Source organism: Sinorhizobium psoraleae (genome assembly GCF_013283645.1).
In the GTDB taxonomy this organism is placed as follows: Bacteria; Pseudomonadota; Alphaproteobacteria; order Rhizobiales; family Rhizobiaceae; genus Sinorhizobium; species Sinorhizobium psoraleae.
The window spans coordinates 856,823-914,052 of the sequence record NZ_JABEKV010000002.1 but is presented as its reverse complement, the minus strand read 5'-3'; the positions used below and the strand labels follow the sequence as shown (position 1 = coordinate 914,052).

54 protein-coding genes and 2 tRNA genes (2 of these 56 running past the window's edge) are annotated in these 57,230 nt (G+C 60.9%); 37 read left to right on the top strand and 19 right to left on the bottom strand.

Annotated elements, in window-relative coordinates; all coding sequences use genetic code 11:
• The 5 genes from ILFOPFJJ_RS13050 to ILFOPFJJ_RS13030 form a co-directional block, all read right to left on the bottom strand.
• Positions 1-554 carry the beginning of a capsule polysaccharide biogenesis protein gene (locus ILFOPFJJ_RS13050; RefSeq protein ID WP_173510955.1) on the bottom strand. It extends 760 nt beyond the left edge of the window, so 554 of the gene's 1,314 nt are visible here — the first part of the coding sequence; its start codon is at positions 552-554; the stop codon falls past the left edge of the window.
• 15 nt (positions 555-569) lie between these two features.
• Positions 570-2,162, bottom strand: coding sequence for an LTA synthase family protein (locus tag ILFOPFJJ_RS13045; RefSeq protein ID WP_173510954.1), 1,593 nt, complete (start codon positions 2,160-2,162; stop codon positions 570-572).
• A 104-nt stretch (positions 2,163-2,266) separates the two neighbouring features.
• Positions 2,267-3,070, bottom strand: coding sequence for an SDR family oxidoreductase (locus tag ILFOPFJJ_RS13040; protein ID WP_173510953.1), 804 nt, complete (start codon positions 3,068-3,070; stop codon positions 2,267-2,269).
• Positions 3,071-3,150: 80 nt separating this feature from the next.
• Entirely contained in the window at positions 3,151-4,566 is a 1,416-nt protein-coding gene (locus ILFOPFJJ_RS13035; protein WP_173510952.1) for an aminotransferase class I/II-fold pyridoxal phosphate-dependent enzyme, read from the bottom strand.
• On the bottom strand, positions 4,563-12,104 hold the full coding sequence (locus ILFOPFJJ_RS13030; RefSeq protein ID WP_173510951.1) for a type I polyketide synthase: 7,542 nt from the start codon (positions 12,102-12,104) through the stop codon (positions 4,563-4,565). The genes ILFOPFJJ_RS13035 and ILFOPFJJ_RS13030 overlap by 4 nt, the downstream gene beginning before the upstream one ends.
• 412 nt (positions 12,105-12,516) lie before the next feature.
• Between ILFOPFJJ_RS13030 and ILFOPFJJ_RS13025 the strand changes: the two genes are divergently transcribed.
• The 4 genes from ILFOPFJJ_RS13025 to ILFOPFJJ_RS35050 all read left to right on the top strand — a co-directional run bounded on the left by ILFOPFJJ_RS13025 (position 12,517) and on the right by ILFOPFJJ_RS35050 (position 16,501).
• Positions 12,517-13,704: a polysaccharide biosynthesis/export family protein gene (locus ILFOPFJJ_RS13025; RefSeq protein WP_173510950.1), complete on the top strand. Its 1,188-nt coding sequence runs from the start codon at positions 12,517-12,519 to the stop codon at positions 13,702-13,704.
• A 115-nt stretch (positions 13,705-13,819) separates the two neighbouring features.
• On the top strand, positions 13,820-14,419 hold the full coding sequence (pncA, locus tag ILFOPFJJ_RS13020) for a bifunctional nicotinamidase/pyrazinamidase (protein ID WP_173510949.1): 600 nt from the start codon (positions 13,820-13,822) through the stop codon (positions 14,417-14,419).
• Between the two features lie 185 nt (positions 14,420-14,604).
• The gene (gene pncB, locus ILFOPFJJ_RS13015) at positions 14,605-15,909 is read left to right on the top strand and encodes a nicotinate phosphoribosyltransferase (RefSeq protein WP_173510948.1); all 1,305 of its coding nucleotides are present in this window, start codon (positions 14,605-14,607) and stop codon (positions 15,907-15,909) included.
• A 379-nt stretch (positions 15,910-16,288) separates the two neighbouring features.
• A complete protein-coding gene (locus ILFOPFJJ_RS35050; RefSeq protein ID WP_269278423.1) occupies positions 16,289-16,501 on the top strand; it encodes a hypothetical protein in 213 nt (70 codons plus the stop codon).
• Here ILFOPFJJ_RS35050 and ILFOPFJJ_RS13010 read toward each other — a convergent pair.
• From ILFOPFJJ_RS13010 to ILFOPFJJ_RS13000, 4 genes are all read right to left on the bottom strand, one after another.
• Entirely contained in the window at positions 16,470-16,676 is a 207-nt protein-coding gene (locus ILFOPFJJ_RS13010; protein WP_173510947.1) for a hypothetical protein, read from the bottom strand. The two genes, ILFOPFJJ_RS35050 and ILFOPFJJ_RS13010, sit on opposite strands and share 32 nt — an antisense overlap.
• A gap of 686 nt (positions 16,677-17,362) precedes the next feature.
• On the bottom strand, positions 17,363-17,590 hold the full coding sequence (locus ILFOPFJJ_RS13005; RefSeq protein WP_173510212.1) for a hypothetical protein: 228 nt from the start codon (positions 17,588-17,590) through the stop codon (positions 17,363-17,365).
• 88 nt (positions 17,591-17,678) lie between these two features.
• A complete protein-coding gene (locus ILFOPFJJ_RS35045; protein ID WP_246299600.1) occupies positions 17,679-17,882 on the bottom strand; it encodes a hypothetical protein in 204 nt (67 codons plus the stop codon).
• Between the two features lie 12 nt (positions 17,883-17,894).
• Positions 17,895-18,182: a hypothetical protein gene (locus ILFOPFJJ_RS13000; RefSeq protein ID WP_173510946.1), complete on the bottom strand. Its 288-nt coding sequence runs from the start codon at positions 18,180-18,182 to the stop codon at positions 17,895-17,897.
• 1,083 nt (positions 18,183-19,265) lie between these two features.
• Between ILFOPFJJ_RS13000 and ILFOPFJJ_RS12995 the strand changes: the two genes are divergently transcribed.
• A complete protein-coding gene (locus tag ILFOPFJJ_RS12995) occupies positions 19,266-19,661 on the top strand; it encodes a DUF2314 domain-containing protein (protein ID WP_173510945.1) in 396 nt (131 codons plus the stop codon).
• Positions 19,662-19,874: 213 nt separating this feature from the next.
• Here ILFOPFJJ_RS12995 and ILFOPFJJ_RS12990 read toward each other — a convergent pair.
• Positions 19,875-19,949 (bottom strand) — tRNA-Thr (locus tag ILFOPFJJ_RS12990).
• A gap of 149 nt (positions 19,950-20,098) precedes the next feature.
• On the opposite strand from ILFOPFJJ_RS12990, the gene ILFOPFJJ_RS12985 reads away from it, so the two are divergent.
• The 12 genes from ILFOPFJJ_RS12985 (at position 20,099) to ILFOPFJJ_RS12935 (ending at position 27,332) form a co-directional block, all read left to right on the top strand.
• The gene (locus ILFOPFJJ_RS12985; RefSeq protein ID WP_173510944.1) at positions 20,099-20,314 is read left to right on the top strand and encodes a hypothetical protein; all 216 of its coding nucleotides are present in this window, start codon (positions 20,099-20,101) and stop codon (positions 20,312-20,314) included.
• 166 nt (positions 20,315-20,480) lie between these two features.
• Positions 20,481-21,773, top strand: coding sequence for a UDP-N-acetylglucosamine 1-carboxyvinyltransferase (gene murA / locus ILFOPFJJ_RS12980; protein ID WP_173510943.1), 1,293 nt, complete (start codon positions 20,481-20,483; stop codon positions 21,771-21,773).
• 305 nt (positions 21,774-22,078) lie between these two features.
• Positions 22,079-22,519 (top strand): DUF2948 family protein, encoded by a 441-nt coding sequence (locus tag ILFOPFJJ_RS12975; RefSeq protein WP_173510942.1) that lies wholly within the window; start codon positions 22,079-22,081, stop codon positions 22,517-22,519.
• Between the two features lie 36 nt (positions 22,520-22,555).
• Entirely contained in the window at positions 22,556-23,860 is a 1,305-nt protein-coding gene (gene hisD / locus ILFOPFJJ_RS12970) for a histidinol dehydrogenase (RefSeq protein WP_173510941.1), read from the top strand.
• Positions 23,857-24,333: a UPF0262 family protein gene (locus ILFOPFJJ_RS12965; protein ID WP_173510940.1), complete on the top strand. Its 477-nt coding sequence runs from the start codon at positions 23,857-23,859 to the stop codon at positions 24,331-24,333. Before hisD ends, ILFOPFJJ_RS12965 begins: the two co-directional genes overlap by 4 nt.
• 10 nt (positions 24,334-24,343) lie before the next feature.
• Positions 24,344-24,814, top strand: coding sequence for an arsenate-mycothiol transferase ArsC (locus ILFOPFJJ_RS12960; protein WP_173510939.1), 471 nt, complete (start codon positions 24,344-24,346; stop codon positions 24,812-24,814).
• Between the two features lie 191 nt (positions 24,815-25,005).
• Positions 25,006-25,224, top strand: a complete 219-nt coding sequence (gene infA / locus ILFOPFJJ_RS12955) for a translation initiation factor IF-1 (protein ID WP_004435948.1) — start codon at positions 25,006-25,008, stop codon at positions 25,222-25,224.
• 52 nt (positions 25,225-25,276) lie between these two features.
• Positions 25,277-25,897, top strand: coding sequence for a Maf-like protein (locus ILFOPFJJ_RS12950; RefSeq protein WP_173510938.1), 621 nt, complete (start codon positions 25,277-25,279; stop codon positions 25,895-25,897).
• A 6-nt stretch (positions 25,898-25,903) separates the two neighbouring features.
• Entirely contained in the window at positions 25,904-26,113 is a 210-nt protein-coding gene (gene yacG / locus ILFOPFJJ_RS12945; RefSeq protein WP_173510937.1) for a DNA gyrase inhibitor YacG, read from the top strand.
• Between the two features lie 384 nt (positions 26,114-26,497).
• Positions 26,498-26,573 (top strand) — tRNA-Phe (locus ILFOPFJJ_RS12940).
• 191 nt (positions 26,574-26,764) lie between these two features.
• Positions 26,765-26,953, top strand: a complete 189-nt coding sequence (locus ILFOPFJJ_RS35040) for a hypothetical protein (RefSeq protein WP_246299597.1) — start codon at positions 26,765-26,767, stop codon at positions 26,951-26,953.
• A gap of 151 nt (positions 26,954-27,104) precedes the next feature.
• Positions 27,105-27,332, top strand: a complete 228-nt coding sequence (locus ILFOPFJJ_RS12935) for a hypothetical protein (RefSeq protein ID WP_173510936.1) — start codon at positions 27,105-27,107, stop codon at positions 27,330-27,332.
• A gap of 113 nt (positions 27,333-27,445) precedes the next feature.
• On the opposite strand, the gene ILFOPFJJ_RS12930 is transcribed toward ILFOPFJJ_RS12935, so the two are convergent.
• From ILFOPFJJ_RS12930 to ILFOPFJJ_RS12905, 6 genes are all read right to left on the bottom strand, one after another.
• Positions 27,446-28,480: a GlxA family transcriptional regulator gene (locus ILFOPFJJ_RS12930; protein ID WP_173510935.1), complete on the bottom strand. Its 1,035-nt coding sequence runs from the start codon at positions 28,478-28,480 to the stop codon at positions 27,446-27,448.
• A 514-nt stretch (positions 28,481-28,994) separates the two neighbouring features.
• On the bottom strand, positions 28,995-29,456 hold the full coding sequence (locus ILFOPFJJ_RS12925) for a YbaK/EbsC family protein (protein WP_173510934.1): 462 nt from the start codon (positions 29,454-29,456) through the stop codon (positions 28,995-28,997).
• A 93-nt stretch (positions 29,457-29,549) separates the two neighbouring features.
• On the bottom strand, positions 29,550-29,738 hold the full coding sequence (locus ILFOPFJJ_RS12920; protein ID WP_173510933.1) for a hypothetical protein: 189 nt from the start codon (positions 29,736-29,738) through the stop codon (positions 29,550-29,552).
• A gap of 74 nt (positions 29,739-29,812) precedes the next feature.
• Positions 29,813-30,067, bottom strand: coding sequence for a GlsB/YeaQ/YmgE family stress response membrane protein (locus ILFOPFJJ_RS12915; RefSeq protein ID WP_173510932.1), 255 nt, complete (start codon positions 30,065-30,067; stop codon positions 29,813-29,815).
• Positions 30,068-30,235: 168 nt separating this feature from the next.
• Positions 30,236-31,528: an L-rhamnose catabolism isomerase gene (gene rhaI, locus ILFOPFJJ_RS12910; RefSeq protein WP_173510931.1), complete on the bottom strand. Its 1,293-nt coding sequence runs from the start codon at positions 31,526-31,528 to the stop codon at positions 30,236-30,238.
• Positions 31,529-31,541: 13 nt separating this feature from the next.
• On the bottom strand, positions 31,542-33,641 hold the full coding sequence (locus ILFOPFJJ_RS12905; protein WP_173510930.1) for a bifunctional rhamnulose-1-phosphate aldolase/short-chain dehydrogenase: 2,100 nt from the start codon (positions 33,639-33,641) through the stop codon (positions 31,542-31,544).
• Between the two features lie 200 nt (positions 33,642-33,841).
• Between ILFOPFJJ_RS12905 and ILFOPFJJ_RS12900 the strand changes: the two genes are divergently transcribed.
• The 20 genes from ILFOPFJJ_RS12900 (at position 33,842) to visR (ending at position 54,825) form a co-directional block, all read left to right on the top strand.
• Complete coding sequence (locus ILFOPFJJ_RS12900; RefSeq protein WP_173510929.1) at positions 33,842-34,654, top strand: DeoR/GlpR family DNA-binding transcription regulator; 813 nt, start codon at positions 33,842-33,844, stop codon at positions 34,652-34,654.
• A 122-nt stretch (positions 34,655-34,776) separates the two neighbouring features.
• Complete coding sequence (gene rhaS, locus ILFOPFJJ_RS12895; protein ID WP_173510928.1) at positions 34,777-35,766, top strand: rhamnose ABC transporter substrate-binding protein; 990 nt, start codon at positions 34,777-34,779, stop codon at positions 35,764-35,766.
• Positions 35,767-36,007: 241 nt separating this feature from the next.
• The gene (locus ILFOPFJJ_RS12890) at positions 36,008-37,519 is read left to right on the top strand and encodes a sugar ABC transporter ATP-binding protein (RefSeq protein WP_173510927.1); all 1,512 of its coding nucleotides are present in this window, start codon (positions 36,008-36,010) and stop codon (positions 37,517-37,519) included.
• Positions 37,516-38,496, top strand: a complete 981-nt coding sequence (locus ILFOPFJJ_RS12885) for an ABC transporter permease (RefSeq protein WP_173510926.1) — start codon at positions 37,516-37,518, stop codon at positions 38,494-38,496. The genes ILFOPFJJ_RS12890 and ILFOPFJJ_RS12885 overlap by 4 nt, the downstream gene beginning before the upstream one ends.
• Entirely contained in the window at positions 38,496-39,500 is a 1,005-nt protein-coding gene (locus tag ILFOPFJJ_RS12880) for an ABC transporter permease (protein ID WP_173510925.1), read from the top strand. Before ILFOPFJJ_RS12885 ends, ILFOPFJJ_RS12880 begins: the two co-directional genes overlap by 1 nt.
• 8 nt (positions 39,501-39,508) lie before the next feature.
• Entirely contained in the window at positions 39,509-39,823 is a 315-nt protein-coding gene (gene rhaM / locus ILFOPFJJ_RS12875; protein ID WP_173510924.1) for an L-rhamnose mutarotase, read from the top strand.
• Positions 39,820-41,214, top strand: coding sequence for an FGGY-family carbohydrate kinase (locus tag ILFOPFJJ_RS12870; RefSeq protein ID WP_173511506.1), 1,395 nt, complete (start codon positions 39,820-39,822; stop codon positions 41,212-41,214). The genes rhaM and ILFOPFJJ_RS12870 overlap by 4 nt, the downstream gene beginning before the upstream one ends.
• A gap of 771 nt (positions 41,215-41,985) precedes the next feature.
• Complete coding sequence (locus tag ILFOPFJJ_RS12865) at positions 41,986-43,620, top strand: globin-coupled sensor protein (RefSeq protein WP_173510923.1); 1,635 nt, start codon at positions 41,986-41,988, stop codon at positions 43,618-43,620.
• Between the two features lie 43 nt (positions 43,621-43,663).
• A complete protein-coding gene (locus ILFOPFJJ_RS12860; RefSeq protein ID WP_153438461.1) occupies positions 43,664-43,957 on the top strand; it encodes an STAS domain-containing protein in 294 nt (97 codons plus the stop codon).
• A gap of 3 nt (positions 43,958-43,960) precedes the next feature.
• Complete coding sequence (locus ILFOPFJJ_RS12855; RefSeq protein WP_065784641.1) at positions 43,961-44,326, top strand: response regulator; 366 nt, start codon at positions 43,961-43,963, stop codon at positions 44,324-44,326.
• Positions 44,327-44,345: 19 nt separating this feature from the next.
• Positions 44,346-46,607, top strand: a complete 2,262-nt coding sequence (locus ILFOPFJJ_RS12850; RefSeq protein ID WP_173510922.1) for a chemotaxis protein CheA — start codon at positions 44,346-44,348, stop codon at positions 46,605-46,607.
• A gap of 5 nt (positions 46,608-46,612) precedes the next feature.
• The gene (locus tag ILFOPFJJ_RS12845) at positions 46,613-47,080 is read left to right on the top strand and encodes a chemotaxis protein CheW (RefSeq protein WP_173510921.1); all 468 of its coding nucleotides are present in this window, start codon (positions 46,613-46,615) and stop codon (positions 47,078-47,080) included.
• Entirely contained in the window at positions 47,077-47,985 is a 909-nt protein-coding gene (gene cheR, locus ILFOPFJJ_RS12840; RefSeq protein WP_173510920.1) for a protein-glutamate O-methyltransferase CheR, read from the top strand. The genes ILFOPFJJ_RS12845 and cheR overlap by 4 nt, the downstream gene beginning before the upstream one ends.
• Positions 47,982-49,040: a protein-glutamate O-methylesterase CheB gene (gene cheB / locus ILFOPFJJ_RS12835; RefSeq protein ID WP_173510919.1), complete on the top strand. Its 1,059-nt coding sequence runs from the start codon at positions 47,982-47,984 to the stop codon at positions 49,038-49,040. The genes cheR and cheB overlap by 4 nt, the downstream gene beginning before the upstream one ends.
• Positions 49,040-49,429 carry a response regulator gene (locus ILFOPFJJ_RS12830; protein WP_034851752.1) on the top strand — a complete coding sequence of 130 codons (390 nt, stop codon included), beginning with the start codon at positions 49,040-49,042 and terminating at the stop codon, positions 49,427-49,429. Before cheB ends, ILFOPFJJ_RS12830 begins: the two co-directional genes overlap by 1 nt.
• Complete coding sequence (cheD, locus tag ILFOPFJJ_RS12825) at positions 49,426-49,977, top strand: chemoreceptor glutamine deamidase CheD (protein WP_173510918.1); 552 nt, start codon at positions 49,426-49,428, stop codon at positions 49,975-49,977. Before ILFOPFJJ_RS12830 ends, cheD begins: the two co-directional genes overlap by 4 nt.
• A 65-nt stretch (positions 49,978-50,042) precedes the next feature.
• Entirely contained in the window at positions 50,043-50,435 is a 393-nt protein-coding gene (gene cheT, locus ILFOPFJJ_RS12820; protein WP_173510917.1) for a chemotaxis protein CheT, read from the top strand.
• Positions 50,436-50,819: 384 nt separating this feature from the next.
• Positions 50,820-52,496, top strand: a complete 1,677-nt coding sequence (gene fliF / locus ILFOPFJJ_RS12815) for a flagellar basal-body MS-ring/collar protein FliF (RefSeq protein ID WP_173510916.1) — start codon at positions 50,820-50,822, stop codon at positions 52,494-52,496.
• 836 nt (positions 52,497-53,332) lie between these two features.
• Complete coding sequence (gene visN / locus ILFOPFJJ_RS12810; protein ID WP_173510915.1) at positions 53,333-54,070, top strand: transcriptional regulator VisN; 738 nt, start codon at positions 53,333-53,335, stop codon at positions 54,068-54,070.
• A gap of 11 nt (positions 54,071-54,081) precedes the next feature.
• Positions 54,082-54,825, top strand: a complete 744-nt coding sequence (gene visR, locus ILFOPFJJ_RS12805; protein ID WP_173510914.1) for a transcriptional regulator VisR — start codon at positions 54,082-54,084, stop codon at positions 54,823-54,825.
• A gap of 59 nt (positions 54,826-54,884) precedes the next feature.
• On the opposite strand, the gene ILFOPFJJ_RS12800 is transcribed toward visR, so the two are convergent.
• The 3 genes from ILFOPFJJ_RS12800 to fliG all read right to left on the bottom strand — a co-directional run.
• Positions 54,885-55,325 (bottom strand): BspJ family T4SS effector nucleomodulin, encoded by a 441-nt coding sequence (locus tag ILFOPFJJ_RS12800; RefSeq protein WP_210267406.1) that lies wholly within the window; start codon positions 55,323-55,325, stop codon positions 54,885-54,887.
• 5 nt (positions 55,326-55,330) lie between these two features.
• Positions 55,331-56,413, bottom strand: a complete 1,083-nt coding sequence (gene flhB, locus ILFOPFJJ_RS12795; protein ID WP_173510913.1) for a flagellar biosynthesis protein FlhB — start codon at positions 56,411-56,413, stop codon at positions 55,331-55,333.
• Between the two features lie 161 nt (positions 56,414-56,574).
• Positions 56,575-57,230, bottom strand: partial view of a flagellar motor switch protein FliG gene (gene fliG, locus ILFOPFJJ_RS12790; RefSeq protein ID WP_173510912.1) — the 3' portion only. The gene runs 376 nt beyond the window's last position; the window shows 656 of its 1,032 coding nt (coding positions 377-1,032); the start codon falls outside the window, past its right edge; its stop codon occupies positions 56,575-56,577.

Genomic DNA, 57,230 nt, shown 5'->3' with positions numbered 1-57,230 from the left:
TAACCGGGGAAAAGAATCCAGAGGAAGACGTTCGGAAGATTGTACAGCAGGTCGTAGACCGCTTCGGCGAGGAAAGACTGTTCGTAAAGCCGCCGCCAGTCCGGTTCCGGCAGGTCGGCCGCCGCCCGCAGGATCTGGTCTGCTTCAGCCGGAAAGTGCGAGTTGGACGACATGCCGCCACGTTCCAGCGTCAGCCAGTCGGGCCTGAGATAGCCCATCTCGACGATGAAGACGGCAACGCCTCTCTCGCGGGCAGCCGCGATCGCGGCTTTGTGATAGGGGCGCTCTTCGCCAAGCAGCACCAGGTCGCTGACGGCGTGGCGACGGATAAAGGCCTCGACATAGGCCGGCCATGCGGACATGGAGCCGCGATAATTATCGGCGCCGCGACGTCGCCAGAAGATCTGGTCGCCGACGTTGAGATTGATGCGAAGGCAGGTATGGCCCAATTCCTCGAGCCCGGCTGCGATCTTGGCGAAGATCGGCGACGAGGGGCCCTGCAGAAACAGGAACGTCCGTGGTGCCAAGCGATTGATTGTCGTGCCCGCTGTCATTGTCAGTCGCCGCCGCTATTGCAGCGCATCCTTTTGCAGGTTTGCATATCGGAGCAGGGACCGTATCAGGTTCCACGGGTCCTCGTCCTGAGGACCTTTTGCACCGGGCTGAGCCGGGCGCGCCTTGGCGAGCGGCACGATGAAGTAGTCCGTGCGGGGGTCCGGGAACGGGTCTGCGAAGGACTTCAGAAGAGGCGCATGGTCGCCGTAGAAGACCAGCCAGACAGGACGCTCGAGCTTGTTGAGCTTGTCGATCAGTTCTTTGAGCGCGGCATCCGATTGCTGCAGAATTGCCATGTAGATGTCGACCGGGTTCGTGAGCGTGCCCACGCGGCCGGGCTCCCACGGGCCATGATTGGCCATGGAGGCGACGAAGAAGAAGCCGCTTTCGTCTTCCGGCAGCTTCTCCACTTCGGCAATTACCCGCGACGTCAGCGCCGCGTCGGAGACATAGAGCCCGTCGCGCTCGGGTTTGTGATCGAAGGCGTCCAGCATGGTGAGCTTGTCGAAGCCGAGCTGCGGCATCGCCTTGTGCCGGAGGAAGAACGTCCGGTCATAGGGATGAATGAAGTGCGTATGCCAGCCAGCGCGTTTCAATTTCCCCGGCCACACGACGTCGGCGTAATGCGAGGCGCGAAGATAGGGGTAGCTGGCATCGACATGGATATCATCAGGCAAGAGGCCGCTCAGCACGGCGAACTCGGTACGCAGCGTATAACCGCCCTCGAACACGTTGCTGAGGCGGCCCCACTGCACCGCCTGTTTGCGCAGCCGGTCGATCGTCGGCAGCTTGATCGTGTCGACGCCGAAGTGGCGCATGTCGATAAAGGACTCTGATTGCCAGACGACGATCAGCGGGGCTTCCTCGTGGCCGATAAGGTCCTGCACGGCGGCGCGAAGCCGCTCCGAGAGTTCGGCGACGATTTTTTCACGCTTCACGCCCAGCCATATGATGAAGTGGAAGACGACGGAGGCGAAGGTCCCGAAGCGCACCGTATTCATCTTGACGTTGATGGCCCTGACGAGCTTCTGGACGAGGGCTGCAGTCGGCCGGTTCACCGGACCGTAGAAAAGCAAGCCCCAGGGCGCGGCGGCAACGAGGATCATCAGCAGAACCCAGAACAACTTGCCTTGCTCCGGCAAGATGGTCGGCTCGAAATACATGTAGAGCGCGGAAACGCCGAATACGTAGAGGAAAGCGACGATCCAGAACAGGATATTCAGCGAGGTCGCGTAGAAGATCGTCTTGTATTTGAAGACGTCGGCAATGAGGGCGATGTCCGAGAACACCAAGGGTTCACGGATGAACTTGAACTTGGCGCGGGAAATGCCGGTGAAAATGATGAAGAAGCTCATGACCCCGGCAGCCGCATAGAGGGGGCGCCAGGAGATCGCGAAGAAGCCGGCAAAGACGAGCGCTATGACCGGCAGCCGCGCGAAGACGTCGATAATATCCTGATTACGCCCATAGCGAGGCCTGTTCCTCCTGCGCTCGCGCGCCGGCAGGGCGAAGCGATCCGTGAAGAAGATTACGCCGCAGGACAGGACGTAGCAAAAGAGGGTCAGCGCTGCCGGATAATCATGGAGATGAAAGGAAAGTTGCGGCAAACGGTTACCTTCAGGCCATTCGGTCGCGCCTCGGCAGCACGGCGATCGCCTGACACTTAAATCCTATCTCGGGCCGGCACAAGCGCGGTCCGGCATATGGGGCGTCACCGTCCACTACCGCGTGCGATCGCCCGATCGAGCCACCAGTTGATAAGCGGCCTTACGGCAGGGGCGAACCGGCCGAGCAGAAACAGGGTTGTGCCGAAGTAAACCTCGAAGCGCTGCTGGTCGATGCTTGCGGCGATCCTGCGGGCGACGGCATCGGCCGCCCATGGCCGGACGGTCCCCATTATGACATTCGCCTCGCGCGGACGCAGGGAGAGCTCGCGCTCGAACTGCGGCGTTTCCGTATCCGGCGGGAAGCTTACCGATATCTGCACATCGTGTCTTCGCGCCTCGCTGCGCAGCGCCTGGGCAAAACCGTGGAGCGCGAATTTCGACGCGCAATAGGCGGAATAGCCATAAATGCCGATGAGGCCGGCGCCCGATGAGATCATCATGATCTTTCCCCTGCGCCGTCGCTTCATGTCCGCATAGACGGCGCGCACCGTGTGGACCGTGCCCGAAAAATTCGTTTCCATCTGGCGGCGAAAGGCCGCGCTTTGCTGTTCCTCGAAAGGAGCCGGTTCGACGATGCCGGCCGAGGTCACGAGAATATCGCACGGGCCGAAGGCTTCGACGCAACGCCGAACGGCAGCCTCGATCTCTTCCTCCTGGGCAACATCGGCCGCCTCGACGCGGATCTCTCCGGCCTCTGCGCCGTGCTCCGAGATGAGCTTTCGCCTGGCCTGTTCCAGAAGATCGCGGGAGCGCGCAATGAGTGAAAGTCGCGCGCCGCGGCTTGCGTAGATCAATGCAAGTTCCAGGCCTATGCCGCTGGAGCCACCGGTGATGATCACATGGGTCATTCTCAGTTTCCGCCTGCGGCTTGGGGGCAGAGGTTTCCAGGGCGCTTCCAGGAGAGGTGTATAACGGATTTCCGTCCGGCCTAACGCGCCGAGAGCGCCTTCAACATCTGCTCGATGTCGACGCCGCCAAGCCCGAAATTTCGTTCGGTCAAATCCTTGAGGCGCTCGGCGGTGAGCGCGACGGTCCGGCGGATCTGTTCTTCGGTGTGGTCGCTGGTGATGAAGAAGCGCAGTCGCGCCAATCCTTCGGGCACGGCGGGATGGATGATCGGCAGCACGTTGACGCCCGCCGCCAGCAGATCGTTGGAGAGCTGCACGGCGCGGAGCGAATCGCCGACGATGACGGGAACGACCGAGAAGCCGCCGCTCAGACCGGTGTCGAGGCCGGCCTCTTTCGCGAGCTTGAGGAACAGGCTGCCGTTGCGCCTCAGCGCCGCGGTGCGTTCGGGCTCGCGTTCGAGGATATCGAGGCTGGCGACCGCCGATGCTCCGAGCACCGGTGCCAGACCGACACTGTAGACGAAGCCGCCGGCGGATGCCTTGAGCACCGCCGCCAATGCCTCGCTGCCGGCAATATAACCGCCGCAGCTCGACGTGGTTTTCGACAACGTTCCCATCCAGATGTCGATCTCGTGGGGATCGACACCGAAGTGTTCGGCCAGCCCCTTGCCGTGCCGCCCGAGAACGCCGAGCGAATGAGCCTCGTCGACCATCAGCCAGAAGCCATATTCGGCCTTGAGCTTCAGCAGTGCAGGAAGATTCGCGACATCGCCGTCCATCGAGTAGATGCCTTCGACGATGACCATGATGTGACGATAGTCGCCGGAAACGGTACGCAGTACGTGTTCGAGATCCGCGGTGTCGTTGTGCTTGAAGAGGCGGCGCGTCGCGCCGGAAAGCTTGATGCCGGCGAGCGCGCTGTTGTGGATGAACTCGTCGTGGATGACGAGATCCTTGGGGCCCATCAGGCAGCTGATGGCGGCAACGTTGGTGAGATAGCCGCTGACGAAGCAAACCGCCGCTTCGACGCCATAGAAGCGCGCGATCTTTTCCTCGAGTTCGACATGCACGGGCCGCTCGCCGGCAACGAGCCTGCTCGCCGAAGCGGAGATCCCGAACGACTCGATCGTGTCGCGTGCCCTGTCCAGCACGTGGGCGTGCCGGTTCAAACCGAGGTAATCGTAGGAGGCGAAGTTGATCAGCTTGCGGCCGTCGATCACGGTGGTTGCGCCGGCGGCCGCCTGGTGTGCCCGATAGAAAGGATTGGCGATACCCAGTTGCTCGCTCGCGAATTTTTGCGTGAGCACCTGCTTATATTCGGGAAGATCCTCGAAGCGGGCCTGTCGGCGGCGGGGAGCGGCCGGCAACTCCCGTTCCGAGCGCGCCATGCGGTTGCGCTCGGACGATTGGTGCGTGTTCCTCATCCTGTCCAGCAGGTTCTCCTTGAGGCTGCTGTTCATCTTGGAGAAGGTCTGGCCGTTTCCGTCGTTGCTCATTGGCTCAGTGCTTTTTCCCTGTCGGTCCCGGCATGGCGCTGCGCAAGTTCGCTTACGAGCCGGTCGTCGGCTGCCTCGCTATCGTCACCCTGGTCGCGCTTGCTTACCTTTTCATGGAGCTTGCGCGCAACATCGCCCACCGTCGTATTGTCGGCGACGCCGCTCAAAGGCATGTCGAAACCGGTGTTCTGCTGGAAGCTCATGCCGAGTTCCACCGCCATGAGGCTGTCCAGGCCGATTTCCTTCAGGATCTTGCTGCGGGTCACCGTGTCCTTCGAAACCCGAAGGATTGCGGCGATCTCGCCTGCCACCAGGTCGAACAGAATGTCCTCTGCTTCCTGCGGCGACTTCCCTTCGATCATCGCAACGAGGTCCATCTGCATGCCCTCGGCGCCGGAAGAATGCTGATCCGCACTGCGCAGGATTACCTCGAAGAGCGCATTGCGGGCAACCGGCAGGTTGCGCGCGGCCGCCCAGTCGATCTCCGAAATCATCACGACTGCGGCATCGACGGTGCCCGGATCCGAGGCGATGTGGCTTTCGACCATGTCCAGCGCCACCTGAGCCTTCAAAGCGGTCTTGCCGATGCGTTTTGCCAGAAGATCGTTCACATCGGTGTTCTGCACGAGATAACCGGCATCCGCGATCGCGCCGAAGCCGACCGCCAGGCCTGCGAGGCCCTCTGCGCGTCGGGCGCGGGCAAGGCCTTCGAGATAGCCGTTGGCAGCGACGTAGTTGGCCTGCCCCGGGTTGCCGACGAGCGTCGTTGCCGAGGAAAACAGGATAAAGTTGTCGAGCTGGTCGCCACGCGTCAGCCGGTCGAGGATCGCGGCACCCTTGGCCTTCGTGTCTATCACCGGGCGGTTGCGTTCACGGTTGAGATTGCTGATCAGGGCGTCGTCCAGCACCATCGCAGCATGGACGACGGAACGCAGCGGCGCCTCGGCGCGAAGCGCCGCGAGAAGCCCCGCCACTGCGGCAGCGTCGGTGATGTCACAGGCGTGAAGCGAGGCAGATACGCCCGCCTTCTTCCACCGCGCGATCATCGCACTCGTTTCCGCGTCCGGCTGACCGCGGCGGGAGCACAACGCAATCCTGCGTGCACCCTTCTCAACCAGCCAGTTGGCGGCTGCGAGACCGAAACCGCCAATGCCGCCGACAACGAGATGCATGCCGTCCGGATCGACCTTCACGCCCTTGTGCGTCTTCGCGGCAATCTCGTGCTTGCCGGCGACCGGCGGCAGCACGACGATCTTGCCGATGTGGCCGGCATTCTGCATCAGCCGGAATGCGTTGCCGATTTCGTCGAAATCGAACGCGCGGTAAGGAAGCGGCGTCAGCTTGCCTTCCTCGAAAAGAGCTCCGATTTCCATGAAGATGCGCTTGGTGAGCTCGGGCGCATTGACGAGAAGCTGGTCGGCATCGATGCCGAAATAGCTGACGTTCCGTCGGAACGGCCGCAAACCGATCTTGCTGTCGGCGTAATAGTCGCGCTTGCCAAGCTCCAGGAACCGGCCGAACGGCTTCACCAGAGCGAGGCTTTGCTCCATCGCCTCGGCGAAAAGCGAGTTCAGCACGAGGTCGACGCCCTGACCGTCGGTGACGGCGCGCACATCGTTGACGAAACCGAGCGACCGCGAATCGAAGACGTGATCGGCTCCGAGCATCGCAAGGAAGCGCCGTTTTTCACGTGTTCCAGCTGTCGCTATGACCTTGGCGCCCTTGAGCTTGGCGACCTGGAGGGCAGCCAGACCGACGCCGCCGGCAGCGCCGTGGATGAGGATCGTCTCTCCCGCCTGGATGCGTCCGAGCTCGACCATCGCATAATAGGCCGTAAGGAAGGCGACGGGCACGGTGGCTGCTGCTACGGGGCTGATGGTCCGCGGCAGCTTGGCAACGCCCGCCCGGGAAACGACCGCGTGCGTCGAGAATGCCGAAGGTGCAATTGCCATGACCGCGTCGCCGACCGTGAGGTCGTCGACGCCTTCGCCGACCGCGACGACATGGCCGGAAAGCTCCATGCCGATCGTTGCGCCGGCAAAACCATCTTCGAGCGCTTCCTCGGGAAGAAGGCCCATCGCCCACATCACGTCGCGGAAGTTCAGGCCGGTAGCAGCGACCGCGACGACGATCTCGCCCCGTCCGGCTTGCGGTACATCACTCTCTTCCCAGGCGATGCTGGCAACCTGAGAGCTGACGCGCTGGCGGATGGTCGCCGCTGCAAAGGCGCTCGTCTTGCCTTCGGTGCTGATGGCGGGACCGGGAACGGCGCGGATTTCCGAGAGCAATCCAGTGGCCCCGTCGAGCAACCATTCGCGATTTGAACCGGAGACCGTCAACAGAGACAGCGCCGACGCGATGCCATTCTCGGGGCCGGCCTTGTGGCCGGCAAGATCGAGCGAATGGACGTCGAGGAATTCGTATTCGTTCTGCAGAACGCGAGCGAACGCCCACAGGCCGGAATTCAGGCCGGAACTGAAGGCGACGCCATCGGCCGGGGAGGTAACCGGCGCGCCGCCGGGGGCAACGAGCACCAGGCGAGGGCGGTCGTCGGCGGACGGGTCGGTGTCTCCGACATGTTGCCTCAGCGCTTCGGCGAAGGCGCTAAGCGCAAGCACATGAGCTTGCAGCGAGGCCGAATCAGTGTCACTCGCGTGATGCGTCGTCGGCGAAACGAGCACTGCACGAACAGGATTCTGGCCGAGCGCGCTGAGGGCCATCCGCAGTGTTGCAACGTCGGCCGCCATGTCGCCTGCCAGCGAAACAGGTACGGCAAGTGCAGGCATCGATGCCGCTCGTGGCGCGCCTTCTGCCTGGAGGACCAGATAGGGACCCGCAACGGTCCTGCTTGCCTGCTGCGCCGGCTCGGCCGGCATTGTCATCGCGGCCGCGCCGCGGGCTTCGAGCAGAATGATGTTGCCGTGTGCGCACTCATGGTCCGCGACGTTGATGTCGCGCAGTCCGAGATCCGTCAGGCATTTCTGCCAATGCGGTACGGCAGCAAGATTGCCGATGGGGAACTCGGCCGTCTGGCTGCGAGCAAACCAGCCATCGGACAGCCCGAGAGCGAAGTCGCCGAAGATCGAGGGCGCGCTCACGGCGGCGGCGAGGGCACCGCCCTCGCGCAGCGCTGAGCGCAACGCCGTGCGAAGCGCGACTTCGTCTTCGATCAGATGGTAAAGGTTGTCGGAGGCGCTGACGGCGAGATCGAAGGGCGCGATCGCCACGAAGTCGCTTTTCTTGAGAATGCGCACGTGAGCATCGTTCTCGAATGCGATCTCAAGGTTGCGCTGGGCATTGTCACGCGGTTCGGCAACGATCAGGCCCGCTCCGTGACGAGCTGCCAGGTCGGCGAGCCGACGCGTGAAGCCGGTCGAAACGCTTCCGAACTCGACAATGCGTAAGGGGATGCCTGTCGTTTGCGCAGCCAGTGCTCGTTCAGCCGCGCCGAGGACCTGCTCCATGCGCAGCCGGCTCGCGACGGAATGAACGGCCTGGTGGTCGAGCGTGGCGTCGCTGATGAAGCCCGCGCCGGAGGAGGGTATGTGGTCGCCATCCGGCGCCGCCGCGAAAAGCGCGTCGAGCCGGCTTAGGGCTTCGGCGTAGGCATTGTTGATGAGCACGGCTTCGACCGCGCGATCGGGACGCTCGCCATAGAGCTCGCCGAGGATTTCCGCCACAGCGGGAAGGCTGAACTCTCGTGCAACTGTCCAGATACCATTGTGATGTTCGCTGAGGCCGGCATCCTCCAGTACGTAGAGGCAGCTTGTCAGGAAACACTGGAAGGCGAAATCACCGGGCAGAGCATCGCCGCGGATGGTCGTGCCTCCCCTTGCGAGCTTCAGCGCGATTTCCTGGCAGGCGCGGTAGATCGCAGCATTGAACAGCAAGGTCGCATTGTCCACGCTGTGTTCGGCACCGGCAGGCATCGTCAGCAGGGGCGGCATCGGCGCGGGCGGCTGCATGTTGGGCAGCACCGTGTCCGAGAGCACCGTCTCGTAGTGGAAGGAAAGCCCGTCGAGCGTCTTGTGCTTGCGCAAATAAGTGCGGCGGAAACGACAATCGTTGAAATGTGCGATGGCTTCGCCCGACTTGTCGAAGAAGTGGAATCTCGCCTTGATCGAGTTGGCGCTGACGCGCTCGATCTCGATCGTGGCGCGGGCGATCGGCCGTCCGGCGTTGACGACGTGCACCGAACCGAAGCGTACCGGAATGTAAGGCGCGCCACCCTTGTCGCCCGTAAAGCGGTCGAAGAGCGCGACGAGCCCGTGGAACGTGGCGTCGACGGATATTGGATGAAGGGCATAGGTGACAAGCGGATGTCCCGTCGTGCCCGGCGCCTTCAGCTCGACGTCGATGATCCGGTCACCATAGGCCACAGCCTTTGAAAGCAACTGGAAGCTCGGGCCATAGTCGAGCCCGAATTGCTTCGCCGTCTCGTAGGCTTTCGACGGATCCACGCTGGCCGTTTTCGCCATGCCGGCGAGGGAACGTGAGGCATTGTTCTTTCCGGGAACGGGCTTGCGGCTTCGCGCAACGGCGTGGACCGTCCAGTCGTCCTCCGAGAGGCGCTCGCGCGAGCGGATTTCGATGTCGCCTGTCTCGGGGGACAGGATGGTCGAGAGCTCCATGATGCGGCTGTCGGCAAGCTCCAGCGGACGAACGATCTCCAGATTGGTGATCTCGACCTCGTCACTGCCGTAATATTGCTGCGCGGCGGAGACTGCCACCTCAATGAAGCCGCTGCCCGGCAGGATCGGCTTGCCGTCGACGACATGCTCGGCAAGGTCGGGGAAGAGATGCGCATCGACGTGGTTCTTCCAGCTCCCGCTGTTGGGGTCGCTGCGCCAGCCCGTCAAACGAAAAGGCTTGGCGGAACGGCCGAAGAGGTCGGTGGCATCAGTGGTGGTCGCGGGCCGCAGTTCGACCGGTTCGAAGGGCAGAATCGGCAATTCGACGAAAGCGTTGCGCTTCCCGTAAACGCGCGGCCGGTCAACAGCCGCACCGTGCGCGACGGCGCGCGCCATCGACGCGGAAATCGGATCGTGACCGCTCTGGCCGACGTCCCGGAGCAATGTTGGCACGACCGCTGCCGGGAGGGCCGCCTGCTTGATCGTTTCCTTGACATAGGATGCCAGGATCGGGCGCGGGGAAATTTCGATGAAGAGCCGGCAGCCGAGTTCCAGCGCCGCCTCCGCGGCAGCTTGGAAGCGAACGGGTTCACGGACATTTTTCCACCAATAGTCCGGGTCGAGTTCCGTTCCGTCGAGTGCAGCGCCCGTTACGGTGGAGAGATACGTCAGCTCCGTACGCCGCGGGGCGATGTCCGGGATATCGGAAAGGAAGGCCTGCTTTGCCTGGTCGATGACCGGATGGTGAAACGGATAGTTGATATCGAGGATCTGGACCGGGATCTTGGCCTTGCGTGCGGCGTCGCGGAAGGCTGCAATTTCGTGCGCCGGACCGGACATCGTGACCGAATTATGCGCGTTGACGGCTGCGACGCAGAGTTCGTTGAGGCCGCGGGCCTGCGCGAAGGCCTGGGCCGCCTCCTCGCCGAGCATGACGGCCGCCATCGTTCCCTGGCCTGCCAGGAGATCCTGATGCAGCGAGCGTTTGGCCACGATCGACACGGCGTCGACGAGCGACAAGGCACCGGCTGCATAGGCGGCGGCAATCTCGCCAACCGAGTGGCCGAATACCGCCAGCGGCTTGATCCCCATCGCGACGAGCGAGTCGGAAAGAGCAGCCTGCACGGCAAAAAGCAGCGGCTGCGCGATTTTCGTATCCGAGAGCTTCTTGTCGAGGTCTGGATCCGTCAGCAGATCCGTCAGGACAATGTCGGAGTGGAACTTGAAGAGCGCGCTGACGGAAGTGAAGGACTGACGGAAATGCAGGTTCTCGCGGAAGGCTTCGACGCCCATGCCGGCCCACTGAGAGCCGTTGCCCGAGAAGACGAATGCGACTTTAGCATCCTTCACCGGGGCTTCGCCCAATTCGCCGATGTCGGAGCCAGGCTTCTCCAGATGGCTGGCAATCGCCCGCACGATATCTTCTGGGTGATCGCTGCGCGCGGCGAAGCGATGGCGCATATGGGTACGGTTGGCGCCGGAGGCGGCGATGATTGCGCGCGCCTCTTCCTTCGAGGCGCTCGCAAAGCTCGCCTTGTATTCCTTCAGGAGGCTCTCGAGGCTCGAAAGTGTGTGGGCGCTTGCCAGAAACACGTGACCAGCCGATGCAGGCGCCGCCTTTTCTTCCTGTATCGCCTCCGGGTCGCTGATGACCACGTGCGCATTGGCGCCGCCGAAGCCGAAGGAGTTGATGCCGGCAAGGCGTGCACGCTTGCCCTTGAGCAGTTCGATCGGGTTGGCTGTGACGCGGACGTTCAGTCCGTCGAAATCGATGTGCTCGTTCGGCGTATCGAAATGCAGCGATGCCGGCAGGTAGTTGTGCTCGAGCGCCAGAACGGCCTTCATCATGCCGAAGAGGCCGGAGGCCGGCTCGGTGTGACCGATATTCGACTTGATGGAGCCGATCGGCACCGGCGCCCGGCGCTTGGCGCCAATGACCGTGCCGATGGACCACACTTCCGCCGGGTCGCCCACTTTGGTGCCCGTGCCATGGCCTTCGACAAAGGCGACCTGGTTGGCGTCGATTCCGTTGCCTTCGTAGATGGCCCTGAGCAAATTGGCCTGCGCCTCGCGCGAGGGTAGCGAGATGCCGTTGGTCCGGCCGGCCGAGTTGACCCCGGTAGCGACGATCCTGGCGTAGCTCCGGTCGCGTTCGCGGCGCGCCCGATCCGAGCGGCGAAGGACGAAGACGACGCCGCCCTCGGCGCGCACGTAGCCCGCGCCGTCATTGTCATAGGCCCGGCAGAGACCTTCCGGCGACAGCATCCGCGCCTGGGCGAAGCCGACGAAGGGAAGGGGATGGGCAAGAATATTGACGCCGCCGACGATCGCTGTGTCGATCTCGCCGGCGTTGAGCGCCCGCATCGCCTGATCGAGCGCAACGAGAGAAGAGGAGCAGGCGGTGTCCACCGTCATGCTCGGGCCGCTCAACCCGAAGATGTGGGAAATGCGGTTGGAAACGATCGACAGCGTGTTGCCGGTCATGAAATATGGACCGGCGGCGGCCGGATCTTCGACCGTCAGGTTGGCGTGGTCGAGGCTCGACGCGCCGACATAAACGCCGACATTCTCGCCATGGAGGGATGCAATGGAGATATTGGCATCCTCGAGTGCGCGCCAGGCGAGTTGCAGCAGCACACGCTGTTGCGGATCCATATACATGGCTTCGCGCTGGGACATGCCGAAGACAGCAGGATCGAAATCATAGATTTCATCAAGCACGCCGGCAGCAAAAGAATAGGTCTTGCCCTGCACGCCCATGACGGGATGCCAAAAACGCGCCAAGTCCCAACGGTCCGAGGGAACGCTGGACACGGTGCATTTGCCCTGACGAAGAACCTTAAACAGCGCCTCAGGCGATTTCGCTCCGGGGGCGAGGCATGCACGCCCTATGATTTCAACAGTCATGTATGATCGAACGCTCTAAACTGCCGTTAAAATTGTCCTAGCCAATTGCCGTGCCAAACATAAATTGCAATTGGCAAGATTACCGATTTGTTATTTTCCCCGAATTTATTCGTCCAGCCGTCCCCGCTGTATTAGTGAGCTTTTAACTCAAAGTACCTAGCTTTCAACCCCAAAGGCTTAGATACACAGGTCGTGAGGGCCCATCCAGACAATTACGGCGACGGATCGTAACCAATGTCGAGGAGGTATGACCGGAAAGGCGCAGTGCCGAATATTTTGGCTGCCCGGCGGTGAGGTGGCTTGTTGTGGAACGGCGATTGTGCTTTGCAGTGACCGGCGGATTCCCTGCCGGGAAAACATACGGTGCAGATCAGTATTAGAGTCATTGCTGTGCCGAATATGGAGTGTCGTAGTGAAACGAGTGACTGCCCTTCTGCTTTGCACCGCGCTTGCGGGATGTCAGGCCGTGCCGGGAGAAGGCCCTCTGACAACCGATATCGTCGCGGATGCCGGGCAATCCGGTGCGCAGATCGGCAGGAAGAATGCGACCGTCTTTGATATCGTCGACGTTGATGGCCAATCCGCACGGTTGGTTTCTGACTATGTCTCGACGACGCTCAGCCGACGCTTTGGCATTGGTGGAGGCGTCGGCCAGGTCGTCATCGGTGTTGGCGACCAGCTGAAGGTGTCGATCTTCGAGGCGGGCAGCGACGGCCTGTTTTCCACCACGGAATCGAAGCAGACCAACATCGATCTGGTCGTCCAGCCTGACGGTAAGGCGGCCATTCCCTATGTCGGTCCGGTCCGCTTTGCCGGCTTGACGCTGGAACAGGCACGCCAGGCGATTCTCGAAGCGCTGAAGCAGAAGGCCGTGGAGCCCGATGTGATCGTGACGAGCACGTCCACGGCATCGCGCATCGTCACGGTTTCCGGCGCCGTCGGTCGTCCGTCGGTCGTGCCCTTGAATCTCGTCAGCGAGTCGATAAACGAAGTCATCGCCAAGGCCGGCGGTCCGTCGGCACAGCCTTACGAGACCTACGTCACACTCGTGCGCGGCAAGAAGACCGGTACGGTCCTCTTGAAATCGATCATCGAAAACCCGTCGGAAAACATTCACGTCAAGCCGGGCGACCAGGTCTTTGTGACCCGCGATCCGCGCACCTTCACGATCCTCGGCCAGGTGAGGGCGAACCAGCGCGTCGAGTTCGGCGCCAACGACCTGAACCTCCTCGAAGCCGTGGCACTTGCGGGTGGCGGCGCCGACCGGACAGTCGATGCGAAGGGCTATTTCGTCTTCCGTTACGAAGAGCCGGATATCGTCATGAGCCTGCTCGGAAGGGAGCGGTTCAACACGATGCTGAGCAAGGGCATGAAGCCCGACAGCGTCGGCCGCTATCCGATCGTCTATCGTTTCAACATGACCAATCCGGATAGCCTGATCGTCGGGCAGACCTTCCCGATCAAGAATCGTGACGTGATCTACGCGTCGCGTCATCCCTCCGTCGACATTGCGAAATTCCTCGACTTCGTGGCGCGGCCGATCGGCATCGCGAATACCGGCGTCAACCTCGCGGACAACCTGGACGATCTGCAGAACTGACGAAGCTCGGCGGGAAGCGAAGCTGCTTGCTGTCGAGCAAATTCTGTGATTGATCTTCGGTTTAAATCGGTTTTGCTGATGGTCGGCGCAGGCCGATCGGACGCGAGGAGGGCCAATGGCTGACGAAGCCCTGATCGTCATCGATGTGCAGAACGATTTCTGCCCCGGCGGCGCCCTTGCGGTTGCCGGCGGCGATGAAATCATACCGGTCGTCAATCGCCTCATTCAGCAATCCGCCCATGTCATCCTCACTCAGGACTGGCACCCGGCCGGGCACTCCAGCCTCGCCTCCAGCCATCCCGGCAAGGCTCCCTTTGCGACCGTGACGATGCCTTACGGCGAGCAGACCCTCTGGCCGGATCATTGCATTCAGGGCAGTCCGGGCGCTGAATTCCATCCCGGTCTCGAATGGACGACGGCGGAATTGGTGGTCCGCAAAGGGTTCCGTAGGGACATCGACAGCTACTCCGCCTTTTTCGAGAACGATCACCGCACGCCGACCGGCCTCGGCGGCTACTTGCGCGAGCGCGGCATCGGCAGAGTGACGCTTTGCGGGCTCGCGACCGATTTCTGCGTTGCCTTCTCAGCCCTCGATGCCGTGGCCCAGGGCTTTTCGGCCTCCGTCGTGCTTGACGCCTGTCGCGGCATCGATCTGAGCGGATCACTCGCTGCGATGACCCAGCGCATGCGCGATGCGGGCGTTGCGCTGATCTAGCCGCACCGGAGCCCGACTTGCAAAATCGATCAGAAGGTTGCTTGGGCGGAGTCCACTACAGCTCCATGCGTTTTCGAGACGCACAGGGTCGCTGTAGCACTTTGAATTGTCGCATGTTTTTACCCTTGAATCGGTTTCGATTTAAGGAAACATGCAGGAGTGATCCAGAAGGAGCGTAGTCGCAGATGCCAAAGACCGATATCGCGCGGCGGGTCTATAACCATACCTGGAAGCTCGATCCGATCATCCGCAGTCTTTTGGATACGGATTTCTACAAGCTCCTGATGCTGCAGATGATCTGGCAGCTCTATCGGGATGTCGACGCCACATTTTCGCTGATCAACCGCACCAAGACCGTGCGGCTCGCCGAGGAAATTGACGAACAGGAACTGCGCGACCAGCTCGATCACGCGCGGACCCTGCGTTTCACCAAGAAAGAAATGATCTGGCTTGCCGGTAACACGTTCTACGGGCGCAAGCAGATCTTCTCGCCAGAATTCCTCGCCTGGCTCGCCAAGTTCCGTCTGCCCGAATACGAGCTGTCGCGCCGCGACGGTCAGTTCGAACTGATCTTTCGCGGCCGCTGGGTCGAGACGACGATGTGGGAAATCCCGGCGCTGGCGATCATCAACGAGCTGCGCTCTCGCGCCGCGATGAAGGGTCTCGGTCCGTTCACGCTGGACGTGCTCTATGCGCGCGCCAAGGCGAAGATGTGGTCGAAGGTCGAGCAGTTGCGGCAATATCCCGACCTGCGCATTTCCGATTTCGGCACGCGCCGGCGGCATAGTTTTCTGTGGCAGCGGTGGTGTGTGGAGGCGCTGAAGGAGGGGATCGGCGGCTCGTTCTCCGGCTCCAGTAACGTGCTGCTCGCCATGGATACGGATCTCGAGGCGCTCGGTACCAATGCGCACGAACTGCCGATGGTGGCGGCGGCTCTTGCCCGCAACGACAAGGAGCTTGCCGCCGCACCCTACAAGGTCCTGCAGGACTGGAATCAGCTCTACGGCGGCAATTTGCTGATCGTGCTGCCGGATTCCTTCGGCACGGCGGCATTCCTGCGCAATGCGCCGAATTGGGTGGCGAACTGGACCGGCTTTCGCCCGGATAGCGCACCGCCGATCGAAGGCGGCGAGAAGATCATCGCCTGGTGGAAGAAGATGGGGCGCGACCCGCGGGAAAAGCTGCTGATCTTCTCCGACGGCCTCGACGTCGACACGATCATCAAGACCTATCGCCATTTCGAGGGTCGCGTACGCATGAGTTTCGGCTGGGGAACCAACCTCACCAACGATTTCGCCGGCTGCGCGCCGACGGAAATCAGCGGCCTCAACCCGATATCGATTGTCTGCAAGGTGAGCGAAGCCAATGGCCGGCCCGCGGTCAAACTTTCGGACAATCCGCGCAAGGCGACCGGAGACCCTGCCGAAGTGCAGCGATATCTGAAATTCTTCGGAACCGAGGATTTCGTCGAACAGACCGTCAAGGTCTGATCTCGCCCAAAAAAAGAAACCGGCAAGCGCCGGTTTTCAAAAAGGGGATTTAGGCATTGCGATTGTCCATCATCGCATTGTCAGATCTAGCGATAGAATCTTAAGCTTGCGTTAAGGTCGCAGCGTTCCGAGAGGTTACGCGGCTGAATTCTCGATTGATGATTGGGGCGTCGACACGTGGTGAAAACAGGGGTTCGCACCACGTTCTCAAGTTGCCTCAGTTGCCCTTCCAGCGAGTGCTTTAAGGTCATGGTTGCACGTCGAGAGTGAACTCGCTCTCCCCATTGGTATGACTTATTGGGGTACCTCACTATTTTCTTGAATTTACCCGGAAATGCCCCATGATGAGCGGATTGAGGTACCACCTTGGGAGGGGTTCGTGCGTCAAGCCTATTCACCGGATGATGTCGATGTCATGCGCGGGGCGCTGGATGTCTGGTGCGCTCTGCATAACGTCGGAAGGGACGGTGTGGAGGCCAACGAGGCCGCCCGTCGTATCCTGGACCTGATGGGCAGGAAAAAGTGCACCTGCGACCAGCTTCTGGCGCAGCTAGCCGATTTCAGGCCGGCCCCTCGTCACCGGGTTTCCTGATCAAGCCGGAAACGGTATCCCGCAGTTTCAAGAGCGGCAGGTATTCGTTCGCCAGGTGAAGGCTGAGGTGCGCAAGCCGTTCACCGTTCAGCTCCGCCGTCTGCCCGGTCTCCTTGTCGATCACCGTCCAGGAGCCGTCCGCTTCCTCTTTCAGATCGTATCTCTGAGCGTCCATAAGAAGAAGCTTAAGCGACGCGCGGAGCGTTTGGTAGAGGTTTCTCAAAGGGGAGCGCGTGAACGCAACGGGCGCTCGTGCGCCGCGGGAGTGCTCGCTACATGGTGGATACCCATTCGGCGGCCGCAATCGCGGATCCGAGCAAGATCACTGGCACCAGCAGCGCCACGAGGAATCTTACGACATGGAAGCGTCGCGAGCGTCTGCCGACCCTACCGTAGACCATGTTCGTCCGCCTATTGTTGTATCAGAGAAGCAACCCCGCCGACATGAAAGGTCATCGCGTTCTCGGGGGCATGAAGCGGCGCTTGCAAATCACGGCTCGTTTTCCCTAAGCCTCTCGTGAAGCGCGTGTGTCGAACGAACCCCTGATTGGTAAAGGTGAAAGATCCGGCTTGCGAGGTTCTCCGCGCGGTCGCCACGCCGCGGCCATCCACGGCGCATAAGTTCGTCGTCAAAGACCCTCCGCAGTTGCACCAGCTGAGCGGGATAAATGGGGGATCGTGTGATTGGGATTTCAAGAGCAAGCATGGCGCCCTTACTCATCGGGGCGAAAGCGCTATGATCTTCCGGCCATCGGTGCCCGTATCACTAAGCCGATGGTGGGAATAGTCTACGCTTATTCGACAGAAGCGCGAGTCATTAGGCAAGATCATCCGGATTCACCCGCGGTCAGCGACGGGCTGTTACCAGAAAACTCCATAGAACGTGACATAGGCGATGATCCCCAGCGAAACTGCAAGCGATGATCGGATCATGAATTCAACAAGCCTGAATTGATATCCGAAACTTCCGATATACCATTTCATGGGTTTTCTCCCTTTTTCGTTTTGCTGCCGACTATGCTGGCCGCAGCTGCTAAACATCTGCCGCCAACTCATGCCTGTTGAGCGCGTGCAGAGCTCGCGCTGCATTCTTCTGTGCTCCAATGTTTCAGAGCCGTCCGCCTCGCTGAAATGCTTCGCAAGAGCGAATGTACGCATTGGCCTCGCGGATGAGGCGTCATGCCGATTCTATTGGCTCGAGATTGTCCTCTGTGCTCACGCGCTCCTGCCCGAGTTCATCATTCTGGATGCGATATTGAGGCCAGTTGTCCCTCAGTGGGAGCTTGGCGGTGATGCGATAGGTCTCAGCTGCAAGGGGTGAGAGATTCCGTCGGTCTCTGAGGCGAACGGACAAGCCAATTGGGAAGCGATGGTTGCGCATCGACTGTTGCCTTTACGGTTTGGGTGGCGAGGAGGTTTCGTGTTTGCGGCGATCTGCTGTGATGAGGCGTTCAAGTTCCTCAGGATCGATCGCAATCAGGCGCATTTGGAATTTGTTCTCAATCGTCGCCGGCAACTTGATGAAGGTTGCCACGCGGCGGTAGGCGAGCCAGGAAATGCCTTCGATCAGTTCCTCGTCCTCGTCGATCTCGTAGTCGCCGGGCGGCACCACCTGGTCGATATCGGGAACTCTAAATGGTTCATCGAAATGGACAGTTCGAGATTTCGTTCGGGCAAACATGTTGCCTCCTTTTGCGAACGCGGTTCGCAAGATTAAGCCAAAATCGGGCCGGTTGGGCCTGTTGGAGCGCGGACGGCTGCCGCGAGGGCCCTGGCACCTTCAAGCGGGACGGAAGACCACCACGGCTTGCTGGCTTTTGGAGAATTGAAAGATCGATGATCGGTGAGTTTGACGAGTGTGAAGCCTCTGACGAGGTGACAAGCCAAGCTGGCCAAGGACGATGTTGAATCCATATATCCAAAGATTAAGGCTTTACTGAGATGATCCGACAAGAAAATCGGGCGATGTAAAAAAAGATACGATAGGATGTGGCGACGTAAATCCACAAATCTAATAATGTTCTGCTAATGTCGGATTTACACTAAATACAAGGCACGTCGATTAAAGGGAATGTATTATTCGGATGGCTTTGGGGATTGTTTATTTACAATAATTATTTTGAAGCGCAGAATGAAAAACCTGGATTGCCATTGGCTCATGATCCAAGGGGGCGGGCCCGCAACGATCCCGATAGTCATCAGATTAACCGAAATGAAATCATGACATTCGACCAAATTCTCGAATGAAAAGAGCCTGTGCGATCGGTTTTGTCGTGGGGACCTTTGCCGCGCCAATCCAAATGGAAATTAGGAGATCGCTATGAAAAACCTTATCCCCGCTCGATTCTATACATACGATTTCACACGCCTGTACGTGTCGCTTGCATTTACGCTTGCGATAGCCGTGATTGTCTATTCCGCTTTGTTCGGACGCATCTTTTAGGCGTGTGGATGGCGCGCGGGCTTGATCCCGCCCGCATGAGGACCTGCAGAACAGGCTATGGCGGATCTGTGCCGGTCTGCTGCTGAAAGCAGTCCAGAGTCGGAGGTTAGCTCGCATCGCGTGGCTCGCTCCTCTTCTGGAATGTAATAGTAGTAAACAGGGGCGTCGGCCCAAAACCCGGCGTTCCTTCATGCCACTCATCACAAACCGCACATTTGAACCGAAACACAGTTGCACCTCCCCGTTGGCTTTTATCGTGCAGATTGCGGTAGTCCGCAACGGTGGATTGCAGTCCTTCGACCGATGCGGTAGCTCATCTCCATGCGAAAACCTGATTTCGACACGGACGGTTGGTGCTTAGACGATGGCGAGGAATACCATCGCGCAGCACCAGAGAGGTTTTGGATTCCTGATCTTGAGGCTCGGGAAGGGCTACAGCCGGGCGACCTGGTCAAGCTGATATTCCGCATTAGCGTCGATGATCCGGAAGCACCTGTTTCGGTAGAGCGCATGTGGGTGATTGTTCGAGAGCGTGTCCCCGGCGGCTATCTCGGCATCTTGGACAACAATCCAGAAGCTATCGAAGAAAACGAGGAGTTCTGGAGCGGCATCGAGTTGCCTTTCGAGGCCCGTCACGTCATCAACATCGATAAGCGGGACGCGAACAGCATTGCAATCGCAGTTCAAGAGCCCAGACGGCGCTGGCCTAATTCCTGAGGGCCGAAAAGCCTGTCGGGTCGATATCGGACGGACTCATCGCCTAGTTCCGTCGATTGACCGAATTCATGTGCTTTCCAATAGCGCCCCCGCGTGAAATCGCGCCCGGGACAAATCTAAAGGGCAATCGGACAAATCAGCGGCTGTAGGGACAATCCTAAGGGGCCGTGCCACAGATTGTTATCACAGTTACTGATTGAAAGTCTTGAAAACTGGTGCTGCTAGAGAGATTTGAACTCTCGGCCTCTCCCTTACCAAGGGAGTGCTCTACCCCTGAGCTATAGCAGCATCCGGCGGCCGGTTCGTGACAAGCCGCATCAAGCGAGGCGCCTATTGCCATAGCTTTGGGGCAAGCGCAAGCCGCATTGCGAAGTTTTTGGCCCGATCCCTCGGAAATCGCGCTGCTGCTTTCGAAGCGCCCGATTTTGCGCTAATGCATGGCCATGCAGAACGATGACGACAGGCAGCACGGGCCGAACCCAGGAAAGGGCGCCGGGCGCACCGCCGAGGCAGATGCCAAGCGGTCTCGGCTGGCAAAGAACTTGCGCGACAATCTCCAGCGCCGCAAGCAGCAGATGCGCGCGCGCCGCGCGGGCGCGGCCGACGAGACGTCCGGATTGCCTGCCGCAAAAACGGACGAATCGGACGATTAGAGAGGGATGGGACGATAGTCGCGGTTTCTTCCGGGATTCCTTGGTTGTCTCCCGTGGACCCGCACATTCAAGGCACTTCTAATTTCACGGCATCTCCAATAAAGAGACGCCTTCAAACAACACTGAATTTTTGGAAAGGCGGGCTTGAGCCCGTTCAAGAGGCCTCATGGATCGCATCAGGATTGTAGGCGGTAACGAACTTCGTGGGGTCATCCCCATTTCCGGCGCCAAGAATGCGGCCCTGCCGCTGATGATCGCATCGCTGCTCACCGACGATACGCTGACGCTGGAAAACGTGCCGCACCTGGCCGATGTCGAGCAGCTGATCCGCATCCTCGGCAATCATGGCGCCGATATTTCGGTCAACGGCCGACGCGAGCGCCAGGGCGAAAGCTATGCGCGCACGATCCACTTTACGAGCCGCAACATTGTCGACACGACCGCACCCTATGAACTCGTGTCGAAGATGCGCGCGAGTTTCTGGGTCATCGGGCCGCTGCTTGCCCGCGAAGGCAAGGCGCGCGTGTCCCTGCCGGGCGGCTGCGCCATTGGCACCAGACCTGTCGATCTCTTTATCGAGGGATTGGCCGCGCTCGGTGCCAATATCGAGATCGACGGCGGCTATGTCAACGCGAAGGCCCCCGAAGGCGGGCTGATCGGTGCGCGCTATGTCTTTCCAAAGGTCTCTGTCGGTGCGACACATGTATTGATGATGGCCGCGACGCTTGCCAATGGCACGACGGTGCTCGGCAATGCCGCGCGCGAGCCGGAGGTCGTCGATCTCGCCAAGTGCCTCAACACCATGGGTGCGAAGATCAGCGGACAGGGCACGAGCACGATCACCATCGAGGGTGTGCGCTCGCTTTCCGGTGCCCGCCATCGCGTGCTGCCTGACCGCATCGAAACCGGCACTTACGCCATGGCTGTCGCGATGACCGGCGGCGACGTCATTCTCGAGGATACCGACGTCTCGCTTCTCGAAACGGCACTCGAGGCGATCCGCCGGGCGGGTGCGGAGATCAGCCAGACGAACAGTGGCATTCGCGTCGTTCGCAACGGTGCCGGCATCAAGCCGGTGGACATCGTGACCGATCCTTTCCCGGGCTTCCCGACCGACCTGCAGGCCCAGTTCATGGGGCTGATGACCAAGTCGAGCGGTGTTTCCCACATCACCGAAACGATCTTCGAAAACCGATTCATGCACGTGCAGGAACTGGCACGGCTCGGTGCGAAGATCTCGCTCTCCGGGCAGACGGCGAAGATCGAAGGGGTTGGCCGGTTGAAGGGTGCGCCCGTGATGGCGACGGATCTGCGTGCCTCCGTCTCACTGGTCATCGCCGGGCTCGCGGCCGAGGGCGAAACGATGGTTTCGCGCGTCTATCATCTTGATCGCGGCTTCGAACGGCTGGAAGCAAAACTCACCCGTTGCGGTGCGCATGTCGAGCGCGTCAGCGACTGACCTTCACGGGCGGTCTTATGCAGGATCATGAGACGGGGTCGATTTCAGGCAACTGGCGCGGGACGCGGGTGGAAAACCGCTTCCCGCGCTTCTTCGTCTCGCTCTGCTGCATGTTTCCTCAATCGGAGCCGAGACAGGGATAAAAACATGCAGTAATTCAAAGTACTACAGAGACCTTTGTGCGTATGAAAAGACGCACAAAGGTCTCTGTAGCGCGCCTGAAACCGTTGCGGTTTCGGGCGCAACGTCTTATGTCCATTGCGATTGCAGCGCAAAATATGACGGGAAATTACAGGATGGCTCGCATGGACGCTCTGAAGCTGCTGGCACTCGACGAGGAAGACCTTGGCGTCGTTTCCGCGCATGTGCAGGACGCAGTCTTCAAGGTGGCGGGCATTTCCTATGACGCCCGTCGCGGGCAGCTCTTCCTGGTCATCAACCGGTTCGTCTGGGAGAATACGGAAGGCAAGCGCCGTAACTTCGAGCGGCGCCGGGCCGTGCTCTCGTTCAAGCGCGTGATCGCCGTGCGTTCCATTGGTTTCGACCGAGCGGACGCGGAAGCGGTTCTCGACCTCCTGGCTCTGCGCTTCTCGGTCAAGGACGAAGGGCCGGAGGGCACGATCGAACTGGTGCTGGCCGGCGAGGCATCGATCATGCTCGATGTGGAATGCATCGAGGCGCAACTTGCCGACACGGGCGGGGCGTGGGAAACCGCATTCAAGCCCCGGCATCCCGAAGGCGCTTGAGCACCTTACCGGCCATCACCAAAAGGAAATCTCGCATTGGCAATCAGGCTGAACTATCTCGACAGCGGCTTCGAACAGGCATTTGCCGCGTTTTTGACAACCAAGCGGGAAGTTTCGGAAGACGTCAATGCTGCCGTGCGCGCGATTATCGATGATGTTCGCGCGCGGGGCGATGCGGCGCTGGCCGAATACTCGGCTCGCTTCGATGGCATCGATTTCGGCACGACTGCCATGGCCGTCAGCCCGGCCGAGATCGATGCGGCGATCGACGCAGTCGCGCCGGAGGTTCTCGGCGCCCTCAAGATTGCCGCGACCCGGATCGAGTCGCATCACCGCAGGCAATTGCCGAAGGACGATATCTACGAGGATGGGATGGGCGTCGGGCTCGGATCGCGCTGGACGGCGATCGACGCGGTTGGGCTGTACGTGCCGGGCGGCACGGCAAGCTATCCGAGTTCGGTTCTCATGAATGCGCTGCCTGCCAAGGTGGCCGGCGTGCCACGCATCGTCATGGTCGTGCCCGCAAGCGGCGGCGCGATCAACCCGGCGGTGCTCGCGGCCGCGCGTCTCGCCGGCGTCGAGGAAATCTATCGCGTCGGCGGCGCCCAGGCCGTCGCAGCCCTTGCTTACGGGACCGAGACCATCGCGCCGGTGGCGAAGATCGTCGGTCCGGGCAACGCCTACGTCGCGGCCGCCAAGCGGCAGGTCTTCGGCACTGTCGGCATCGACATGATCGCCGGCCCCTCGGAAGTGCTGGTGATCGCCGATGGCGGCAATGACCCCGACTGGATCGCGGCCGATCTCCTGGCGCAGGCCGAGCACGATGCCGGGGCGCAGGCAATCCTGATTACCGATGATGCGGCCTTCGGGGCTGCGGTGGAAGCCGCGGTCGAGCGGCAGTTGAAGACGTTGCCGCGCGCCGAAACCGCGGCCGCAAGCTGGCGTGATTTCGGCGCCATCATAGAGGTTCCGGACCTTGATAAGGCAGTGCCGCTTGCCAACCGTATCGCCGCCGAGCACCTGGAGTTGGCGATGGTGGATGCGGACGCGATGGTTCCGAAGATCCGCAACGCCGGTGCCATCTTCATCGGCCGCCACACGCCGGAGGTCATCGGCGACTATGTCGGCGGCTCCAACCATGTGCTGCCGACGGCGCGCTCGGCGCGCTTTTCTTCCGGTCTCGGCGTGCTTGACTACATGAAGCGCACCTCGATCTTGCGGCTTGGTGCGGATCAGTTGCGCGCCCTCGGTCCCGCAGCCATTGCGCTCGCGCGATCGGAAGGGCTCGAGGCCCATGCCCGATCCGTCGCCATCCGCCTCAATCTTGGGGGCGAGGGATGAAAGCAGATCGCAACCTGCGTCTCTGCGATGTCGTGCTGGACGAGACGATCGGCCGCTCGACGCCGGACGTGGAGCACGAGCGTGCGGTTGCGATCTTCGACCTGCTCGAGGAAAATCTCTTCGAGCCCGTCGGCCATCCCGGTGGTCCCTATCGGCTGAACCTGTCGCTGATGGACTCGAAACTCGTCTTTGCGATTTCTACGGATGGCGGAGAGGATGTCGCCACGCATATCCTGTCGCTGACGCCGTTTCGGCGAATCGTGAAGGACTATTTCATGATTTGCGAAAGCTATTACGCAGCGATCCGCTCGGCGACGCCGAGCCAGATCGAAGCGATAGACATGGGCCGCCGCGGCATCCACAACGAAGGGTCGCAGACGCTGATGGATCGCCTGTCCGGCAAGATCAGGCTGGATTTCGACACGGCGCGGCGACTCTTCACATTGGTCTGTGTGCTCTATTGGCGTGGTTGACGGGGGCGATATGACCGGTACCGCCTTGCCGCAATCGAAGACGCCCCGCTCGATACTCTTCATGTGCGGCATGAACGCCATCCGCTCGCCAATGGCGGAAGCGCTCGCCAAGGCAGCGCTGCCGAAAGGGACTTATGTTGCATCCGCCGGCGTGCGGCAAGGCGAGCGGGATCCCTTCGTCGATGTGGTTCTCGCTGAAGTCGGGCTGACGATCGGTCGCCATCAGCCGCGCACCCTCGATGAACTCGAGGACGATTACTTCGACATCATCGTGACGCTTGCGCCGGAAGCTCATCACGTGGCGCTTGAATTGACCCGGTCCATGGCGGTCGATGTCGTCTACTGGCCGACGCCGGATCCGACGGTTGCGACGGGAACGCGGGAGCAGATCGTTGCGGCCTATCGTGCTGTTCGCGATCATCTGGCGGCCCTGATCACCAGCCGCTTGGCTGCCGAGCAGGTGCGCCGCAAGGAAGCCTGATCCGTCCAAGATACTGCCCGTTTGTTCCAAGCGGCGAACGCAATGATGCCGATTAGAGATGCATGCCGCACAATTGCAGAAAAAGCCGGATCTAAGCGGTTCACAAACCCTCGCCGATTGTGTAGTTTCCGGCAAATTTTTCGAAGATGCGTGGCGCATCCGCGAATGAACACGAGAAAGAACAATCCTGCATGGCGAAAGAAGAAGTCCTCGAATTTCCGGGCGTGGTCACCGAATTGCTTCCCAACGCGACCTTTCGTGTGAAGCTCGAAAACGAGCATGAGATTATCGCTCATACGGCGGGCCGCATGCGCAAGAACCGCATTCGCGTTCTCGCCGGCGACAAGGTGCTCGTCGAAATGACCCCCTACGATCTGACGAAGGGCCGCATCACCTACCGCTTCAAGTAGGCCCCCCGGCGACGGCAGCGCTTACAACCCCGGGAAATAACGGCTCGCTTCGATGGCAGTGACCCAAAAACTGATACTGGCATCCGGATCGCCGCGTCGCGTGGAGCTTCTGGCGCAGGCGGGCATCGAACCTGCGCGGCTGTTGCCGATGGACCTCGATGAGACGCCGAAGCGCGCGGAACATCCCCGTTCATTGGCGCGGCGCCTGTCAGCCGAGAAGGCGAAAGCGGCGTTGGCGGCGATCAAGGGCGAACCCGGCTGGGACGGCAGCTATATTCTCGCCGCCGACACCGTCGTCTGCGTCGGCCGCCGCATTGTCCCGAAGCCGGAGCTGGTCAGCGAGGCGTCGAGCGCGCTGCATCTCCTGTCCGGGCGCAGTCATCGCGTCTATACCGGCATCTGTCTCGTCACCCCCGACCGCACCTTCCGCCAGAAAGTCATTGATACGAAGGTGCGCTTCAAGCGTCTTTCCGGCCAGGATATCGAAAGCTATCTCGCCTCCGGTCAGTGGCGCGGCAAGGCGGGCGGCTATGGTATCCAGGGTATTGCCGGCAGTTTCGTCGTCAAGCTCGTCGGTTCCTACACCAATGTGGTAGGCTTGCCGCTCTACGAAACCGTCAATCTTCTCATCGGTGAAGGATATGACGTCCATAATCGTTGGCTGGAAGGCTGAAGAGAATTGAGCGATGAAGGCAAAAAGAGCGGTTCGAATGTCGAACCCCTGCGCGCGACGCGACCTTGCCCGGAGTGCGGCCGCCCGTCCGTGCGCGAGCACTATCCGTTCTGTTCCGAGCGCTGCCGCAACGTAGACCTCAATCGCTGGCTTTCCGGTTCCTATGCGATCCCTGTCGCCGATGACGAGTCGAAGGCCGACGACGAGGATCAGTAACGCCTCCTGGCGCGTCCGCTCGCTGCGTCGCTTTCCGCTGCATCACGCATATCCGCACTCCAACGCCGCGCGTCTAATCAGGCGCTGTAGCATTTTGAATTGCTGCATGTTTTTTCCTTGAATCGGCTACGATTCAAGGAAACATGCCGTAGAAGCCGGACCTGGGGATTCCTGCTTGGAGCCGCCGAAATCGTTGCTGTCCCGGCGCGATCCTGCTGAATAGCCTCAACTTTTCGGCCTTTTCCACTGCGCGCCAATTTCCTTTCAAAAAAGAGTCATTTGGCGCTGGACACGGCCGAACAAGATGTTATAACCCCGCTCGCTTCCGGGGCGAACACATCGCCCCGATGGCTCTGAGAGGAGCCGCTGCCGTCAAGGCAGGATGCCCGGATAGCTCAGTTGGTAGAGCAGCGGATTGAAAATCCGCGTGTCGGTGGTTCAAATCCGCCTCCGGGCACCATTCTCCAATAACGATTTCCCGCCTTGAATTTTCAGCGCGTAAGCTGTGGTGTTCCGCTGCCTTCGCTTCCGCACAACGGCCGCTCAGTTTCCCGACGTTCGGTCTCCTGCTGCATCGACACAAGTTTCCCTGCAAAGTGGAACCAAACCTCGCCGCCGGCGTTCTTTCAAGGAACTCCGGGAGGGCGCAGGATGACACATGCCGATATGAGAACGCTCGATAAGTTTCGTGCCAAGCATGTTTGGGACGTCGCGGAATATTGCAGGCGTACCGGCATACAGAAATCCGAGGAAAAGCGCTTGATCAAAGTGCTCGGCAGGTATGCATCAAGTCACGAACTGCAGATGAACATCATTCGGCATCACAGCCGCGTCCGCTGACCGGTAAATCTGGGGCGCAAATACGAGCACGATTGCTTAAATCGGAACCGGTTTAAGGATTCATGCTGAAATTTCCAAATGCTATAGCGACCTTTCGCGTCTGATCGCGACGCCCGGCGCTGTAGCGTGAGGAACGCCGGAGGAGACCCACGTGTGGACAGTTCTGGTCGGCGTGTTTCTGATTGTCTGCGGCTTGCTTCTCATGGTGCGGGAGGCACTCGGCCGCCGGCGCCTGAGCGGTCCGTCGCGCGCTACACAGAGCGGAACCGGACCGACACTGGAGCCCGCGCGGCAGGGCTTAGGCTTTCTCGGCTTGGCGCGGAACTGGCCCGGTATGGCTCTGATGGCAATCGGTGCCGTCCTTTTGCTTTTCGGCTAGGCCAATTCCAGGAAAAGTGTGTAGCGGTTTTCCGTCCGGAATTGCGTAGTTTCAAAAGTGTCAGATCATTGCACTGATGAAACGGTGCAATGATCTAAGGCAATTCTCAGGCGTCAGTGGCGGGGCGCCGCCGCTGCAAGCTGCTTGCGCGCCGCGCCAGGGGTGAGAGAAAACGCCTCCCTGAATTTCCGGATGAAGTGAGACACGTTTTCAAAGCCGGTTTCCAAGGCAATGTCGATCAAGGGCTTTTCGGTGGATGCAACCAGTCGCATCGCCGCATCGAGGCGAAGCTTGAGATAGACTGAAACCGGGGTGGCGCCCAACTCGTTCTGAAACAGGCGTTCGAGTTGCCTGCGCGATATGCCGAGCGCGTTCGCCACGTCGTCTATGCCGATGATGTCCTCGAGATGCTGTTCCATCACCATCAGCGCGAGACTGATCCGTCTGTCCTGCACGGTGACCGCGCCGAGCGGATTGCGCGTCTGCATTTCGGTGGCGTCTCTGCGGCGCGTGATCTGCATGATTTCGAGCGCATTGCGCTCTGCCTCCTCGCCGACATGTCTGCGGATCAGGTAGGTGGCGAGGTCGGCCACGCTGCTGCCGCCGGCGCAGGTGATCACATTGCCGTCCTCGACGAAAATACGCTTGGATGTGACATTGATTTCGGGGAAGCGCGATCGGAATTCATTGTGATGGAGCCAGCTGACGCAGGCGGCATGTCCATCCAGCACACCCGCCTCGGCCAGGATGAAGCTTCCCGTGCACACGCCGATGATCGGTACACCCGCGCGTACGGCCTGGTGAAGGTAGTTGACCGTTTCCCGATCGATCGGTTCTTCCACATTGAGCCGACCGCCGACGACGGCGATGTAGCTGAATTCCGTCGGCGGGCGAAGCGACGCCGTGGGCGCCACCTGTATGCCGCAACTGGACATAACGAAGTTTCTCGTGCTGCCGAGCACCTCCCAGTCGCAGTTCACGCGCCCCGACTTGTCCTCGACATCGCTTCCCAATCTCAAGGCATCAGCGAACAGGGAAAAGGCGCTGAGCGTAAAGCTCCGTGCAAGAATGAACCCGACGCGAAGCACCCCTTGACCGACGGGATGTCTTCTCGCGGCGGTCTTTGTTTTTGTAAGAGTCGTTTCCAATGCGATGCGATCCATTCCTGTTGGCGGCGAGGGCCGTATGCAACCGCGGCAAGGGCATAATACCAAGCGCCACGAGTTATAGGTAGATCGCCCGCGTCCCCGAGTTGGCTGGCAGCGATGTTCTCGTCAGTGCCGTCTTCACCGGAAGCGGGCTAATCCCCATTGATATGATGATTTATTAACCGTTTTGTCAGAAAATTGTCGATGTCCGATAAGCACGCCGGCTCGACGTATCGGACTGGTCGAAAGTGTCAATCGAGTCGGGGCTGGCGCCGGACGCCTTCGTTTCGCCGGTCTGGCCGGCATCACGTTCGTTCATCTGGGGGATAAGGCTGGGATGTACGAAATGACCGAACACATGATGAAAGTGTTGATGAGCATCATGGCCGCGCTTTCGCTCGGCTCGCTGATGTTCCTCATTGCAGTTCTTTAAGCTTTCGGCCCCGAGTGGACGCTCGAGACGACCGGCGGGCGTATTTTGCGCACCCCGTCAGGGCTATTCCGGGCAGAATGGTCAGGTTGCCGAAACATCGACCCATTCCGCTCCGGTCAACTTCGCGATGCGTTCAGGGCTGATATGGACGGCGGCGTTGGTCGCGCCGGCGGCGGGAACGACGACGTCGTAGGCCTTCAGCGACTCGTCGCAATAGATATTGTGCGGCTTGGCAAGGCCGAACGGGCAGACGCCGCCAACCGGGTGGCCCGTCTCGGCTTCTACTTCGTCGAAGCCGAGCATGCGTGCCTTCGTTCCGAAGCGTGCCTTGTACTTCTTGTTGTCGAGCCGGGCGTCACCGCGCGTGACGATCAGGATCACGTCGTCGCCGACCTTGAGTGCCAATGTCTTGGCAATCTGCGCCGGTTCGACGCCGTGGCCCTTGGCGGCGAGCTCCACGGTGGCGGTGCTCTGTGCAAGTTCGATGACATCGATGTCGGGAGCGTGTTCGGAAAAGAACTGTTTGACGGAAGCAAGACTCATAGGTGCGATCTATACCGAGAAAGGTTGTCGAGAACAAAGCTGCGCCGACAAGGCCGGGACTGCAGCGTGGCGCCTGCTGTAGACAGCAATGTTTCAATCGTCGTTCGAAGCGTCAAGATCTTCGGGGCGGCGACCCTCCTGCTGCGGCGGCAGATAGCCGTGGCTCGCGAACCAGTTCTCGAGAATTGTCGAGATCGCCTGTTCTCGCGTCAGCATACCTCGATGGTCGGTGATGAAGGATTTGAGCGCCGTCTCGATCTTTGCGGCGTAGAGTTCAGTCATGGTTGCCTCCGCTTGTTTCTTGCGAGAGGCGGTCCGCGTTGTCGGCGCGGATCGCAGATGTTTCTTCAGCGGGCTTATGCCTGTTTGACGATGCGGATCAGCACCAGAAGGATGATCGCGCCGATCGTCGAGTGAATGATCGCGGAAAGAATGCCGCTGCCCAGGCTGATACCGATTGCGGGAAAGAGAAAGCCGGCGATGAAGGCCCCGAGGATACCGACCACGATGTTGCCGATCAGGCCAAAACCGAAACCGCTGACGATCAGACCGGCAAGCCAGCCGGCGACAGCCCCGACAATCAGGAACACCAGTAGGCTTTCTATACCCATGCATCGCTCCTCTCCGTTGGATCCATAAGGAAAAGATAGATCAGGATTTGAAATCAGATAGGGGGCAATTTTATCGCGCGACGATTTTGCACCGATTTCGCGCGGCCGCTAAGAATACGGTTCCACGATGGAGATCGGGAGCGGCCGCACCGGCCGCTCCTCTGTTGATTAGACGATGCCGCCGCCACCGCCGGCGACTGCCGGCCGCTCGCCCGCCACCCTGGCGCGATAGCCGCTCGCGCGGTAGGTCGGAACCGGCGCGATTGCGCCACCATGCTCGAGGCGGGCCATGGCGAGGATCGGCTCGACGTCCGTCCGGAAGGCGGCCTTGAGCGTTTCAGACGCCATCAGCGCGTCATTGCCCTGCTGGTAGTCGTTGAGCGCCTTGCGATCGACGAGAAGAGCCTGGGCATAGGCGCGGCAGACTTCCATCGCGCTCGTCATCAGGCTTTCGATCGGGTCAGTCACGTTATGGCTCTGGTCGAGCATATGCGCGGGATTGAAGCCGTCGGCACCCCGCACCTCGGCATCGACGAGTTCGTTGAAGACGAGAAACAGGCGGTAGGGATCGATCGACCCGGTATCGAGATCGTCGTCGCCGTATTTGGAATCGTTGAAATGGAAGCCGCCGAGCTTCCTGAACTGGATCAACCTGGCGACGATCATCTCGATATTGACGTTCGGCGCGTGGTGGCCGAGGTCGACGAGGCAGAAGGCCTTGGGGCCGAGCTCCTGGGCGATCAGGTAGTTCGTGCCCCAATCCTGCACCACGGTCGAGTAGAAAGCCGGCTCGTACATCTTGTGTTCGGTGAAGACGCGCCAGTCGTCCGGAAGCGCCGCATAGACTGCCTTCATCGCGTCGAGATAGCGTTCGAACGCCTTGGTGAAATTGCTCTGTCCCGGATAGTTGGAGCCGTCGCCGATCCAGACCGTCAGCGCCTTCGAGCCGAGTGCCTTGCCGATCTCGATGCATTCGAGATTGTGCTCGACCGCCTGGCGGCGTGTCGCCGCGTCGCTATGGGAGAGCGAGCCGAATTTGTAGGAATGCGCCTGCCCTGGCGCATCGGAGAAGGTGTTGGAATTCATCGCGTCGAAGCCTAAGCCCAGCGCCGCGCCCTTCTCCTTCAATGCCTTGAGATCGGAAACCTTGTCCCATGGAATATGCAGCGAAACGGTCGGCGTCGCCCGCGTCAACGCATGGATGACGCCGCAGTCCTCGAGCTTGTCGAAGATGTTGCGCGGTTCGCCCGGGCCGGGGAAACGGGCAAAACGCGTGCCGCCGGTTCCGACCCCCCAGGAGGGAACGGCAACGCCATAGGCGGCAACCTTTTCCTTGATAGAATCGATCGCGATGCCGCGGCGGGCAAGCCTTTCGCCGAGGCTTTCATAATCTCGGTTGAGCGCGTCCCTACGGCTCGCATTCTGCGCCTCGACAACGGCCTTGCTGATCATCTGGGTCATGGCAGCCTCCGGATCAGCGCGTGAACGACTGGGCGTTGCCCGCGTCGACATTGACGATGTTGCCGGTCGATTTTGCCGACATGTCGGAAGCGAGGAAGTAGATCGCCTCGGCAATGTCTTCCGGGAAGACGCTGAGCTTCAGCATCGACCGTTCGCGATAATGGGCCTCCAGGTCGTCCACGTCCATCTTGTAGGCGGCTGCGCGCTGCTCCTTCCATTCGCCGGTCCAGATCTTGGAACCGCGCAGCACCGCGTCCGGATTGACGACGTTGACGCGGATCTGCGCCGACGCTCCTTCGAGCGCGAGGCAGCGGGCAAGATGAATCTCCGCCGCTTTCGCCGTGCAGTAGGCGGACGCCCCGGGCGAGGCGGCAAGGCCGTTCTTCGAGGCGACGAACACGACATTGCCGCCGGCCTTCTGGTTGCGGAAGATGCGGAAGGCTTCACGCGAGACGAGGAAATAGCCCGTCGTGAGGATGTCGATGTTCTTGTTCCAGAGGGCGAGGGTCGTATCCTCGATCGCCGCCGACGAGGCGAGCCCGGCATTGGAGACGAGGATGTCGAGACCGCCGAAGGCAAGCAGAGCGTCACCGAAACCGGCTTCGACCGCCGCTTCGCTCGTTACATTCATATTGACCGCGCGGACGAAGTCCTTGCCGTAGCGGCCAGCCAGTTCGGTTTGCGCCGCCTCGAGCGCCGTTTGGTCGATATCCGCGAGAACGACGCAAGCGCCTTCCTGCATCAGCCGGTTGGCCGTCGCCTTGCCGATGCCACCGGCGCCGCCAGTGACGAGCGCGATGCGGCCGGCGAGGCTCTTCGGCTTCGGCATGCGCTGGAGCTTGGCTTCCTCCAGAAGCCAGTATTCGATGTCGAAGGCTTCCTGCTCGGGCAGGCCAACATAGGTCGACACGCCGGAGGCGCCACGCATGACATTGATTGCATTGACGTAGAATTCGCCGGAGATGCGGGCCGTCGCCTTGTCCTTGGCGAAGGTGATCATGCCGACGCCCGGGACGAGATAGACGACGGCGTTCGGGTCGCGCATCGCCGGGCTGTCGGCGCGCTTGCAGCGTTCGTAGTAGGCGGCATAGTCGGCGCGATAGGCGGCGATCGCCTCGGAAAGCCCAGCAAGTGTCTTGTCGATATCGGGATTGGCCGGGTCGAAATCGACGACCAGCGGGCGGATCTTCGTCCTGAGGAAGTGGTCGGGGCAGCTCGTTCCGAGTGCGGCGAGCGGTTCGAGATCCTTGGACGTCACGAAATCGAGGACGGCCTGGCTGTCGTCGAAGTGTCCGACCTTTTTCTCCTCCACGCTGATGAGCCCGCGGATCACCGGCATCAGTCGCTTGGCGACGACGGCGCGCTCGGCGGCGTCGAGCGTCGGCTTTACGGCCCTGCCGAAGGCTGGTGCAGTGTTTTCCGTTTCGAACCAGGCAATTGCGCGGTTGATGATTTCGATCGTCGTCTCGTAGGCTTCCTTGGCCGTATCGCCCCAGGTGAAAAGACCGTGGCTTTCGAGCACAACGCCGCGCGCCTTCGGGTTTTCGAGGCAGAATTTTTCGAGCCACAGGCCGAGCTCGTAGCCCGGCCGTTTCCACGGCAGCCAGCCGATGTCGTCGCCGAAGATTTTCTGCGTCAGTTCCTTGCTGTTCGAGGAAGCGGCGATCGCGATGATCGCGTCCGGATGCATGTGATCGACGTGGGTCTTCGGCACATAGGCGTGTAGCGGCGTGTCGATCGAAGCGGCGCGCGGATTGAGATTGAACGTGCAATGCGGCAGGTAGCCGACCATCTCGTCTTCGAACTCGACACCCCGGTAAATGCCCTTCAGGGCGCGGAGCTTGTCCATGTAAAGGGTCGCGAAGCCGTCGAGCTTGATGGTGCCGACGTCGCCGCCCGATCCCTTGACCCAGAGGACCTCGACCATTTCGCCCGTCAGCGGATCTTTTTCCATGACCTTGGCCGAGGTATTGCCGCCGCCGTAGTTGGTGATCCGCTTGTCCGATCCAAGGAGATTCGAGCGGTAGAGGAGCTTCTCCGGCTCGGTCATTTCTGCTGCCTTGCCCTCGTCCCAGAGATTGGCCAGGCGTGCGCCCCGTTGCTTGTCGAGCATGTTGAATTCCTCCCGGTCAGCTATCCGCCGGCACTGAGGCCGTGGCGACATGATTGGCATCAGATCACACGGTCGGTGCGCGAATGTCAATCAAAAACGATCAAAATCGTTCATACTGCGCTGCACAGTGAAAAAACATGATCGATACTGATTGACAATGCTCGGGACTGATGGAAGCATGCGAGCCATCGGAGGAGCGAATGCACGAAAAAGAAAGACATAGGGTCATCCTGTCGGCCGTTCAGGAAAAGCCGGTCGTGACGGTGCCCGAACTCGTCGAGTTGACCGACAGCTCCGAGGCGACGATCCGGCGCGATATCGCCGCTCTTCACGTGCAGAAACGCTTGCGCCGGGTGCGCGGTGGCGCCGAGGCGATCAATCCGCCCCAATTCGTCGGCCTCGCCGGCCGGCCGTTCAGCGTCAATGAGGGCCTGCATGCCCGCGAGAAGCAGGCGATCGCCAAGGAGGCGGTGGCGCTTTGCGCGGACGGAGAGCCGATCATCATCAACGGCGGCACCACGACCTTTCAGATGGTGCATTTTCTCGCAAACCGCCGAATGCAGGTCTTCACCAATTCCTTCCCGATCGCCGAACACCTGCTCAAGCATTCGAAGAACACCGTGATGCTTTCGGGAGGCACGATCTACCGCGAGCAGAACATCATCTTGAGCCCCTTCGACAACGACGTGACGCGCAACTTCTATGCGCGCCGCATGTTCATGGGGGCACAGGGGCTCGGACCCCTCGGGCTGATGGAGGCGGATCCGCTTTTGATCCAGGCCGAACAGAAACTGATCGATCAGGCCGACGAATTGGTCGTGCTGGTCGATTCCTCGAAATTTCACAGGCGCTCGAGCCTCATTCTTTGCGGACTCAAGCGCATCGCTACTGTGATCACGGATTCGGGCATCGAGGACAGGCATGCCGCAATGCTCGAAGGCGCGGGCGTCAATCTGGTCATCGCCAAGGCGAGGCCCGTCGTTGACGCGGAAAGTGCTTCATCGTCCGCCTGATGCGGGCGGAGGAGAGGGAGTGGGACGTTGCGGCATCCCGGGCATGGCCGGGGCAGGTCGCAGATAGGGGCCGGACCGATGTATTCATACTGAATGCGCGCGGCCAAAGGGAGGAGAAAGTCATGAAGCTTATGAAATCATTGATGGTCACGGCCGCCGTTGCGGTGGCGCTCATGGCCAATGCCGCGCACGCGGAAAACAAGAAGATCGCGCTCGTCGTCAAGGCGCTCGGCATCGGATTCTTCGAAGCCGCCAACAAGGGTGCGCAGGAAGCCGCCAAGGAGTTGGGCGATGTCGAGGTGATCTATACCGGCCCGACCTCGACGACTGCGGAAGGCCAGATCGAGGTGATCAATTCGCTGATTGCCCAGAAGGTGGATGCGATCGCCGTTTCCGCCAACGACACCGATGCGCTGGTGCCGGCTCTCAAGAAGGCGATGGATCGGGGCATCAAGGTCATCTCGTGGGATTCGGGCGTCGCCAAGGAAGGCCGCCTGATGCACCTTAATCCGTCCTCGAGCCCGCTCATCGGCAACATGATCATCAAGCTTGCGGCCGACAACCTGCCTGAAGGCGGCGACGTCGCGGTGCTCTCGGCCTCGGCGACGGCGACCAACCAGAACACCTGGATCGCGGAAATGAAGAAGGTCCAGGGCAACTACAAGAGCATCAACGTCGTGACCACGGTCTATGGTGACGACCTCGCCGACAAGTCCTATCGCGAAACACAAGGCCTCATTCAGTCCTATCCGAACCTGAAGGCGATCATCGCGCCGACGTCCGTCGGCATCGTTGCGGCCGCGCAGGCGGTGACCGACGCCGGCAAGATCGGCCAGATCAACGTCACCGGTCTCGGTCTGCCCTCCGAAATGGCGGGCCACGTGAAGTCCGGCGCATCGAAATCCTTCGCGATCTGGAACCCGATCGATCTCGGCTACTCGGCAACGATGATCGCCTATGGTCTCGTCAACGGCGCCGAAGCCAAGCCGGGTGCGGAACTGAAGATGGGCCGCATGGGCACGGTCAAGCTCGACGAAAACAACGAAGGCGCCATGGCCGATCCGTTCGTCTATGATGCTTCGAACGTCGAGGAATTCGCGAAGATCTTCTGATCTGCGCAGAGGAGCGGCATTTGCCCCTCATCCGGCCTGCCGACTCCTTCTCCCCGCCTGCGGGGAGAAGGAGATACGCTCTCGTTCCCTCTCCCCGCGAGCGGGGAGAGGGAACGAGTGAGGGGCGGCCTCACCTGGGAACTGCCTCATATGAGGACCGCACGGGCCGAGCGGCCGCCCGCTTATAGAAACGACTGAATTGGTGGACCCTCTTTTGTTGCAGGACACAACCACATCGCGGATGAAGCCCGCCGTCGCGCTCGAGGGCATATCGAAGTCCTTTCCCGGCGTGCGCGCCCTTTCGGATGTTTCGCTCGCGCTCTATCCCGGTTCGGTGACGGCGCTTGTCGGCGAGAACGGTGCCGGGAAGTCGACCCTCGTCAAGATCCTGACCGGCATTTATCAGCCGGATGCAGGCGCAATTCGGGTGGGGGACGCGGAAACGACGTTTCCGACCGCGCTTGCCGCCGCCCGCGCCGGTGTGACCGCAATCCACCAGGAGACGGTCCTTTTCGACGAACTCTCCGTTGCCGAAAACATCTTCCTCGGCCATGCGCCGCGCAATCGCTTCGGCTTCATCGACTGGAAGAAGCTCAATGCCGATGCGCGGGCCTTGCTGCATCGCGCCGGCGCGGATTTCGATCCGACGATCCGGCTGCGGGACCTCGGCATCGCCAGGAAGCATTTGGTGGCAATCGCCCGTGCGCTCTCGGTCGATGCGCGCGTCGTCATCATGGACGAGCCGACAGCCGCCCTGTCGCACAAGGAAATCCACGAGCTCTACGCCCTGATCGAGCGGCTGAAAGCCGATGGCAAGGCCATCCTCTTCATCAGCCACAAGTTCGACGAGATCTTCCGGATCGCAGACCGCTATACGGTTTTCCGCGACGGCACGATGGTCGGCGAGGGCTTGATCGCTGACGTTAGCCAGGACGATCTCGTGCGCATGATGGTCGGCCGCGCCGTCGGCTCCGTCTATCCGAAGAAGGAGGTCCAGATCGGTGAGCCGGTGCTGACCGTCTCCGGCTATCGCCACCCGACCGAATTCGAGGACATCAACTTTGAACTGAGGCGCGGCGAAATCCTCGGCTTCTACGGCCTCGTGGGCGCCGGGCGGTCGGAATTCATGCAGTCGCTCATCGGCATCACCCGGCCGTCGGCCGGCGCGATCAAGCTGGGCGGGCAGGTGCTGGTTATCCGCAGCCCGGCCGAGGCAATCCGCGCGGGCATCGTTTATGTGCCGGAAGAGCGGGGACGGCAGGGTGCGATCATCGGCATGCCGATCTTCCAGAACGTCACCTTGCCCTCGCTGTCGCAAACATCGCGCTCCGGGTTCTTGAAGCTCGCCAACGAATTCGCGCTCGCACGCGATTACACCTCCCGGCTTGATCTCCGCGCCGCCTCGCTCGACCAGGACGTCGGCACGCTTTCCGGCGGCAACCAGCAGAAGGTCGTGATCGCCAAATGGCTCGCGACCAAGCCGAAGGTCATCATCCTCGACGAACCGACCAAGGGCATCGATATCGGCTCCAAGGCCGCCGTCCACGCCTTCATGAGCGAACTTGCGGCCGAAGGCCTGAGCGTCATCATGGTATCCTCGGAAATTCCCGAGATCATGGGCATGTCGGATCGCGTGATCGTCATGCGCGAGGGGCGGATCGCCGGACGCTTCGAGCGGGCCGAACTGACCGCCGAAAAGCTGGTGCGCGCGGCTGCCGGCATCGAAGCGCAATCGAACGGTAGGGCCGCATGATGGCGAAGCTCCTGAAGAATCGCGAAATCCTGCTCGTCGTCGCCATCGTCGCGCTCGTCGCCCTGATCGCGTTGCGCTTTCCCGCTTTCGTAACTCCGGCAAGCTTTGCCCGCGTCTACAACGACACCTCCATTCTGATCATTCTGGCGCTCGGACAGATGGCGGTGATCCTCACCCGCTGCATCGATCTGTCGATGGCCGCCAATCTTGCGCTGAGCGGCATGGTCGCGGCCATGTTGAACACCGCCTTTCCCGGCCTGCCGATTCCCCTGGTCATTCTTGCCGCGATGGCGCTCGGCGGCCTGCTCGGCATGATCAATGGAACGCTCGTCTGGAAACTCAACATCCCCCCGATCGTCGTTACGCTCGGAACGCTGACGATTTATCGCGGCCTGATCTTCCTCCTGACAGACGGCAAATGGATCAACGCCCACGAGATGAGTGATACCTTCAAGGCGCTGCCGCGCCTTGAGCTCGCCGGCATGCCGGTGCTGTCCTGGCTCTCGCTCCTGATGATCACACTGATGTACCTGGTGATGAGCCGCACGCCGCTCGGGCGCGCCTTTTATGCCGTCGGCGGCAATCCGCACGCCGCCGTCTATACGGGCATCGATGTCGGCCGCACGCGCTTCTTCGCCTATTGCCTTTCGGGCACGCTCGCCGGCCTTTCCGGTTATCTCTGGGTGTCGCGCTATGCAGTCGCCTATGTCGACATCGCCGCGGGCTTCGAGCTCGATATCATCGCGGCCTGCGTCATCGGCGGCATTTCGATTGCCGGCGGCATCGGTTCGGTGGGAGGCGCCGTGCTTGGCGCACTGTTCCTGGGCGTGATCAAGAACGCGCTGCCGGTCATCAATATTTCGCCCTTTGCGCAAATGGCGATTTCCGGAACGGTCATCATAATCGCCGTCGCCGTCAACGCCCGTGCCGAAAAGCGCAAGGGCCGGGTCATTCTTAGAAAAGCGGAGGCGGTCTGATGACGGACGCTCACCTTTTTCCCCGCAACATTCCGGACCGTCTGCAGGGCCGCGGTGCACGCATCCTGAAAAGCTGGGAAAGTCTGCTGCTTGCCGTCGCCGTCGCGATCTTTCTCGGCAATTCACTGGCCTCGCCCTATTTCCTCGATCCGTGGAACCTCTCCGACGCCACCTTCAATTTCACCGAGAAGGCGATGATTGCCTTCGCCATGGCGCTCGTCATCATCTCCGGCGAGATCGATCTTTCGGTCGCATCGATCATCGCGCTCGCCTCGACGGCAATGGGCTATGCCGTGCAATTGGGCGTCGATACGCCGGCGCTCGTCGCGATCGGCCTTGGCGTCGGCGTCATCTGCGGCATGGTCAACGGGCTGCTCATCACCGGCCTCGGCCTGCCGTCGATCGTGGTGACGATCGGTACGATGAGCCTGTTTCGCGGGCTCTCCTTCATCGTCCTCGGCGACCAGGCCTTTACCGGCTATCCCGAAAGTTTCGCCTGGTTCGGCCAGGGCTATGTCTGGTGGGTGTTCTCGTTCGAGTTCACGCTCTTCGTGCTGCTCGCCGTCCTTTACGGCGTGCTGCTGCACAAGACGAATTTCGGCCGCGCCGTCTATGCCATCGGCAACAACCAGACGGCCGCGCTCTTTTCGGGCGTGCGTGTGGCGCGGGTGAAGTTCATTCTTTTCGTGCTCACCGGACTGATGGCGGGCCTCGCCTCGATCTGCCTCACCTCCCGCCTCGGCTCGACACGCCCGTCGATCGCACTCGGTTGGGAGCTGGAAGTGGTAACGATGGTCGTTCTCGGCGGCGTCAACATCCTGGGCGGCTCGGGCACCATTCCCGGCGTCGTGCTGGCGGCGCTGATCATGGGCATGGTCACATTCGGCTTCGGCCTCCTGAACGTGCCCGGCATCGTCATGTCGATCTTCATCGGCCTGCTACTTATCTCGGTCATCGCCCTGCCGATCCTTTGGCAGCGTGCCCGCCGCCGTCTTGCGAGTTGAGGTTATCCATGGAGAAATACGCCTTCCGCATGCGGCTCAATCCGGGCATGGCTGCCGAATACAAGGCGCGCCACGATGCGATCTGGCCTGAACTGGTCGTCCTGCTCAAGGAAGCGGGAATTTCCGACTATTCTATCCATCTCGATGAAGAGACCAACCTTCTCTTCGGCGTGCTCTGGCGGACCGACACGCACGGGATGGCGGAGCTTCCCTCGCATCCGGTCATGCGGAAGTGGTGGGCCTACATGGCCGATATCATGGAGACGCATGCGGACAACGAGCCCGTGGCCGTGCCGCTGAAGACCGTTTTCCATCTGAGCTGACGATGAAGACGGTCGCTGTCATCGACATAGGCAAGACGAACGCCAAGGTCGCGCTGGTCGATCTCGAGCGTTTCGAGGAAATCGCCGTGCGCAAGGCGGGAAACGGCGTGGTCAATGACGGTGTTTACCCGCATTTCGATATCGATCGCCTTTGGCGCTTCATTCTCGATAGTCTCGGCGCGCTCAATCGTGAGCACGCGGTAGACGCCATATCGGTTACCACACACGGGGCGACCGCCGTCCTGCTCGATGACGCCGGCGAACTCGCCCTGCCGGTTCTGGATTACGAATTCACCGGGCCGGACGCCCTGGCCGAGAACTACGACCTGGTTCGCGCGCCGTTCTCCGAGACCGGTTCGGCGCGCCTGCCGATGGGCCTGAATGTCGGCGCGCAGCTCTTCTGGCAAGAGCGCATGTTCCCGGAACAATTTGCGAAGGTCGCGACGATCCTGACCTATGCGCAGTATTGGTCCTATCGGCTGACCGGCATAAGAGCGAACGAATTGACGTCGCTCGGGTGCCACACCGACCTCTGGAATCCGGAGGCCGCGACGTTTTCGTCGATGGTCGAGGCGCTCGGCTGGCGCAAATTCTTCGCGCCCGTGCGCAGGGCGAGCGACGTGCTCGGCGGATTACGGCTGCAACTGGCAGATCAAACCGGTATGCCGCCGAACCTCCCGGTCTATTGCGGTATCCACGATTCGAATGCCTCGTTGCTGCCTCATCTGCTGACACGCAGTGCGCCGTTTTCGGTCGTCTCGACCGGAACCTGGGTCGTGATCCTCTCGGTCGGGGGCGACAGGGTGGATCTCGATGAGAAACGCGACACGCTGATCAACGTCAACGCCCTTGGCGATCCGGTGCCCTCGGCCCGCTTCATGGGCGGCCGCGCCTTCTCGACGCTTGTGGGCGAGGACCCGCCCGCGCCTTCGCACGAAGCGGAGCGTGAAGTTCTGGCTGCGCGCCACATGCTTCTTCCGTCGGTGCCTGTGGGCTCAGGGCCGTTCCCATCGATCAGTGCCCGCTGGACGGCGGAAGAAGAGGCACTTGCTCCAGCCGAGCGGCTGGCCGTCGTTTCCTTCCATCTCGCCCTGATGACGGCGACGTGTCTCGATTTGATCGGCGCAAAAGGAGAGATCGTTGTCGAAGGACCCTTTGCCGCCAACACCGCCTATTTGCGGATGCTTGGCGCGGCCACGGGCAGGCAAGTCCTTGCCGACAGCCACAGTGCCACAGGGACCAGCCTTGGTGCGGCCTGCCTGGTGGAGGGCGTTCGTGTCCGGACCGGGGCGGAGCGTTTCGTAGACACCGCCCCGGGTGACTATGCGGGATATGCCGAAGAATGGCGCGCGCTCACAGCTATGCATGTGCAGCGTGCAGTCGGCACGTAAAGTTTACCCGCACAGAATGTATAGGCGAAGTAGTGTCGTCGTGTTGAGCAAATGGATCAGAAAACCGCGTTCCGGTTCACGGATCGATTATGTTCAAGATTGATGACGATCGAAATTGCCGTCATCGTCAGGAATGCAGTGATGGCGGCGCCTATTCCAAGAACAATCATTGTTCATTTCCTGTCGGCGCACCATCATGATGTCGCCCAGCCTGCGTGAAAGTTATTGTCGGCGGTCTGCGCCTTTCCACTCTCGCTTCGATACGCGACCGAAAGTAGAAGCACAATTCTAAACTCTTGTGATTGAAAACCTGTTGTTGTCCGGATGGAACAGTGACGGTTCGCTGCAGTGCAAAAAGCCGACGCCCCCGAGGTCGTCGGTGAATTTTAGCAATTCCAATTACGGGCCACGAGCCGTTAACTTTCAAGCAACGAATTAACCATAAACATGGTCGCACACGTCGGAATAGGAAGTCTCAGGTTCTCCTCAAGGCATGACGCCGCACCGCCGTACCGGTTCCGGTCCGGTATCCATTCTTCACCGAAATTGCTTGCGGGATGGACGATGGCAGACGCTGCGGCGCGCTGATCGCATGGATCGGGCGTGACCACCGCTGGCCCCTGGCCGGCCCTCCCCAGGCGAGTTTCGATTGCGCACTACGGCGCCACACGTCTGTTCAGACGCTGATGTCGCTGTAACACTTTGAATTTCTGCATGATTTCACCTTAGATCGATCCCGATCCAAGGAATTATGCAGTAGCGGGGATCAGTGTGAAGCAGGACGCGTCGCCAGAACAGGCAAGAAGGGGCCAAGCGGCAAGCTTGCTTGAGCGCCTGCGTTTTGCCGGGCTCGACGAAGATGGCTGCGCGCTCTTGCGCCACCATCGCGAGACCCTTTCGCCGCGCATCGACCCTGCGCTTCGGGACCTTTTTCATCGATTTCAGACTTTTCCGGATGCCGCCCGCCATTTCGACAGTGACCGCCAGCTCGATCGGCTGCACGATCTCCAATCGTCACATTGGAACGTCCTGACTGACGCCCGTTTCGACGGGCTCTATGCAGAGCGCGTGAAGGTGCTTGCCGATAGCGAAGGGCGCATGGGCCTCGACCCGCGCTGGCAGATCGCGAGTCATGCGGTGGTGCTGGAGCATCTGCTGACCGGTCTAATAGGGGATGCATGGCCCAACTCCCTGCTTCCCTTCGGCAAGAACCGGAAGAAGGAACTCTGCGATCTCGTCGCCGTGCTCGTGCGCACCACCTTCGTCGATACGGAAATTGCGGTGTCGCTGCGCTTCAATGCGCTCAGGCAACAGCACCAACGGCAACTCGCCGAGCAGCGCAGAGACGATGAAACGGAAGTAAGCGATCTTTTCTCGGACTTTCTGCAGGCGCTCGGTGACGGTGATCTTGCTGCCCGCCTGCCGGAAAGCGGTTCGGATGCATATCAACCGATCGTCGCAAGCCTCAACGCGTCCCTGGAGCAGATTCAGGCCGCTTTGCAATCCGCTGACGAGCGTGCCGTAGCGGCGGAAACGATGATCTTGGAGCTGCACGCCCGCGCGGCTGAATTCTCCGGCAAGGCTGGAGGCGAAGCCGAGGCGCTCTCCCGCCAGGCAGCAACACTCGGCGGCATGACCGAACGCGTGCGTGCCGGATCGGCACGCATCGGCGAAACCGAAGCGAAGGCGAACGAAACGCGCATTGCGGTGGAGCGGAGCGGCGAGATTGCCGGGCAGGCGATTTCGGCCATGGCCGATATCGAGGCCTCTGCCGAAAAGATCGGTCAGATCATCGGTGTGATCGACGAGATTGCCTTCCAAACCAATCTTCTGGCTCTCAATGCCGGTATCGAGGCAGCGCGCGCCGGCGACAGCGGCCGCGGCTTCGCGGTGGTCGCCCAAGAGGTCCGCGCACTCGCGCAGCGCTCCGGCGAGGCGGCGCGCGAGATCAAGCAGCTTGTTACGGGAACCAAGGCCCAGGTCGAGGCCGGCGTCGAGATGGTCGGCCGGACCCAGGATGCGATCAGCAGCATCGTCGAGCAGGTGATTTCCATCAACGCGGCCGTCTCGGGCATCGCCCGCGAGGCCGAAGATCAGGTGAGCGATCTTCGTACCGCCGCCTCTGAAATCGGCGGGATCTCGCAAGCAATCCAGCAAAGCGCCGCGTTGGCGGAAAGCGCCGCGGGATCGTCGGAGGATCTGTATGGCGTCATCGTGGAACTCGGCCAGTCGATCCGCAGGTTCCGCCTCGAACGGCATCAAGCGGCACGCGCCGCCGCGACCTCCACCCCGGTGCTGTCGCGCGCTTCGCAGCGCGCGGAGGCGCAAGTCGGCTACGAGGACGCGATCACACTGCTCGATGACGGTGCCGTCTCGGGGCGGCACGTTGCAGGACGGCACCACTAGTCTTGGGCGAAGCATTTTAAAGCAGGCACGCGAGGAAGTCGAAATGGCCAGCAAGAAGACCGCTCAGAAGACGCTCAGGCTCGCTCCTGTGCTCGATCTGAATGAGGCGACGGCGTTGCATGAAAAGCTCCTGGCGCTGAAAGGGAGCGCGGTCGCCATCGATGCCTCCGCTGTCGAGCGGATCGGTGCGCTCTGCGTACAGGTGCTGATCGCCGGCGCAAGAAATTGGGAAGAACAGCAGCTGTCTTTCACCTTCGCCAAGGTGTCGGACGCATTCGTTAAGACGACACAGCTCATCGGCGTGGACATCGATCCCCTGATGGCAAAGGAGATTTGAGAAATGAAGAAGAGAGTTCTGACTGTCGACGACTCCCGCACAATCCGGAACATGCTTCTCGTCACCCTCAACAATGCCGGATTCGAAACGATCCAGGCCGAGGACGGCGTCGAAGGGCTTGAGGTCCTGGAGGAAGCCAATCCGGATGTCATCGTTACCGATATCAACATGCCACGCCTCGACGGCTTCGGTTTCATCGAGGGCGTGCGCAAGAACGACCGCTACCGCGCCGTGCCGATCCTGGTGCTGACCACGGAGAGCGACGCCGAGAAGAAGAACCGTGCCCGGCAGGCGGGGGCTACCGGCTGGATCGTCAAACCGTTCGACCCGACCAAGCTGATCGATGCAATCGAGCGCGTAACGGCCTGAAATCCGAGGACAGCCTCCAATGGATATGAACGAAATCAAAGAGATTTTCTTCCAGGAATGCGAGGAGCAGCTCGCGGAACTGGAGTCGGGTCTCCTGAAGCTCAACGACGGTGATCGCGATCCGGAAACGGTCAATGCGGTCTTTCGCGCGGTCCACTCCATCAAGGGGGGCGCCGGCGCGTTTGGGCTGGATGATCTCGTATCGTTCGCGCATGTGTTCGAGACGACGCTCGATTGCGTTCGATCCAACAGGCTGGAGCCCAATCAGGACGTCCTGAAGGTCATGCTGAAGTCGGCGGATGTGCTCGCCGACCTCACGAATGCTGCCCGCGACGGCGGCAGCGTCGATCAGGCCCGCAGCCGCCAACTGATCAAGGAACTCGAGGCGCTGGCCAGTGGCGAGCTGCCGCAGGCGACTGCTGCCGAGCCGACGTTCAAGGCGGCGCCCACACCAGTTGCCGCGCCTCCTGTCAACGAGGAAGGCTTTCAGCCCGTTGCCTTCTCCTTCGAGGACTTCGAGGCGGACGAACCGGCCGTGATCGAGGCCCCCTGCTACGAGATCGTCTTCAGGCCGAAATCCGAACTTTATGCCAAGGGCAATGATGCCACACTGCTTCTGCGCGACCTGTCGCGCCTCGGCGAGATGAGCATTCACTGTGATATGGATGGAATGCCGCCGCTGGATCGAATGAATCCGGAGGCCGCCTACTTCTCCTGGAAGATTTCGCTGAAGACGGACAAGGGCGAGGAGGCAATCCGCTCTGTGTTCGAATTCGCGGAATGGGACTGCGACCTCGACATCGCCTTGGCCGGCGGCTGCGCGGTCGATGCCAGCGAGGAGCTGCCGATGCAGCCCGTTCCCTTCGATCTCTCGATGCTGGACGAGGCACCGGCCGGTTCGGCTGAAGAGGAAGAACAATTCGCCAGCCGCGACCGCGATGCGGCCGTTTCGGCGGCTGGGACGGCAAGCAATGTCTTGCAGATGGCTCAGTCCTCCACCCGGGCTCCTGCGGAAGCTCAGAGGAACACGACGGCTGCGGCCAGCGCGGCTGCCCAGCAGGCGGCCTCCGCCGCCACCCCCACCATCCGCGTCGACCTCGATCGCGTCGATCGCCTGATCAATCTCGTCGGCGAACTCGTCATCAACCAGGCGATGCTGTCGCAGAGCGTAATCGAGAACGACACGAACGGTACGTCGTCGATCAATATGGGTCTCGAGGAACTACAGCAGCTCACCCGCGAGATCCAGGACAGCGTCATGGCGATCCGCGCTCAGCCGGTGAAGCCCGTTTTCCAGCGCATGTCGCGCATCGTCCGCGAAATTGCCGACATGACCGGCAAGTCCGTTCGTCTCGTCACCGAGGGCGAGAATACGGAAGTGGACAAGACGGTCATCGACAAGCTGGCCGAACCGCTGACGCATATGATCCGCAACGCCGTCGACCACGGCCTTGAAACCCCGGAAAAGCGGCTTGCCGCCGGCAAGAATGCCGAAGGCACCGTGCGCCTGACGGCCAAGCACCGTTCGGGCCGCATCGTCATCGAGCTTGCCGACGACGGCGCCGGCATCAACCGCGAGAAGGTGCGCCAGAAGGCGATCGACAACGATCTCATCGCCGCCGACGCCAACCTCTCGGACGAGGAAGTCGACAACCTGATCTTCCATGCGGGCTTCTCGACCGCCGACAAGATCTCCGACATTTCCGGCCGAGGCGTCGGCATGGACGTCGTCAAGCGTTCCATCCAGGCACTCGGCGGGCGCATCAACATCTCGTCGAAGCCCGGGCAGGGCTCGATCTTCACGATGAGCCTGCCGCTGACGCTTGCCGTCCTCGACGGCATGGTGGTGACGGTTGCCAACCAGACGCTGGTCGTGCCGTTGACCGCCATCGTGGAAACGCTTCAGCCCGAGGCCGCCGCGATCCACAGCTTCGGCGCCAGCCAGCGCCTGATCTCAATCCGCAACTCCTTCTGCCCGCTGGTCGATGTCGGCCGCATCCTGAACTTCCGCGCGACGCAGGCCAATCCGGTCGAGGGCGTCGCGCTGCTGGTCGAGTCCGAAGGCGGCGGCCAGCGCGCCCTGATGGTCGATGCGATCCAGGGGCAGCGGCAGGTGGTGATCAAGAGCCTTGAGGCGAACTATACGCACGTCCCCGGCATCGCTGCAGCCACCATCCTCGGCGACGGTCGCGTGGCGCTCATCCTCGATGTCGACGCCATCGTCGCGGCCTCGCGCGGGCAAACCCTGAAACCTGAAATGTCTCTTGCTGCAGCCGGATAATACCTATGACCTATGCCGCAAAAAATCTGACGACTGGCGGACGGGAGCTCATCGCTTTCCGCGTCGGCGATCAGGAATTCTGCGTGAACATCATGGCGGTCCGCGAAATTCGCGGCTGGACACCGGCTACGCCTATGCCGCATGCGCCATCTTATGTGCTCGGCGTGATCAATCTGCGCGGCGCGGTGTTGCCGATCGTCGATCTCTCCGCCCGCCTCGGCATGAAGCCCGCCGAGCCGACGGTTCGGCATGTGATCATCGTCGCCCAGGTGAGGAACCAGGTGGTTGGGCTCCTCGTCGACGCCGTTTCCGACATCCTGACCGTCAGGGACGAGGACGTCCAGCCGACGCCGGACATTTCGTCCGAATTCGAGAAGACATTTGCCCGAGGCGTATTGGCGATCGAAGGCCGTATGATCTGCCTGGTCGAACTCGAAGCGGTTTTCCCCCATGAGGAAAGGGAGGCGGCATGAGAGCTCAGGCCATTCTCGAACAGAAACTGTCGCCGGACGATTGCCTTGCGAGCGGCGAATATCCGCTGACGCGCCGCGATCTCAACGAGATCGCTGCGATGATCTATGCCGATGCCGGGATCTATCTCAACGAATCCAAGGCGTCGCTCGTCTATTCGCGGCTGTCGAAGCACATCCGCAATCTCGGGCTCAAGGGTTTTCGTGATTATTGTCTGCTCGTCGGCTCGTCGGCCGGCGCAGCGGCGCGACGTGACATGCTCTCGCACCTGACGACGAATTTCACGCGCTTCTTCCGCGAAAACCACCATTTCGAACACCTGAAGACGGACGTGCTGCCCAAGCTGATCGCCAGCGCGAAGAGCGGCGGACGCGTTCGCATCTGGTCGGCGGCATGCTCCGACGGTCAGGAGCCCTATTCGATCGCGCTCACGGTTCTGTCGTTGCTGCCGAACGCCGCCGACTATGATTTCCGCATTCTGGCGACGGATATCGATCCGAAGATCCTGGCACTTGCGCGGGCCGGGGCCTATGACGCGACGGCGCTCGAAACGGTCAATCCCGCCATGCGCAAGCAGTGGTTCAGCGAAGTCAATGTCGGCGGGCGCGTCAAGTGGCAGATCGACGACCGCGTCAAACGGCTGATCACCTTCAACGAGCTCAATCTCATGGCGCAATGGCCGATAAAAGGGCCCTTCGATGTCATCTTCTGCCGCAACGTGGTGATCTATTTCGACGAGCCGACGCAGATGAAGATCTGGTCGCGCTTCGCCGGCGTGCTCAACACCAACGGGCATCTTTATATCGGCCATTCGGAGCGTGTGTCCGGGGATGCCAAGTCTGAGTTCGACAATATCGGCATCACCACCTATCGCCATACCGGCAAGTTTCATGGAGTCCGCGCATGAGTGCTCCCGCACGCGTTCTCGTTGTCGATGACTCCGCCACCATGCGCGGCCTCATCACCGCCGTGCTGAATGCGGATCCTGACGTGACCGTCGTCGGCCAGGCAGCCGATGCGATCGAGGCACGCCAGGCGATCAAGCAGCTTGATCCCGACGTCGTCACGCTCGACATCGAGATGCCGAACATGAACGGGCTTGAGTTTCTCGATAAGATCATGCGGCTGCGTCCCATGCCGGTCATCATGGTCTCGACCCTGACCCACAAGGGCGCGGAAGCATCGATCGCCGCGCTCGAAATCGGTGCCTTCGACTGTGTCGGCAAGCCGCACCCCGGCGATCCGAATCCGTTCGGCGATCTGATCGACAAGGTGAAGGCGGCCGCACGCTCGCAGCGAAAGCTCCTCATCACCGGCAACAAGGCCGCCGCCCCGACCGCCGCTAACGCAAATGCCGTTTCCGACTACAGGGCTGGCCGCAAGATCATCGCCATAGGCGCATCGACCGGCGGCGTCGAAGCTCTGATCACCGTGCTGCAGAAGTTCCCGGCCAATTGTCCTCCGACCGTGATCACGCAGCATATGCCGCACACCTTCACCAGGAGCTTTGCGGAAAGGCTTAATCGCCTTTGCGCGCCGACCGTCCAGGAGGCGACCGACGGCGCCCGCCTGGAGGTCGGCAAGATCTATCTGGCGCCGGGCGGTGAACGCCACCTTCAGGTGGCCAATGCAGCCGCGCCTTGCTGCCGCCTCGTCGATCGCGACCCGGTCAACGGCCATCGGCCCTCGGTCGACGTGCTGTTCGATTCGGTTGCCGAACTCGCGGGCCGCAACGCGATCGGTGTCATTCTGACCGGAATGGGCCGTGACGGCGCGTCCGGTCTCCTCAAGATGCGACATGCCGGTGCACGTACCTTCGGACAAAACGAAAAGACTTGTGTCGTCTACGGCATGCCGAGAGTTGCCTATGAATTGGGTGCTGTCGAAACGCAGCTCCCCCTCGGGTCGATCGGGGAGGAGATCCTGAAGACCGCAGCAGCCCGAAAAGAAGGAAGCGAATAATGTCCATCGCCGAAAAAATAAAAGTTCTGATCGTCGACGATCAGGTGACGAGCCGTCTGCTCCTGGGCGACGCCCTGCAGCAGCTCGGTTTCAAGCAGATCACCGCAGCCGGCGACGGGGAACAGGGCATGAAGATCATGGCCCAGAACCCGCACCACCTCGTTATCTCGGATTTCAATATGCCGAAAATGGACGGGCTCGGACTGCTCCAGGCCGTGCGATCGAACCCGACGACGAAGAAAGCTGCCTTCATCATCCTGACCGCGCAGGGCGACCGCGCGCTGGTGCAGAAGGCAGCCGCCCTCGGCGCCAACAATGTTCTCGCCAAGCCGTTCACGATCGAAAAGATGAAGGCTGCGATCGAGGCGGTGTTCGGGGCGCTGAAATGATGACCGAGGCCGCCGGCAGGCGCGTGCATGTCATCCAGGGCGAGTTCAAGGTCATCAACGATCCGAATATCGTTCTTTCGACCATTCTCGGGTCCTGCGTGGCCGCCTGCATGCGTGATCCGGTGATCGGCATCGGCGGTATGAATCATTTCCTGTTGCCCGGCTCCGCGACTTCGAACTCCAGCGGGGACGCCACGCGCTATGGCGTGCACCTGATGGAACTGCTGATCAACGGTCTGTTGAAGCAAGGCGCCCGTCGCGACCGATTGGAAGCAAAGATCTTCGGCGGCGCCAAGACAATTGCGAGATTCTCGAATGTCGGCGAGCAGAATGCCGCCTTCGCGCGCCAGTTCCTGCTGGACGAAGGGATCCGCATCGTCGGCGAAAGCACGGGCGGTGAGCACGGCCGCAAGCTGGAGTATTGGCCATCCTCCGGGCGTGCCCGCCAATACGCGTTGACGGGGATGGAAGCACAACGGGCAATGCAGATGGACCAGCGACCTGCGCCTGTGCCGAAGCCGGTGGAAAGCTCCATCGAATTCTTCTGATCGTGCTCGACCAGCCGAACAACGCACTTCCGAATTCCATTTCGCAGACGACGTGAGGACAGACCATGCAGATCGACTACCAGGGCCATGGGCCTCACGCCGAAGAATCCTTGCCCGCTGTACTCATGCGCATCGTCACGGAGCTCCATGACGTCGCCTACCTCATCGAACGCATCGAGCCGCAGCTCTACGGCAATCGCGGCGTGGCCTCATCCGATGCGTCCGAGCAGGTGATGGTGCTTCAGGGCATCGACCTGGCCGTGCAGAAGACGCGTGGGCTGGCCGAATTTATCGATACGATCACGGCATCCATTCCCGACACCTGGCTTGTCGACGTCACGACCGCGGTCAACCTGGTCAAGCTTGCGGACATGAAAAAGGCACTGGGCAGCGGCATGCTGCGCCATGGCCATTCGCAGCCCTTGACGAAAGCCTCAGGCGACTTCGAAGCGTTCTGACGTCGCATTGATCGAGTATTCGAGGCGGGATTGTCCCTGATCCCACATTGAGGGAGAGTGCCCTCACCGTGCAGCGTCCTTTGAATTGCCGCCTGTTTTGCCTTCAAATCGGCTGCAATCTAAGGAAACGTGCAGTAGCCCTCTCTCTGTCAGGATGGGAGGGAGCTTGAGAAGCGGCCGCACCCTTCGGCGATTCTCCCTATTCTTCGTCAAGTTCGCGCAAGTTTCGCTGCCTAGCTTCGCATCCGGGGCTGGTAGATTCGCGCGTATTGGACATCGGCTGAAGCGCAAGCCGATACCCAGCAAACCCGAACATTGGAGCTGCGCATGGCGCAGGCCGGATGACCGGCTTGGCCGTCTTGCGATACTGGGTGCGGAAACAGAATGAATCTGTTCGATCAATTCTCGACGTTCACGAAAAACCTCGGCAATCTGGGGCAAGGCAAACTGATCGCGCTCGCCGTGGCCGGCATCGTAGCGGTCGGTTTCGTCCTCGCGGCCGGGATCTACGTCAACAGACCATCGTTTGAAACGCTCTATGTCGGCCTCGAGCGCAGCGACGTCACCCAGATCAGCATTGCGCTTGCCGAGGCAAACATCGATTTCGACGTAGGATCGGACGGCGGCAGCATCCAGGTTCCGGTCGGCATGACCGGCAAGGCCCGCCTGTTGCTTGCGGAGCGCGGTTTGCCCAGCAGCGCCAATGCCGGTTACGAACTCTTCGACAATGTCGGCTCGCTGGGCCTCACCTCCTTCATGCAGGAAGTGACGCGCGTCCGCGCACTTGAAGGCGAAATCGCCCGCACCATCCAGCAAATCTCCGGTATCGCCGCTGCACGCGTGCACATTGTGATGCCGGAACGCGGAAGCTTCCGCAAGGCCGACCAGACGCCGACGGCGTCGGTCATGATTCGCGCGAGCGCAACGGTTGGCCGCAGTGCCGCCGCCTCGATCCGTCACCTCGTCGCTTCTTCCGTCCCGGGGCTCGATGTCGATGATGTCACGATTCTGGATTCGACAGGACAGCTTCTCGCCTCCGGCGACGACCCGGCGAACAGCGCCCTCAACCAGTCGCTTGGCGTCGTCCAGAATGTCCAGACGGATCTCGAAAAGAAGATCGACAATGCGCTCGCGCCGTTCCTCGGCATCGATAATTTCCGCACCAGCGTGACTGCGCGGCTCAACACCGATGCGCAGCAGATCCAGGAAACCGTCTTCGATCCCGAGTCGCGCGTCGAGCGCTCGACCCGCGTGACCAAGGAAGAGCAGAAGTCGAGCCAGCAGCAGCCGGACAACGCCGCCACCGTTCAGCAGAACGTGCCCCAGGCTGCACCGCGCGGCGGCGCCGGCCCACAGTCCAGCGACGAAGCGGCGAAGAAGGAAGAGCAGACCAACTACGAGATCAACAGCAAGACGATCGCCACCGTCAAGAACAGCTATTCGATCGAGCGGCTGTCGATCGCCGTCGTCGTCAACCGCGGCCGCCTTGCGGCGATGGTCGGAGAGACGGCCGATCAGGCGAAGATCGACGCCTACCTGCAGGAAATGCAGAAGATCGTTTCGTCGGCCGCGGGCGTCGATGCTAGCCGCGGCGACGTCGTCACGCTGAACGCCATGGATTTCGTCGAGACGCAATTGCTGGACCAGCCGGTGGCCGGACCGGGGGTCATGGAAATGCTGACGCGCAATCTCGGCGGCATCATAAACTCGCTTGCCTTCGTCGCCGTTGCTTTCCTGGTGGTTTGGATGGGCATGCGGCCGCTCGCCCGCCAGATGGGTTTCGGCGGCAAGGCGGGCCAGTTGGAAAGCGAAGCGGCCGGTCTCGAACTGCCGGACTTCTCTCCGGTCGGCGCCGGCGCCGGTGGGGCGCTCATGGAAGGCTTCGGCTCGGACTTCGGCTTCGACAGCACCGACGACCTGCTCAACCTCGGCGAGGAGGGCGGCAGCTTCAATCGACGCGTCAAGGAAGGACCGGAACGGCGGCTTGCACGCATGGTGGAGATCAGCGAGGAGAGGGCAGCGAAGATTCTGCGCAAATGGGCCCTCGATCGGGCCGCCTGACGGCCGTCGCCAAGGCAACCGCCGCTTCGCAAAGGATCCCGCCCAAGTGGCGGGATTTTTTTCGCCCCGAAGATTCCGGGTGTGACTTGTGGCTCTGCGTTGAATATTAGCGGACCTCGAAGCGTATTGGCGGCCGGACGAGGGCATGGTGTCAAGAATCCGCCGCCGCCGCCCGAGTCTCGGTCGTTATGACCGGCACAAAGGTTAACAATAAAGTAACATTTATAGATTCGAAGCCGCGGGCGACGTCCGGGTTAGTGGCGTAATCTACTGGTGGTATTGTGCCGAATGTTCAGATCGCCATAAATATAGTTTGCTTAGGCTCAAATAAAACGAGTGATCGGCGTTCCTCTATTCGTTGCATTCCTGTGGACAGACTGTCCAGGTGCTGATGCATTTTGGCAACAGGTGATACGCTAAAGTAAATGCCACTTTTATTTCGTTAGAAGCGTTGGAGTGAAAAAGCACGTTTGGGCGCCGCAGAAACTGGGCTTTCAACCGCGCACATCAAGGCGCACGCTCGTCCAGATTGTCCCGTCTGAAAAATGAGCCTGTATTAAAGTCATTGAATATCAATATGATACTTTACTGGTCCCGTTATTCCTGTCTTTGGCCTTTTGATTTCGAAGCAGGGGGCAGGCACATGATTTCGTCAGCGAGCGTCGAAGTAAATGGCCAGCGGACGCCAGTGGTTTTTCCAGAGACGCGATGTACAGTTTAGGAACTGATTCGCGTCCTGACTTGCGGATGGCGGTGAATATCGGCTCCGGCCGAACTGTCGGCGACGACAGCAAGCGCATGTCCAGGGCGTCGAATTCAGCACGGGGGCTGAAGTTATGGACGTTTCGCAAGCAGAGGTCGTCTGGCCTTTGCAGACGGCTGTGCCGCATAAGTGCGGCCGGGGGATTTCGAGGGAACAATTGATCCGGCGGCTCGCCGAAACCGCCGAGCGCGGTGGTTTCGCAAACGCACTTGCGGCGCTGACGGAATATGTTGGCGCGACCCACTACCTCCTCGCTCGCCACGAGCTTTCTCAGGACAGCGGGCTCGATTGCATTGTCTGCTCCGACTGGCCGTTCGACGTTGTGCGGAGATTGGCGGCTATCGTCGTGGGCTTGAACGCCAAGACGACAGAACTGGAGAAGTGTCTCGCGGTTCTGCAGCCGTGCTTTCACGCGATGCCGGACGATGTGGACCTGCCGCGCGGCGTCAGCCGGGAATATTGCGTCGTCGCTTTCAATGTCGGACGAACGCGGTTCTCGCTCATGCTCTTGTTCCCCGCAGATGTCATCCTGTCGCAGGAGGGCCTGCGCGACATCGCACTGCTGGCGGCCTATGTCGCAAGCCTGAAGACCAGCGTCGATGTGCGGCAAGAGCGCGAATGCGAGCTGACCGAGCGTGAAATCGAATGCCTGTTCTGGATCGCTGAAGGCAAGACGAGCGAGGAAATCGCCGTCATTCTCGGCATATCCCGCAATACGATCAACAACTACATCACCAGCGTGATGCGAAAGACCGCGACACGAACGAGGTCGGAAGCGATCGCCCACGCCGTTCGCAACAATCTCGTCTAGGGGAGGCATCGATGGTTAATTTTGTCACGGCCGGCCGCCCCGACGACGATAGCCGGCTGGGCAGGAACGGGCGAGCGGCGCGCGCGGCGACACTGGTGACGCGGCTGCAGGCGATGCAGCGGCACATCAACGCGAAGAACTTCGCCGTCCTGCGCGTCAATGGCAGGGGCTTGCCGACGGCGCGCAAACTCGCCTGTGTCCTCCACAATTGGGGCACGGCGTGCGAAGCGAATGCCCACGATCTTGTCGCTACCTATGGTGAAGAGCTGCTGGCGCACCTCGACCGTTCTCTGCTGCCGGTCTTGTGGGACGGCATGGGCGAACACCAGACCGCCGAATCCGCCGATTTCCGCCCGTTCGCGCACCGGCTGACGGGGCGAAAACTCATCTATTCGGGGATCGCCTTTCCAGTGCGGCTCGGCGCGCAGGGCAACGGCTTCGTCGTCTTTACCGGCAGCTACATCGATGCGTCCAGCGAGCAGGTCGTCGACCTCCACAGTCGCAGCTGCAACATCATGACGGATATGCTTGCGACGGACGAAAAACGGCTGTTTCAGGCGGAAGCGCTCAGCGACCGCGAGATCGCCTGCCTGCAGATGGCCGGCGACGGCCACATCAGCGAGGAGATTGCCGACAAGATGGGCCTCTCCGTGCACACGGTGAATGCCTATCTCGGCGCGGCCACGACGAAGCTCGACTCCGTCAACCGCATCCAGGCGATCGCCAAGGCCATACGTCTCGGCTACATCAGCTGACGAACGGGAACGCCCTGGCCGGAGTGCCATGAGCGCGTAAGACCGGCTTCCCATCAGTGTTAGCTGGCGAGAGGAAGGGCGTAGGATTTGACGAATTTCGCCTCTTCCAGGCTTTTCGCGAGGAAGGCAGTGTTTTCGTCTGCATCCGTGGAAGGATGCTGAAAGCTGATATGGCTGATCTCGACGCCGGCAGTGTCGTTGCCGAGGGTGAGCCGGGCGTAGACAGTGACGCCGCGCGGTTTCAGTTCCAGGTCGAGGACGATCTCCGGGGCGCTGTCCCAATCGAGATTGTAGTTGCCGCCGAGACCGAAATTCACCGTGCCCGGCAGAAAATAGAGTTCCGCGGCAGACTCCACGAGGTCAGCGAGGCTCGCATGGGACTCGAACCGTAAGAGTGCGATGAAATCCGCCGCGTCGACCAGACGCAGTTCCGTCGCCACCGGACGGATTGCCTCCGCCACTATCTGTTCGCGTTTTTCGGAGAATTCGCACTTTTTCATCGAGATCACGTCACCCGTTTTTGTTGCGGCTGAACTGCATAAACCCGGTGAATGAGTTCGGCGACTGCCTTGTAAAACACCGGTGGAATCACACTATCCACCGAGACTTGTGCAAACATGGAGCGTGCAAGCGGCGGATCCTCGAAGACGGGTATGCCGTTTTTCTCGGCAAGTTCGCGGATCTTGAGTGCGACCAGATCCTGGCCCATGGCAACCACTACCGGCGCATCGTTTTCCTCGCGCACGTAACGCAGGGCGACGGCATAATGTGTCGGGTTCGCAATCACCAGTGTTGCACGCGGCACCGAGGAAATCATGCGCTTGCGCGCGCGGTCACGCTGGATCGAGCGCAACCGCGACTTGACGATCGGGTCGCCCTGGGACTGCTTCAGTTCTTCCTTTACCTCCTGCTTTGTCATCATCAGTTCGGTGTACCAATGGTGCCGGGTCCAGAAGAGGTCAACGATCGCAAGCACAGCCGTCGCCAAGAGGACGACGATCATGATCTGCTTGAGGTCGGACGTCATGGCCGTGAAAATCGTCACCGGGTCGGAGAACATCAGATCGAGGGCGGCGAAATAATCGTTCCACAGAACAAGGACGACGATGATCGAAACGACAATGACCTTGAACAGGGACTTGCCGAATTCAACGAGCCCCTGCACGCCGAAGATGCGCTTGAAGCCGGCCGCTGGCGATATGCGATTCATCTTCGGCTGAATGCGATCGAGGACGGGACGGGGGAGATTCTGGAAGATCGACGATCCGACACCGAAGATGATGAGCAGCACGAAGATCGGGACGAGCAGCGCCGCCGATTTCAGGAGGATGTGCGAAATCAGCGCAACGACGTCGGTCGATGTTTCCAGCCGCCAGGCTTCCGGTTGCTCGAAGATGTCCTTGAGAGCCTCGGCGACGCTGGCCGCGCCATCCGACAGAAAAAAAACGACGAAGATGTAGATCGCGAGCGTCGAGGCGAACACCGTCACTTCGCGGGAAAACGGGACGTTACCCTTGTCGGCGGCATCGGAGAGCTTCTTCTCCGATGGCGCCTCGGTTTTGCTGTCCTTGTCCTGATCATCCGACATGAAACGGGAAGCCCCCGGCGGTTGCTACATCGAGCGATCACGCGAACCTGCCCGCGATGCTCTCCTCATGTCGTGAACCGGGAAGCTCTGACGTGCAAGGGTCTGGCGATCCCGGTGGGGCCGGCTCAACAGGAATTATAGAGCCGCGATCGCGACAGGCCTCAGGCGGCCTCCGCGTCCTTGTCCTTGAGCTCCAGCTGTCCGCTGGCGGCGAGGCGGATCGCTTCCTGCGTGATCGACCGCCGGGCGATCGCGATGTCGCGGGGGTTGATGCCCGCATCGCCGACAGCCAAGTCCGATTCGATCATGCGGCGCTGCCGGGCGCCGATAGACGCGAGGATCGATTCGCGCAGTTCCGGCGCCGAGCCGCGAAGCGCCATCGTGATGATGTCGGTGGAGACATCGTTGAACAATTGTACGCGGCTTCTTTGCGGCATGAAGAGAATGTCGTCGAAGAGGAAGATCTTCGGCCGGACCTTTTTGGCCGAGTCCGTGTTGATCGTCTCGAGCGAGGCGAGCAGCGTGTCCACCTGTCCCTTTTCGAGTTCGTTCATGACCTCGGCGATCTTGGCCGGTCCGGGCGAGTTGCGCTCGGCTTCCATCTCGTCGATCATTTCCATGACGCGCGCTTCGATGATCGCGGCTGCCTTTGGGCTTACGTTCTTTATGTTGACGGCGCGGTTGAGGATATCGGGCCGATGCGTCTCCGAAAGCTGCAGCAGCACCTTGGCGCCGAAGCTCGATGGCATCATCGAAAGGACATAGGCAATGGTCTGCGGATGTTCCTTGGCGAGCGACTGGGCAACGAGCACCGGAT

Bases quoted from the DNA above. Each gene is read 5' to 3' on its own strand.
- rhaS (WP_173510928.1), top strand. From the start codon at position 34,777: ATGAAGCTTATGAAATCATTGATGGTCACGGCCGCCGTTGCGGTGGCG.
- ILFOPFJJ_RS12850 (WP_173510922.1), top strand. From the start codon at position 44,346: ATGGATATGAACGAAATCAAAGAGATTTTCTTCCAGGAATGCGAGGAG.
- ILFOPFJJ_RS12905 (WP_173510930.1), bottom strand. From the start codon at position 33,641: ATGCTCGACAAGCAACGGGGCGCACGCCTGGCCAATCTCTGGGACGAG.
- ILFOPFJJ_RS12845 (WP_173510921.1), top strand. From the start codon at position 46,613: ATGACCTATGCCGCAAAAAATCTGACGACTGGCGGACGGGAGCTCATC.
- ILFOPFJJ_RS13040 (WP_173510953.1), bottom strand. From the start codon at position 3,070: ATGACCCATGTGATCATCACCGGTGGCTCCAGCGGCATAGGCCTGGAA.
- ILFOPFJJ_RS35045 (WP_246299600.1), bottom strand. From the start codon at position 17,882: ATGCGCAACCATCGCTTCCCAATTGGCTTGTCCGTTCGCCTCAGAGAC.
- infA (WP_004435948.1), top strand. From the start codon at position 25,006: ATGGCGAAAGAAGAAGTCCTCGAATTTCCGGGCGTGGTCACCGAATTG.
- ILFOPFJJ_RS13030 (WP_173510951.1), bottom strand. From the start codon at position 12,104: ATGACTGTTGAAATCATAGGGCGTGCATGCCTCGCCCCCGGAGCGAAA.
- cheT (WP_173510917.1), top strand. From the start codon at position 50,043: ATGCAGATCGACTACCAGGGCCATGGGCCTCACGCCGAAGAATCCTTG.
- ILFOPFJJ_RS12860 (WP_153438461.1), top strand. From the start codon at position 43,664: ATGGCCAGCAAGAAGACCGCTCAGAAGACGCTCAGGCTCGCTCCTGTG.
- ILFOPFJJ_RS12900 (WP_173510929.1), top strand. From the start codon at position 33,842: ATGCACGAAAAAGAAAGACATAGGGTCATCCTGTCGGCCGTTCAGGAA.
- ILFOPFJJ_RS13005 (WP_173510212.1), bottom strand. From the start codon at position 17,590: ATGCAGCGCGAGCTCTGCACGCGCTCAACAGGCATGAGTTGGCGGCAG.
- pncB (WP_173510948.1), top strand. From the start codon at position 14,605: ATGCCAAAGACCGATATCGCGCGGCGGGTCTATAACCATACCTGGAAG.
- ILFOPFJJ_RS13010 (WP_173510947.1), bottom strand. From the start codon at position 16,676: ATGGACGCTCAGAGATACGATCTGAAAGAGGAAGCGGACGGCTCCTGG.
- ILFOPFJJ_RS12965 (WP_173510940.1), top strand. From the start codon at position 23,857: ATGAAAGCAGATCGCAACCTGCGTCTCTGCGATGTCGTGCTGGACGAG.
- rhaM (WP_173510924.1), top strand. From the start codon at position 39,509: ATGGAGAAATACGCCTTCCGCATGCGGCTCAATCCGGGCATGGCTGCC.
- pncA (WP_173510949.1), top strand. From the start codon at position 13,820: ATGGCTGACGAAGCCCTGATCGTCATCGATGTGCAGAACGATTTCTGC.
- ILFOPFJJ_RS12915 (WP_173510932.1), bottom strand. From the start codon at position 30,067: ATGGGTATAGAAAGCCTACTGGTGTTCCTGATTGTCGGGGCTGTCGCC.
- ILFOPFJJ_RS12925 (WP_173510934.1), bottom strand. From the start codon at position 29,456: ATGAGTCTTGCTTCCGTCAAACAGTTCTTTTCCGAACACGCTCCCGAC.
- ILFOPFJJ_RS12885 (WP_173510926.1), top strand. From the start codon at position 37,516: ATGATGGCGAAGCTCCTGAAGAATCGCGAAATCCTGCTCGTCGTCGCC.
- ILFOPFJJ_RS35040 (WP_246299597.1), top strand. From the start codon at position 26,765: ATGACACATGCCGATATGAGAACGCTCGATAAGTTTCGTGCCAAGCAT.
- ILFOPFJJ_RS12855 (WP_065784641.1), top strand. From the start codon at position 43,961: ATGAAGAAGAGAGTTCTGACTGTCGACGACTCCCGCACAATCCGGAAC.
- ILFOPFJJ_RS12985 (WP_173510944.1), top strand. From the start codon at position 20,099: ATGGCCATGCAGAACGATGACGACAGGCAGCACGGGCCGAACCCAGGA.
- ILFOPFJJ_RS12995 (WP_173510945.1), top strand. From the start codon at position 19,266: ATGCGAAAACCTGATTTCGACACGGACGGTTGGTGCTTAGACGATGGC.
- murA (WP_173510943.1), top strand. From the start codon at position 20,481: ATGGATCGCATCAGGATTGTAGGCGGTAACGAACTTCGTGGGGTCATC.
- ILFOPFJJ_RS13035 (WP_173510952.1), bottom strand. From the start codon at position 4,566: ATGAGCAACGACGGAAACGGCCAGACCTTCTCCAAGATGAACAGCAGC.
- ILFOPFJJ_RS12880 (WP_173510925.1), top strand. From the start codon at position 38,496: ATGACGGACGCTCACCTTTTTCCCCGCAACATTCCGGACCGTCTGCAG.
- ILFOPFJJ_RS12950 (WP_173510938.1), top strand. From the start codon at position 25,277: ATGGCAGTGACCCAAAAACTGATACTGGCATCCGGATCGCCGCGTCGC.
- cheB (WP_173510919.1), top strand. From the start codon at position 47,982: ATGAGTGCTCCCGCACGCGTTCTCGTTGTCGATGACTCCGCCACCATG.
- rhaI (WP_173510931.1), bottom strand. From the start codon at position 31,528: ATGACCCAGATGATCAGCAAGGCCGTTGTCGAGGCGCAGAATGCGAGC.
- visN (WP_173510915.1), top strand. From the start codon at position 53,333: ATGGACGTTTCGCAAGCAGAGGTCGTCTGGCCTTTGCAGACGGCTGTG.
- cheD (WP_173510918.1), top strand. From the start codon at position 49,426: ATGATGACCGAGGCCGCCGGCAGGCGCGTGCATGTCATCCAGGGCGAG.
- ILFOPFJJ_RS12920 (WP_173510933.1), bottom strand. From the start codon at position 29,738: ATGACTGAACTCTACGCCGCAAAGATCGAGACGGCGCTCAAATCCTTC.
- ILFOPFJJ_RS12830 (WP_034851752.1), top strand. From the start codon at position 49,040: ATGTCCATCGCCGAAAAAATAAAAGTTCTGATCGTCGACGATCAGGTG.
- fliF (WP_173510916.1), top strand. From the start codon at position 50,820: ATGAATCTGTTCGATCAATTCTCGACGTTCACGAAAAACCTCGGCAAT.
- ILFOPFJJ_RS12975 (WP_173510942.1), top strand. From the start codon at position 22,079: ATGGACGCTCTGAAGCTGCTGGCACTCGACGAGGAAGACCTTGGCGTC.
- visR (WP_173510914.1), top strand. From the start codon at position 54,082: ATGGTTAATTTTGTCACGGCCGGCCGCCCCGACGACGATAGCCGGCTG.
- ILFOPFJJ_RS13000 (WP_173510946.1), bottom strand. From the start codon at position 18,182: ATGTTTGCCCGAACGAAATCTCGAACTGTCCATTTCGATGAACCATTT.
- ILFOPFJJ_RS12890 (WP_173510927.1), top strand. From the start codon at position 36,008: ATGAAGCCCGCCGTCGCGCTCGAGGGCATATCGAAGTCCTTTCCCGGC.
- flhB (WP_173510913.1), bottom strand. From the start codon at position 56,413: ATGTCGGATGATCAGGACAAGGACAGCAAAACCGAGGCGCCATCGGAG.
- cheR (WP_173510920.1), top strand. From the start codon at position 47,077: ATGAGAGCTCAGGCCATTCTCGAACAGAAACTGTCGCCGGACGATTGC.
- ILFOPFJJ_RS12960 (WP_173510939.1), top strand. From the start codon at position 24,344: ATGACCGGTACCGCCTTGCCGCAATCGAAGACGCCCCGCTCGATACTC.
- ILFOPFJJ_RS12800 (WP_210267406.1), bottom strand. From the start codon at position 55,325: ATGAAAAAGTGCGAATTCTCCGAAAAACGCGAACAGATAGTGGCGGAG.